The sequence below is a fragment of the Caldimonas hydrothermalis genome (genome assembly GCF_056746695.1).
On record NZ_JBWQXA010000009.1, the window covers coordinates 115,344 to 165,697 of the forward strand.

The window sequence follows — 50,354 nt, forward strand, 5'->3', positions numbered from 1 at the left end:
ATGCCTCGATGTTGGGGGAGGTCTATCGCAGCCTGGCCGCCAAGGACACGGCCACGCTGGTGCAGCTCACGGCGGGCTTCCCGGCGGAGTCCCGCGAGGGCCTGCTGGCGCTGACGCAGCTCTACGGTGGGCTGGAGATCCTGGCCGAGGCCCGTCGGCGCCTGCCGCAGCGCGGGGCCATCGCCGCAGCGCTCGACGATCTCGCCTGGCTGACCGACCATCTCGCGCGGGCCTTCCCCGACGTGGCCCTGGGCCTGGACTTGGCCGACCTGAGCGGCTATGCGTATTACAGCGGTGCGCGCTTTGCGGTCTACGCTGCCGGCCATCCCGACGCCCTGGTGCGCGGCGGGCGCTACGACGAGGTCGGTGCGGTCTTCGGCCGCAACCGTCCGGCCGTGGGCTTCAGCACCGACCTCAAGGAAGTCGTGGCCCTGGCCCGTGTGGAAGGCACGCGCGCGGCCGTGCGCGCACCCTGGGGGGAGCAGGCCAGCCTGCGCGAGGCTGTGCGCCGATTGCGCGAACAGGGCGAGATCGTCGTGTGCGTGCTGCCCGGGCACGAGCACGAGGTGCAGGAATTCGAATGCGATCGCGAACTCGTGGCGCAGGGCGAGCACTGGGTCGTTCGCCCGCTGTGAACGCGGGTGGTTCGCCGACAGACATCTTTTCGATTGGGACCGTTTGACATGACTGAGCACACCCGGGGCCGCAACGTCGTTGTGGTCGGAACGCAGTGGGGCGACGAAGGCAAGGGCAAGGTGGTGGACTGGCTCACCGACCACGCCAGTGCCGTGGTGCGCTTCCAGGGCGGGCACAACGCCGGCCACACCCTGGTCATCAAGGGCAAGAAGACCGCCTTGCAACTCATTCCCTCGGGCATCATGCGCGAGGGCGTGGCCTGCTACATCGGCAACGGCGTGGTGGTCGATCCGGCCCACCTGCTCTCAGAGATCGAACGCCTGGAGGCCGCCGGCCTGGACGTGCGCTCGCGCCTGTACATCAGCGAGTCCTGCCCGCTGATCCTACCCTTCCATGTGGAGGTGGACCGCGCCCGCGAGGCATTGCGCGAGTCCAGTGGCGCCGGCAAGATCGGCACCACCGGCAAAGGCATCGGCCCGGCCTATGAGGACAAGGTGGCGCGCCGGGCGCTGCGCGTGCAGGACCTCAAGCATCCCGAGCGCTTCGCGGCCAAGCTGCGCGAGCTGCTGGACCTGCACAATTTCGTCTTGCAGGGCTATCTCAAGTCGAGCGCACTGGCCTACGAGCCCATCTTTGAGCATGCGATGAAGGTGGCCGAGCAGCTCAGGCCCATGATGGCTGACGTGGGGGTGCGCATCCATCAAACCAATCTGCAGGGCGGCCACGTCCTCTTCGAGGGGGCCCAAGGCACCTTGCTGGACATCGACCACGGCACCTATCCCTACGTGACCTCGAGCAACTGCGTGGCCGGTAACGCCGCTGCGGGCTCGGGCGTGGGGCCGGACAAGCTGCACTACATCCTGGGCATCACGAAGGCCTACACCACTCGGGTAGGCTCAGGCCCGTTCCCCACCGAACTGCCCATCGACGAGCCGGGCACCGTGGGCCACCACCTGTCCACCGTGGGCCAGGAGCGTGGCACCGTCACCGGTCGCGCCCGGCGCTGCGGTTGGCTGGATGCTGCCGCGCTCAAGCGCTCGGTGCTGATCAACGGCATTTCGGGTCTGTGCATCACCAAGCTCGACGTGCTCGATGGCCTGGACGAGATCAAGATCTGCGTGGGCTACGAACTCGCAGGCCAGCGCATCGACATCCTGCCGCTGGACGCCGACGACATCGTCAACTGCCGGCCCGTGTACGAAACCTTGCCGGGCTGGAAGGACAGCACCGCCGGCATCACGCAGTGGGACCGCCTGCCGGCCAATGCACGGGCCTACCTCGAGCGCATGCAAGCGCACATCGGGGCCCCCATCGACATGGTGTCCACCGGACCGGACCGGGAGCACACCATCTTGCTGCGCCATCCGTACAAAGCCTGACCCCGCCCGCCAGCCCACCCCCTCAACATACCCATCCGCATGACCGATACGACAAGCGAGCGCAAGGAGCCTGCATGCTGACCGACGACGGCAAACACCTCTACGTGTCCTGGGACGAGTACCACATGCTCATCGAGCGTCTGGCGCTGAAGGTGCACAACTCGGGCTGGGCCTTCGACCAGATCCTGTGCCTGGCGCGCGGCGGGATGCGACCCGGTGATGTGCTCTCGCGCGTCTTCGACAAGCCGCTGGCCATCATGTCCACCAGCTCGTACCGTGCCGAAGGCGGCACCATCCAGGGCCGGCTGGACATGGCCAAGTACATCACGATGCCCAAGGGCGAGCTGGCCGGCCGGGTGCTGTTGGTCGATGATCTGGCCGACTCCGGCGTGACCCTCAAGGCCGTGGTCGAACGCCTGCGCGGCATGCCGGCCATCACGGAGCTGCGCTCGGCCGTCATCTGGGTCAAGGGCGTGTCCAGCTACATGCCGGACTATCACGTCGAACTGCTGCCCACGAGCCCTTGGATCCATCAGCCGTTCGAGGAGTACGACACGCTGCGTCCCGAAGGGCTGGCGAAGAAGTACCAGGTTTGAGCGCTGTCCAGCCTTTGATCCACCTGGAGCATCGCGCTGCGGGCCAGTGGTTGCACAGCAGCGGCTGGTCCGTTCGCCTAGGCGCGGCGGGAGGCGGCACACTCCCAAGCGACTGCGTGCGGAAAACGAAAAAGCCCCGCATCATGGATGCGAGGCTTTTGTGTCTGGTGCCCAGGAGAGGACTCGAACCTCCACGGTGTTACCCGCTAGTACCTGAAACTAGTGCGTCTACCAATTCCGCCACCTGGGCTCATGCTCTTAACTCATACAACGCTTTAAATAAAGCGTTGGTGTGTCAGAACAGAAGGAGATTCTATCATCAATAATTCGAACACTGCAAGCCCCGCGGTTGCCGCCACCTTGCTCAGCGAGGTCGAGGGCACCGTCATCGGCCACCGCGACGGCCACGGTTTCGTGCGCCGCGACGACGGTCAGGCCGACATCTATCTCTCGCCGCAGGAGATGCGCGCCGTGCTGCACCGCGACCGCGTGCGCGTCGTGCGGCACGATCGCAAGGGCCGGCCCGAGGGGCGCGTGCTCGAGATCATCGAGCGCAAGAAGTCGCCCATCATCGGCCGCTTGTTACACGAGGGGGGCGTGTGGCTGGTCGCGCCCGAGGACAAACGCTACGGCCAGGACATCCTCATCCCGAAGAACGCTATCGCGAAGGCCCAGGCCGGGCAGGTGGTGGCCGTGGAGCTGACCGAGCCGCCGTCGATGTACTCGCAGCCGGTGGGCCGCGTCACCGAGGTGCTGGGCGAGATCGACGACCCTGGCATGGAGATCGAGATCGCCGTTCGCAAGTACGAGGTGCCGCACCAGTTCTCGCCCGAGACCCTGGCCCAGGCCGCCAAGCTGCCCGACAAGATCCGCGCGGCCGACCGCAAGCACCGCATCGACCTGACCGATGTGCCGCTGGTGACCATCGACGGCGAGGATGCGCGCGACTTCGACGACGCCGTCTATTGCGAGCCGGCCCGCGTGGGCCGAGGCAAGGGTTGGCGCCTGGTGGTGGCGATCGCCGACGTCAGCCACTACGTCAGGCCCGGCGATCCGCTGGATGCCGACGCCTACGAGCGTGCAACCTCGGTCTATTTTCCCCGCCGGGTCATCCCGATGCTGCCGGAGAAGCTGTCCAACGGCTTGTGTTCGCTCAATCCCGACGAGGATCGGCTGGCGATGGTGTGCGACATGCTCATCAATGCCAAGGGCGAAATCCATGCCTACCAGTTCTTCCCGGCAGTGATCTGCTCGCATGCGCGGCTCACCTACACCGAGGTGGCGGCCATCCTGGCCAACACGCGTGGCCCCGAGGCCATGCGCCGCCAGGCGCTGGTGCCTCATCTGCTGCATCTGCACGAGGTCTACCGTGCGCTGCTGCGCGAGCGCACCGCGCGTGGAGCAGTGGACTTCGAAACCGTGGAGACGCAGATCGTGTGCGACGACAACGGCCGCATCGAGAAGATCGTGCCGCGCGTGCGCACCGAGGCCCACCGGCTCATCGAGGAGGCCATGCTGGCGGCCAACGTCTGTTCGGCCGATTTCATCGCCCGCGCCAATCACGCGGCGCTGTACCGTGTGCACGAGGGCCCCACGCCGGAGAAGCGCACGATCCTGCAGAACTACCTGCGTGCGCTGGGCCTGGGGCTGACGATCGGCGACGAGCCGCATCCCCGGGAGTTCCAGGCCATCGCCCAGGCCACCAAGGATCGGCCCGATGCGGCGCAGATCCACTCGATGCTGCTGCGCTCAATGCAACAGGCCATCTACACCCCGGTCAACTCTGGGCACTTCGGACTGGCCTACGAGGCCTACACACATTTCACCAGCCCGATCCGGCGTTATCCCGACCTGCTTGTGCACCGGGTCATCAAGGCCTTGCTGCAGGGGCAGCGCTATCGCCTGGGGGGGCTGTTGGAGGAGCCGGCGCCGACCCGGCGGGGCGCATCGCGCAAGATCCCGGCGGTCGAGATGGCGCAATGGGAGGCCGCGGGCATCCATTGCAGTGCCTGCGAACGCCGCGCCGACGAGGCCTCGCGCGATGTCGAGGCCTGGCTGAAATGCCGCTTCATGCGCGACCACCTCGGCGAGGAATACAGCGGCACGGTCAGCGCGGTCACGAGCTTCGGCCTGTTCGTGCAGCTCGATGCGCTCTACGTCGAAGGCCTGGTGCACATCACCGAGCTCGGAGGCGAGTACTACCGCTTCGACGAAGTGCGCCAGGAGCTGCGTGGCGAACGCACCGGCGTGCGCTACACGGTCGGCGCCCGCGTGCGGGTGCAGGTCATCCGCGTGGACCTGGACGGGCGCAAGATCGATTTCCGCATGGTGCACGAGGCCGGCGACGAGCGCGTCGGACCACGTGCAGGCAAGGGGGCGGCCGGCAGCCGACAGGCCCGACTGGCCGAGGTGGAAGCGGCCGACCGCCAGGCCAAATCCCGCACCCGCTCGGCCAAGGCCGGCGTGACGACGGCTCCCCGCGCCACGCGTGCGGGGGCGAAGCGGGCGGCTGCCAAGCCGTCCAAGCCGCGCAGCCCCCGGCGCAGCCGCTAGTCCGGCGCATCCATGGCGGCCTGTGTCCGGGGGGGCGGGGGGCCTAGCCCTGCAAGGCCTCCACGAGCACCCCTGCGCGCAGTGGGCCAGTGTGTCCCTCGGCGACCCAGCGGTCGGCTGCCGCGCCGTGCTGGTGGACCGCCAGGGTGGCGGCCTCCCAGGCGTCGAGGCCCTGGGCCCACAAGCCAGCGAGCCAGCCTGCCAGCACGTCGCCGGTGCCGGCCGTGGCCAGGGCGGCGTTGCCGCTGCGGTTGATCCATGGGGCGCGTGAAGCCTGTGCGACCACGGTGCCCGACCCCTTGAGCACCACGGTGCAGCCCCAGCGCGCCGCCAGGGTCTGGGCGGCAGCCAGGCGGTCGGCCTGCACCTCGCGGGACGATGCCGCGCCCAGCAGCCGCGCCGCCTCCAGCGGATGCGGGGTCAGCACGGTGGCCTGCCCACGACGGGCGCGGTGCTGCAACTGAAGCTGCAAGCCAGCGTCGGCGGCCACGGCATTGAGCGCATCGGCATCGAGCACCAGGCGCGGGGCGCGTCCCAACCACCATGGCAAGGCGGCACCCATGGCCGCCCCCCCGCCGCAGCCACACACCACGGTCAGCGCGTCGGTGGGCAGCAAGGCGGCATCCTGGGCCCGCCGCCCCATCAGCTCGGGATGGGCAGGGTCCAGCAGCGCCGCCTGCGGGTCCAGCGGCTGGACGTAGACCCGTCCGGCACCGGCCGCCAGCGCCGCCCGTGCGGCCAGCCACAGCGCCCCAGTCATGCCGGTCGTGCCCCCGACGACCAGCACCTCGCCGAAGCTGCCCTTGTGCTGGGCATGGCGCCGTGCGGGCAGGGGCCGGCTGCTGGCACCGAGCCAGGCGTCCGCCTGCGCCTGGGGGGTGATGCCCAGACCGTCGAACCACACCCGTCCTGCCAGGTCTCGTCCATCGGCGGTGAACAGGCCGGGTTTGAGCGTCAGCAGGCTCAGGGTGTGGTCGGCGCGCACCGCTGCGTCGGGGCTGCCGCCCAGGCAGCCTCCAGTGTCGGCCTCCAGACCGGTGGGCAGGTCCACCGCCAGCACCGGGCCTGGGTGGCGGCGCAGGGCCTGCACCGCCCGAGCGATCGGACCTTCCGGGGCGCGGCGACTACCCAGGCCGAGCAGGGCGTCGATGGCCAGGCTGCCTGCCGGCAGCCCGGTGGGGGCTTCGACGTCCTGGCCGGCGACGATGGGCACCCCGGCCTGCCGCGCCCGCTCCAGGGCTTTGGCGGCATCGGCCGGCAGACGCTGCGGATCGGCCCAGAGATGGACCTGCACGGCCCATCCGGCCGCGCGCAGGTGGACGGCGGCTTCGAGGCCGTCGCCGCCATTGTTGCCCGGCCCGGCCGCAATCCAGGCCGACGGTGCGTGCGGTGCGATGGCCAGGGCCAGGCGTGCCACCGAACGGCCCGCCCGAGCCATCAGAGGGGGGGCGGGCAGGCCGGCCTGCGCGGCCGCCTCGATCTCGCGGCTGGTGGCGGTGCGGTACAGGGGCCAGGCCTCATCACAGGACAGGACCGGCAGCGGGACAGGCAAAGAGGTGGACAAGGCGCGGCGCAGGAGTGCTGGAGACGGCACGATATCGCGCCTGAGCCGGCCTGCAAAGCGGGCGCCTGCCGAAACCGCCCCCGTCGCCGGCTCAGGCGAGGCCGCAGGCGGTGTTCGCCGGCGAGAGCGTCGCCTCCACCGCTAGCGCCAGGCTCAGCAGCACGTCGTCCTGACCGGCCCCGGCCCACAGCATCAGTCCAACCGGCCAGTCGCCTGCAGGTGGGCAGGGTAACGACAGGGCGCAGCCGTCCAGGAAATTCACCACCGACGGGTTGCGCAGCAGCAGCGCATTGAGACGGAAGAACGCAGCGTCATCGTCGGCGATCTGGGCGATCGGCGGGGCCACACACGGCACGGTGGGCGAGAGCAGGGCATCGAAGCCGGCGATGCGGGCCTGTACACGTTCGATCCACTCGGCGCGTGCGCGCTGCAGGGCCAGATAATCGGCCGCCTGCATGTCCTGGCCGCTGCGGATGCGCCGGGCCACGCGGGGGTCGTACCGTGCCTCGTGCGCCTCGATCAGCGTGCGGTGCCAGGCCCAGCTTTCCGCGGCCGGGAAATTGCAGTGCGTCTGCAGCGCGGGCAGTTCGGTCAGCTCCGGCAGATCGAATTCCTCGATGGGGTAGCCCGCGGCGCGCAGCCCGCACAGCGCGGCCTCGAACCGGCGAGCCACCGTCGGCTCCAGCGCATCGAGCATCAGCGTGCGCGGCACACCCAGACGCCAGCGCCCCGGCGGACGGGGGAGCCGCCGGACCGGGCGGTCGGCCAGGACCTCGTGCAGCAGCACGGCGTCGCGCACCGAGCGGGTGATCGCACAAGCCGTATCGAGCGTGGGTGAGAGCGGGATGCAGCCGTCCAGTGGCACGAGTCGCGCGGTGCACTTGAAGCCCACCAGCCCTTGCAGCGCGGCCGGAATGCGGATGGAGCCGCCTGTGTCCGAGCCCAGGGCGGCCCAGGCGGCGCCGGTGGCCACCGAAACGGCGGCGCCCGAACTGGAGCCGCCGGGGATGCGCGGGGTCGCCGGGTCGAGTGCGGCCGTCGCCGGATTGGCCGCAGGAGGGTGGTGCGGGTTCCAGCCCACGCCCGAGTAGGCGAACTCCGTCATGTGGGTGTGCCCGATGAGTGCCGCCCCGGCGCGGCGCAAGCGGGCCACGGCGGCGGCATCGTGGGTCGCCGGCGCCCGGTCGGCGAGGACCCGCGAGCCCGCCGTGGTGGGGTGACCGGCCACGTCGAAGAGGTCCTTGATGCTCACCGGCAGCCCGGCCAGCGGCCCGGTGGGTGCGCCGGCGGCCCGGGCCTGGTCCGCTGCCAAGGCCGCCACCCGGGCCTGGGCCTCGAAAAGGCGCAGGAAGGCCGCGCGCGCCGGCCCCCGGGCAGCCGCCAGGGCCGACTCGACCAGCTCGACGGCGTGCCGGCGGCCTTCATGCAATTGCAAGCGCAGGGCGGTGAGGTCTTCGGGCATGGCGTGTGGTGCTATACTCTTTGGGTTTACCTGCAGGCGTTTGGCAAGCCTTGCGGCTGCAGGAGACGAAAAACGCGAATCCGGCCATCGAATGGCCTCGGGGCGGGGCCTCGAGAGATGCGAAAGGTGTCGCCTGGGCATGAAGCCCGGCGATTGGCGCCGGATTCTAGACCCAACCTTTTGGAGCGCTCACATGCCCGTCACCATGCGTGAAATGCTGGAAGCCGGCGTCCATTTCGGACACCAGACCCGCTTCTGGAACCCCAAGATGGCCCCCTACATCTTCGGCCATCGCAACAAGATCCACATCGTCAACCTCGAAAAGACGCTGCCGATGTTCGAGGAGGCGATGAAGTTCGTCCGCCAACTCAGCAGCCGCCGCGGCACCATCCTCATGGTGGGCACCAAGCGCCAGGCCCGGGAGATCGTTGCCCAGGAAGCCCAGCGTGCCGGCATGCCTTACGTCGACCAGCGCTGGCTGGGCGGCATGCTCACGAACTTCAAGACCGTCAAGGCTTCGCTGAAGAAGCTCAAGGACATGCAGGCCCAGGTCGAAGCCGGCCTGGACCAGCTCAGCAAGAAGGAAGCTCTGTTGTTTCAGCGCGAGCTCGCCAAGCTCGAAAAGGACATCGGCGGCATCCAGGACATGACCGCGCTGCCCGATGCGCTGTTCGTGATCGACGTGGGCTACCACAAGATCGCCGTGGCCGAGGCCAAGAAGCTGGGCATCCCGGTGATCGGTGTCGTTGACACCAACCACTCGCCGGCCGAGATCGACTACGTCATCCCGGGCAATGACGACTCCGCCAAGGCGGTAGCCCTGTACGCCCGTGCCGTGGCCGATGCCGTGCTCGAAGGCCGTGCCAACGCCGTGAGCGAGGTGGTTCAGGCCGCCGCCGGTGAAGACGAGTTCGTGGAAGTAAACGAGACGGCCTGAGGACCGCCCACACACTCGTCCAGGGGCTGGTTCAGCCCCTTTTTTTCAACGCAAAACGTACACCCGACCCCGGCCGCGCCGCTGATGCGCGCGGCCTGCGACATAGGAGAACAAAGATGCCCGCAATTACCGCAAGCATGGTGGCCGAACTGCGTGCCAAGACCGACGCACCGATGATGGAGTGCAAGAAGGCGCTGACCGAGGCCGATGGCGACATGGCCCGCGCCGAGGAGATCCTGCGCGTCAAGCTCGGCAACAAGGCCGGCAAGGCCGCCTCGCGCGTGACCGCCGAGGGTGTGGTGGCCGCCTCGATCAACGACACCACCGGCGCGCTGGTGGAGGTCAACTGCGAGACCGACTTCGTGTCCAAGAACGACGCCTTCCTGGCCTTCGCCAAGGCGGTGGCCGGCCTCGTGGTCGAGCACAACCCTGCCGATATCGTGGCCCTGTCGGCGCTGCCGCTGTCGATGGAAGGTTTCGGGCCGACCGTCGAGGACGTGCGCAAGGGCCTGATCGGCAAGATCGGCGAGAACATGACCATTCGCCGCTTCAAGCGCTATGCCGGCGGTGGCAAACTGGCTCACTATCTGCATGGCACCCGCATCGGTGTGATCGTCGAGTTCGATGGGGATGACGTGGCCGCCAAGGACGTGGCCATGCATGTGGCGGCGATGAAGCCGGCCGCGCTGTCGGCCGCCGACGTGCCCGCGGACCTGGTGGACAAGGAGCGCAAGATCGCGGCCGAGAAGGCTGCCGAAAGCGGCAAGCCGGCCGACATCGTCGCCAAGATGGTCGAGGGTTCGGTGCAGAAGTTCCTCAAGGAGGTCTCGCTGCTCGACCAGGTGTTCGTCAAGGCCGCCGATGGCAAGCAGACCGTCGGCCAGTACCTCAAGGGCGCCGGCACCACCGTCAAGGGTTTCACCCTGTACGTCGTGGGTGAGGGCATCGAGAAGAAGCAGGACGACTTCGCCGCCGAGGTGGCCGCCCAGGTCGCCGCTGCCAAGGGTCAGTGAGTCCCGCCGTCCGCCGAACCGATACACTTTCCACGCGCTGCCCACGATCGGAGGATCTGCATGCCGACCTACAAACGCGTCCTGCTCAAGCTCTCGGGTGAAGCCCTGATGGGCGACGATGCGTACGGCATCAACCGCGCCACGATCGTGCGCATCGTGCGCGAGATCCAGGAGGTCACGGCCCTGGGCTGCGAGGTGGCCGTGGTGATTGGCGGCGGCAACATCTTCCGTGGCGTGGCTGGCGGCTCGGTCGGTATGGACCGGGCCACGGCGGACTACATGGGCATGCTGGCCACGGTGATGAACGCCCTGGCCCTGGCCGACACGATGCGCCAGGAGGGCATGACCGCCCGCGTGATGTCGGCCATCGGCATCGAGCAGATCGTCGAGCCCTACGTCCGGCCCAAGGCCCTGCAATATCTGGAAGAGGGCAAGCTCGTGGTCTTTGCCGCCGGCACCGGCAATCCCTTCTTCACCACCGACACCGCCGCCGCGCTGCGCGGCGCGGAGATCGGCGCGCAGATCATGCTCAAGGCCACCAAGGTCGATGGGGTTTACACCGCCGACCCGAAGAAGGATCCCGAAGCCACACGCTACACCAGCATCAGCTTCGACGAGGCCATTGTGAAGAACCTGCAGGTGCTGGACGCGACGGCCTTTGCGCTGTGCCGCGACCAGAAGCTGCCGATCAAGGTGTTCAGCATCTTCAAGCCCGGCGCGCTCAAGCGGGTGGTGCTGGGCGAGGATGAGGGCACCCTGGTCCATGTTTGAGGAGCACGTTTTCCATGAGCATCGCTGACATCAAGAAGACTGCCGAGCAGAAGATGGCCAAGTCGGTCGAGGCCTTCAAGCACGAGCTCGCGAAGATCCGTACCGGCCGGGCCCATCCGGGCCTGCTGGACCAGGTGCACGTCGAGTACTACGGCTCGATGGTGCCCATCAGCCAGGTGGCCAACGTCACGCTGCTGGATGCCCGCACGATCAGCGTGCAGCCCTGGGAAAAGGGCATGGGCCCCAAGATCGAGAAAGCCATTCGCGAGTCTGACCTGGGCCTGAACCCCGCGGCGCAAGGCGACCTGCTGCGCGTGCCGATGCCCCCGCTCACCGAGGAGCGCCGCAAGGAGCTGACCAAGGTGGTGCGTCATGCCGGCGAGGAGGCCAAGGTGGCCGTGCGCAACCTGCGTCGCGACGCCAACGAGCATGCCAAGAAGCTGCTCAAGGACAAGCAGATCACCGAGGACGAGGAGCGCCGCTCCCAGGACGAGATCCAGAAGCTCACTGACCGCACCGTGGCCGAGATCGACAAGCTGATCGCTGCCAAGGAAGCTGAGATCATGGCCGTCTGAGGGCCCGCTTGATCGCGCGCGCACGCTTGACCTTGCCCGGCAAGGAGCCGCAGCCATGATGCCGCGTCACGTCGCGATCATCATGGACGGCAATGGACGCTGGGCCAGCCGCAGGCTGATGCCCCGTGGCATGGGCCACAAGGCCGGTGTCGATGCGCTGGTGCGCACGGTCGAGGCCTGCGCGCGCCGCGGCATTCCCTATCTGACGGTCTTTGCGTTTTCGTCCGAGAATTGGCAACGCCCGCAGGAGGAGGTCAGTGGCCTGATGTCCCTGGTGCTCAGCACGGTGGGGCGCCACCTCGGCGAGCTGGCCCGCAAGGGCGTGAGGGTGCGCATCGTCGGTGACCGCACGGCAGTGTCGGACCAGGTCAACCAGGCGTGGACGCAGGCCGAGGAGGCCACGCAACACAATCACGGCCTCACGCTCACGGTGGCCTTCAACTACGGGGGGCGCTGGGACGTGGTGCAGGCCTGTCGCCGCGCGCTGGCGGCCGGGGTGCGGCCGGAGGACCTGGACGAGGCCGCCATCGCACGCCATCTGTCGCTGTCCTATGCCCCGGACCCGGACCTCCTGATCCGCACTGGTGGGGAGATGCGCATCAGCAATTTCCTGCTGTGGCAGTCGGCCTACACCGAACTGCACTTCACGGACTGCCTCTGGCCCGATTTCAACGACGTGGAACTCGACCGCGCGCTGCAGTCTTACGCACGCCGGGACCGGCGTTTCGGCCGTGTGTCCGAGGCCGGCAATGCCGTGCGCGAGGCCTGACCATGCTCAAGCAACGGGTGATCACGGCCGTCGTGCTGCTGCTGCTGGCTCTGCCTGCGCTGCTGGCCTCCCATCCCGGTCCGTTCGCACTGTTCAGCACCGTGCTGCTGGCTGCTGCTGGGTGGGAATGGTCCCGCCTGAACTTGCCGTCGAAGGGGGCGGCCTACGCCACCGGCGGTCTGATGGCCCTGGGGTGTGCGGGGCTGTGGTGGGCCGGCTGGTCCGCCGACCGGGGCCTCGCGCCCCTGTGGTGGCTGGCCCTGATGCTGTGGGTGCTGGGCGGCGCCTGGGCGCTTCGCGGCGGTGTGTCGGGCTGGTCGGCCGTGCCAGCCGGCCTGCGCTGGCTGCTGGGCGTGTTGCTGCTGTGGCTGGCCTGGCTGGCCCTGAACCAGTCCATGGCGGTGGGGGTCAACCACCTGCTGTCGGTCCTGTGCCTCGTGTGGGTGGCCGACATCGCCGCCTACTTTGGCGGGCGGGCTTTCGGCCGGCGTAAACTGGCTCCGGCGATCAGCCCGGGCAAGAGCTGGGAAGGCGTGTGGAGCGGAGGAGCCGGCGTGCTCGTGCTGGCCGGCGCCTGGATCGCCTTCGACCGCAGCGGCCTGGCCGACGGTCCCAGCCTCTACACGGCGTTGCAGGCGCGGTGGGGCCTGGGCGGCTTGGTGGTGGTGTGTGTTTTCCTGACGGCCATGAGCGTGGTGGGGGATCTGTTCGAGTCCCTGGTCAAGCGCGCAGCGGGCGTCAAGGACAGCAGTGGTCTGCTGCCGGGCCATGGCGGCGTGCTCGACCGCATCGACGCCTTGCTGCCCGTCTTTCCGATCGCGATGGCCCTGGGGAGCCTGTGACCATGGTTCAGCGTCTTTGCATCCTGGGCTCGACGGGCTCGATCGGGACAAGCACGCTGGACGTGGTGGCGCTGCATCCCGATCGCTTCGAGGTCGTGGCGCTGACGGCGCACACGCGCGTGCAGACCCTGCTGACGCAATGTCTGCGCTGGAAGCCGCGTTTTGCCGTGATGACCGATGCCGCCGCGGCGCGTGCCTTGCGCCAGGCGGTGCGCGAGGCGGGCGTGCGCACCGAGGTGCTCGACGGTGATCAGGCCCTGGAAGACATGGCGGCCCATCCCGACGTGGATGCCGTGATGGCGGCCATCGTCGGGGCGGCTGGCTTGCGCCCTTGTCTGGCCGCGGCCCGTGCGGGCAAGAAGCTGATGCTGGCGAACAAGGAGGCGCTGGTGGTCGGCGGTGCGCTGTTCATGGAGGCGGTGCGTGCCGGCGGAGGCACGCTGCTGCCCATCGACAGCGAGCATTCGGCGATCTTCCAGTGTCTGCCCGAGAACCCCGCGACCTGGCCGCAGCGGATCGAACGCATCGTACTGACCGCATCGGGCGGGCCTTTCCGCGAACGCGACCCGGCCACGCTGTCCACCGTGACGCCGCAGGAGGCCTGTGCCCATCCGAACTGGGTGATGGGACGCAAGATCTCCGTGGACTCGGCCACGATGATGAACAAGGCGCTGGAGGTGATCGAGGCGCGTTGGCTCTTCGATCTGCCGCCCGAGCGCATCGAGGTGCTGATCCATCCGCAAAGCATCGTGCACTCGATGGTGGTGTGCAAGGACCACTCGGTGCTGGCCCAGTTGGGCACGCCCGACATGAAGGTGCCCATCGCCTATGGCCTGGCCTACCCCGAGCGCATTGCCTCGGGCGCCGGGTTGCTGGACCTCACGCGCACGACGGCGTTGAGTTTCGAGGCCCCCGATCCCCGCCGGTTTCCGGGGCTGGGCCTGGCCTGGCAGGCCCTGTCGGCCCGGCATGGCACCACCGCCGTGCTCAATGCGGCCAACGAGGAGGCCGTCGCCGCCTTCCTGGATGGAACCATCCGCTTCGACCAGATTCACACGGTGAATCTGCGCACCCTCGAAGCGGTGCTGCCCGAGACGGACGTGCGCGACTGTCTGGACGCGCTGCTGGCACTGGATGCCCGGGCCCGGCACCAGGCGCGCGGCATCGTCACGGAGCTTTCGGCATGATCATCACCGTCCTGGCCTTTCTGGTCACGCTGGGCATCCTCATCGTGGTGCACGAGTGGGGGCACTACCGCATGGCGAGGGCCTGCGGAGTGAAGGTGCTGCGCTTCTCGGTGGGGTTCGGCCGGGTCCTGTGGCGCCGCCAGCGCCACCCCGACGCCACCGAGTTCGTGGTGTGTGCACTGCCTTTTGGCGGTTATGTGCGCATGCTCGACGAGCGCGAGGGCATGGTGCCGCCGGAGCAGGTGCATCAGGCCTTCAACCGCCAACCCCTGAAGGCCCGGGCCGCCATTGTCGCAGCGGGCCCGGCGGCCAATCTCGTGCTGGCCGTGTTGCTGTACGCGGCCGTCGGCTGGATCGGCATGGATGAGCCCAAGGCCGTGCTGGGGGCGCCGGCCGCCGGCAGCTTGGCCGAGCGGGCCGGCCTGCGCGCGGGTGACTGGGTGCAGGGCGTGCGCACGCCCGACGGGCAGACCGAGCCGGTGCGCTCGTTCAGCGACCTGCGCTGGCAGATCACCGAGGCGGCCGTGGGCGAGCGCGATCTCGACCTGGAGGTGACCGATCCCCAGGGACGCCATCCCCGCACCGTGAGGCTGCCGCTGGCCAGCCTGGGCACGCGCGAGGTCGATGCCCAGCTCATGTCGAAGGTGGGCCTCGGGGCACCATACAGCGAACCCGTCCTTGGCGAGATCCTGGCCGACGGGCCGGCCTCGCGCGCGGGTCTGCGCCGGGGCGACCGCGTGCTCAGCGTAGATGGTCAGGTCATCCAGGATGCCGCACGCCTGCGCGAGCGCATCCGGCAGGCCGTGCGGGACGGTGCACCGGTGCCGATGCGCTGGCGCATCGAGCGTGCCGGACAGGTGCTCGAGGTGGATGTGACGCCCTCGATGCATCGCCAGGGCGATCAGGTCCTCGGGCGCATCGAAGCCTTCGTGGGCCAGCCGGTCGAGTTCGTCACCGTCCGTTACGGCTTTTTGGATGGCCTGGGCTATGCCCTGGGCCGCACCTGGGAGGTCTCGGTCCTGAGCCTGCGCATGCTGGGCAAGATGGTGGTGGGCGATGCCTCGCTGAAGAACCTGAGCGGGCCTCTGACCATTGCCGACTTCGCGGGCCAGTCGGTGCAGTTGGGCATGGCCTACTATCTGGGATTTCTCGCGCTGGTGAGCGTGAGCCTGGGCGTGCTCAACCTGCTTCCCTTGCCCGTCCTCGATGGAGGGCACCTGATGTATTATCTTTTCGAAGCAGTGACGGGGCGGCCGGTCTCCGAGGTGTGGCTCGAACGGCTGCAACGCGGCGGCGTAGCCATCATGCTCATGCTGATGTCACTCGCGCTCTACAACGACGTCGCCCGTCTTCTGGGTCTGCACTGACCGCATGCTGCGCAAAAACTCCACAACATCCTCCAAGCCTCGTTTCTCCCCCCGGTTGCGCGTCCTGGCGGCGGCTGCTCTGGCGGTCATGCACGGAGCGCTTGCCTGGGCTGCCGAGCCTTTCGTGCTGCGCGACATCCGCGTCGAAGGCCTGCAGCGCACCGAACCGGGTACGGTCTTCGGATCCCTGCCGTTTCGCATCGGTGACACCTACAACGATGACAAGGGGGCGGCCGCGCTGCGCGCGCTGTTCGCCACCGGCCTGTTCAAGGACGTGCGCATCGAGGTCGAGGGCGATGTGGTCGTGGTGGTGGTCGAAGAGCGCCCCATCATCGCCGGTGTCGAGTTCGTGGGAACCAAGGAATTCGACCGCGAGACGCTCACCAAGGCCTTGCGCGAGGTGGGCATCACCGACGGCCGCCCATACGACCAGGCGCTGATCGACCGGGCCGAGCAGGAGCTCAAGCGCCAGTACCTGTCGCGCAGCCTCTACGGCGCCGAGGTGATCACCACGGTGACGCCGCTGGAGCGCAACCGCGTCAACGTCACCTTCACCGTGACCGAAGGCGGACAGGCGCGCATCCGCGAGATCCGCATCACCGGCAACCGCGCCTTCTCCGAGCGCGAGCTCAAAGGCCTGTTCGACCTGAACACCGGCGGCTGGATGAGCTGGTACACCAAGTCCGACCGCTACTCGCGGGCCAAGCTCAACGCCGACCTGGAGAAGCTGCGCTCGCACTATCTGAACCGCGGCTACCTGGAATTCGCGATCGAGTCGACCCAGGTGGCAATTTCGCCGGACAAGCAGGACATCACGATCACGATCAACGTGCGCGAAGGCCAGCCTTATGTGGTCACCGGTGTACGCCTGGAGGGTGATTACCTGGGCAAGGAGGACGACTTCAAGGCCCTGGTGAGCATCCAGCCCGGCCAGCCCTACCGTGCCGAAGCGGTGGCCGAAACGGTGCGCGCCTTCACCGAGCGCTTTGGCGCCTTCGGCTATGCCTTCGCGCGCATCGAACCGCGCACCGACATCGATCGCGCGACCGGACGCGTGGCCATCGCGCTGGTGGCCACCCCCCAGCGTCGTGTCTATGTGCGGCGGATCAACATCAGCGGCAACGCCCGCACTCGTGACGAAGTCATCCGGCGCGAGTTCCGTCAGTTCGAGTCGGCCTGGTACGACGGCGAGCGCATCCGTCTGTCGCGCGACCGTGTCGACCGTCTGGGCTTTTTCAGCGAGGTCAGCATCGATTCGGAGGAAGTGCCGGGCTCGCTCGACCAGGTGGACCTGAACCTGCGCGTGGTGGAAAAGCCCACGGGCAACCTGCTGCTGGGGGCGGGCTTCTCCAGTGCCGAGAAGCTCACGCTGACGGCCGCGATCAAGCAGGAGAACATCTTCGGCACGGGCAACTACCTGGGGGTGGAGTTCAACACGGGGCGCTACAACCGCACGCTGGTGGTCAGCACGGTCGACCCGTACTTCACGATGGATGGGGTGTCGCGCTCCATCGATGTGTACTACCGCACGACCCAGCCGCTGTCCAGCCAGGGCAGTGACTACAAGCTGGTGACGCCGGGCGCCTCGATCCGTTTCGGCATCCCGGTGACAGAGTACGACCGTGTGTTCGTCGGCATCGGCGTGGAGCGCACGGAGATCCGCGGCGAGCCCGGGGCCCTGCCCAACAGCTATTTCCGCTATCGCGAGCGCTTCGGCCCGGCGAGCCTGAGCGTGCCGCTGACCCTGGGCTGGACGCGTGACGACCGTGACAGTGCCCTTGTGCCCACACGGGGGCGCTACCAGCGCGTCAATGCCGAATGGAGCGTCGCGGGCGACACGCGCTATCTGCGCACGAACTACCAGTTCCAGCAGTACCTGTCGCTCACCCGGGACTTCACGCTGGCACTCAACACCGAGGTGGGCTGGGGCAAGGGCCTGCAGGGGCGTCCCTTCCCGGTGTTCAAGAACTTCTACAGCGGCGGCCTGGGCACGGTGCGCGGCTTCGGCCAGGGGTCGCTCGGTCCGGTGGACGCCACCGGCGCCTATGTGGGAGGCGCCAAGCGGCTGAACCTCAACGGCGAGCTCTATGTGCCGTTCCCGGGCTCGGGCAACGATCGCACGCTGCGACTGTTCGGCTTTGTCGATGTGGGCAACGTCTTCGGCGAGGACGACCGCATCCGCTTCGACGAGCTGCGCGCATCCAGCGGCATCGGGCTGAGCTGGATCTCTCCCGTGGGGCCGCTGAAGCTGGCCTATGGCATCCCGCTGCGCAAGCAGCCGGGCGATAGAATCGAGCGCATTCAATTCCAGATCGGAACCGCATTCTGATGAAGAAACTCGCATTGGCTGCCCTGACGGCCGTTCTCGTGTCCTTCGGGACGGCCCAGGTCGTGCAGGCCCAGGAGCTGAAGATCGGCTACGTGAACAGCGACCGCGTGATGCGCGATTCCGCGCCAGCCAAGGCGGCCACCAGCCGCTTGGAGGCCGAGTTCACGAGGCGCGACAAAGAACTCAACGAGCTCGGCGCCCGGCTGAAAGCCAGCTCCGAGCGCCTGGAGAAAGACGCCCCGACGCTGTCCGAATCCGAGCGGGCACGCCGCCAGCGCGAGCTGGTCGAGCAGGACCGCGAATTCCAGCGCCGTCGCCGCGAGCTGCAGGAAGACTTCAACCAGCGTCGCAACGAGGAGTTGGCGGCGATCGTCGAGCGGGCCAACCGGGTCATCAAGCAGATCGCCGAGGCGGAGAAGTACGACCTCATCGTGCAGGATGCGGTGCACTTCAGCCCGCGCGTGGACATCACCGACAAGGTGATCAAGGCCCTCAACGCCAACGGTGGCAAGTGAGCGATGTCCGACTGAGCCAGATCGTCGCCGAGCTGGGAGGGGAACTCCTCGGCTCGGGTGAGCTGCGCATCAGCCGGATCGGACCGCTCGAGGGGGCGGACGCCTCCACCCTCAGCTTCCTGGCGCATGCACGCTACCAGTCGCAGTTGCAATCGACGGCGGCGGGCTGTGTGATCGTCGCGCCAGCCTTCCGCGAGGCGGCGGCCGCCCGGGGTGCAGCCATCGTCACCCCCGACCCCTACCTTTATTTCGCCCGCGTGACCCAGTGGTGGGTGGCTCGCACCCGTGCGGTCCGGCCGGCCGGACGTCACCCCACGGCCGTGGTGAGTGAACAGGCCCGCATCGGCCAGGAGGTGCGCATCGAGGCGCATGCCGTGGTCGAGGAGGGGGCGGTGCTCGGCGACGGCGTCGTGATCGGCGCGCACTGTTTCGTTGGCGCCGGCGTCGTGGTCGGGCGTGGCACGCGGTTGGCGCCGCGCGTGACGCTGATGCCGGGCACCCGGCTGGGCGAGCGCTGCGTGTTGCATAGCGGCGTCGTGATCGGTGCCGACGGCTTCGGCTTCGCACCGAACGAAGGCCGCTGGGAGAAGATCGAGCAGCTCGGCGGAGTGTCCATCGGCAACGACGTGGAGATCGGCGCCAACAGTTGTGTGGACCGCGGCGCCCTGGACGACACCGTGATCGAGGACGGGGTCAAGCTGGACAATCTGGTGCAGATCGCCCACAACGTGCACATCGGGGCGCACACCGCAATGGCCGGCTGCGTGGGGGTGGCCGGCAGCGCACGCATCGGCCGGCACTGCACGGTGGGCGGCGGTGCCGGCATCCTGGGCCACCTGACGATCGCCGACCATGTGCACATCTCGTCGATGTCGCTGGTGACGCGCTCGCTGCTGCAGCCCGGGCTCTACAGCGGCGTGTTTCCCATCGACGAGAATGCCACCTGGGAAAAGAACGCCGCGACGCTGCGCCAGCTCCACCGGCTGCGCGAACGCGTGCGTGCCCTCGAAAAGAAAACGACACCATGATGGACATTCATTCGATCCTCAAGCAACTGCCTCACCGCTATCCCATCCTCCTGGTGGATCGCGTGCTGGAGGTGGAGGCCGGCAAGCGCATCCTGGCATTGAAGAACGTCAGTGCCAATGAGCCCTTCTTCCAGGGGCATTTCCCGAACCGTCCGGTGATGCCCGGCGTGCTGATGCTCGAGGCGCTGGCCCAGGCTTCGGCCTTGCTGGCCTTCACCTCGGCGTCGGTGGAGCGCGATCCGCGCGCGGTGTACTACTTCGTCGGCATCGACGGCGCCCGTTTCAAGCGGCCGGTGGAGCCGGGGGACCAATTGCTGCTGGATGTGACGCTCGATCGGGCGCGTGCCGGCATCTACAAGTTCAAGTGCCAGGCCCGTGTAGGCGAGGAGGTCGCGGTCGAGGCCGAGATCATGTGCACGCAGCGGCTGGTGCAGGCCTGAGCAGAGGCGGTGCCATGGCACAGATTCACCCCACTGCCTTGGTCGACCCGAAAGCCGAGCTGGCGGCCGATGTCAGCGTGGGGCCGTATGCGGTGATCGGCCCAGGCGTGCGCATCGGCGAAGGCACCAGCATTGGTGCCCATTGCGTGATCGACGGCCAGACGACGATCGGCCGCCACAACCGCATCTTCCAATTCTGCTCGCTGGGGGCGGCTCCGCAGGACAAGAAGTACGCTGGCGAGCCCACGCAACTGGTGATCGGCGATGGCAACACCATCCGCGAGTTCTGCACGTTCAACACCGGCACGGTGCAGGACGCCGGCGTGACGCGCATCGGCGACGACAACTGGATCATGGCCTATGTGCATGTGGCGCACGACTGCGTGCTGGGCAGCCACATCATCCTGGCCAATGCCGTGCAACTGGCCGGGCATGTGCACCTGGGGGACTGGGTCTTCCTCGGTGGCTTGTCGGGGGTACACCAGTTCGTGCGCGTGGGCGCGCACGCAATGACGGGGTTCCAGACTCGCTTGTCGCAGGACCTGCCGCCTTTCGTGACGGCGGCCGGCAACCCTGCCGAAGCCCAGGGCATCAACCTGGAAGGCCTGCGTCGGCGGGGCTACACGCCCGAGCGCATCGCCGTGGTCAAGCAGATGCACCGCACGCTGTACCGCAAGGGGCTCACGCTGGCCCAGGCCAAGGACGAGCTCGCGGCGCTGGAGGCGACGGCCGCGGATGCGCAGGCCGATGTGCGCCTGATGCTGGAGTTCCTGGCCAACGCCGAGCGCGGCATCGTGCGCTGACCGTGGTGGTGCACGCTGAGAGAGCTCCCCGTCTGGCCCTGGTGGCGGGGGAGGCATCGGGAGATTTGCTGGCCGGGCTGTTGATGGGTGGCCTGCGTCAGCGCTGGCCCGACTTGACAGCCCAGGGCATCGGTGGGCCGCGCATGGCCGAGCAGGGCTTTGAGGCCTGGTGGCCGCACCACAAGCTGGCCGTGCGGGGCTATGCCGAGGTGCTGCGGCACTACCGTGAGATTGCCGGCATCCGCCGGCAGCTCGCGCGGCGCCTGCTGGACGAACGGCCCGATGTTTTCATCGGCGTGGACGCTCCGGATTTCAATCTGGGGCTGGAGACCTGGTTGCGCGAGGCGGGGCTGAAGACCGTGCATTTCGTCTGCCCCTCGATCTGGGCCTGGCGAGGCCATCGCGTGACCAAGATCGCGAAGGCCGCGGACCATGTGCTCTGTCTGTTCCCCTTCGAGCCCGAGCTGCTGGCCCGCCATGGCATCGCGGCGAGCTATGTGGGCCATCCACTGGCCGACACCATCCCGCTGGAGGTGCCTCGCGTGGCCGCTCGCCAGGCCCTGGGTCTGGCGGCGTCGCAGCCCGTGGTGGCCTTGTTGCCGGGCAGCCGGCGCAGCGAGATCCAGTACATCGCCCCGCACCTGCTGGCCGCGGCGGCACTCTTGCATCGCCGGCGCCCGGAGCTGCGCTTCGTGCTGCCAGTGGTCCCCGGCCTTCGCGAGATGATCGACCCGCTGGTGGCGGTTCATGCGGCTGACGTGCCCCTGAGCGTGCTCGACGGCCGTTCGCACGAAGCGCTGGCCGCCTGCGACCTGACCCTCATCGCCAGCGGCACGGCCACGCTGGAGGCGGCGCTGTTCAAGCGGCCCATGGTCATCACCTACCGCATGCACTGGCTGAGCTGGCAGCTCATGAAGCGCATGGGCTATCAGCCCTGGGTGGGACTGCCCAACATCCTGTGCCGCGACTTCGTCGTGCCCGAGCTGCTCCAGGATCAGGCCACGCCCCGGGCGCTGGCCGATGCGGCGCTGGCCTGGCTGGACGACCCGGCGCGCTGCGAGCGTGTGCAGCAGCGTTTCGTGGAACTGCACCATCTCCTGCGTCGCCACACGGCGCAGGCCGCCACCGATGCGATCGCACAAGTCCTTGGGCGTTGAACAGCTTGCGCTGTGCTGGCAAGGCCCGGGCCTGGTGGCCGGGGTCGACGAAGCCGGTCGCGGTCCCTTGGCCGGGCCGGTGGTGGCCGCCGCCGTGATCCTGGACGACCTGCAGCCAGTGGCTGGCCTGGCCGACTCCAAGCAGCTCACCGCCTCGCGGCGCGAGCGCCTGTACGACGAGATCCGCGCCAAGGCCCTGTGCTGTTGCATCGCGCTGGCCTCGCCCGAGGAGATCGACCGGCTGAACATCCTGCAGGCCACGATGCTGGCGATGCGCCGGGCGGTGGACGGCCTGCGTCTCAAGCCGGCGCGTGTGCTGGTTGACGGCAACCGGCTGCCGGTGTTGAAGGTGCCGGCGGAGGCCGTTGTGAAGGGGGACGCCAAAGTGCCCGCCATCTCGGCAGCATCGATCCTGGCCAAGGTGTACCGCGACCGCCTATGCCAGGCGTTGCACGAGGCCCATCCGCAGTATGGCTTTGCCACGCACAAGGGCTACCCCACGCCCGAGCATCTGGCGGCGCTGCGGGAACATGGGCCCTGTCCCGAGCATCGGCGCAGTTTCGCTCCGGTGCGCGAGGCCCTGGTGGGGCGTACATGAAGGTCGAGGCCCTGCATTCGCGCGACAACCCGCTGTGCGTGAAAGTGCGCAAGCTGTTGCGCGATCCCGGCGCCTATCGCAAGCTGGGCTGCGTGTGGCTGGAGGGTGATCATCTCGGGGCGGCCTGGCGGGCCCGGGGCGGCACCGGCGGCGAGGCGGTGTTCACCGAGGCGGCCTGGGCCCGACCCGAGCGCCGAGCGCTGGCGCAGGGGGCCGCGCGGGTGGCCGTGGTGACGGAGGGTTTGATGCGCGAACTCAGTGCCCTCGAATCCCCGCCGGATTGCGGCTTCCTGATCCCGTGGGCGGGGCCCGGCGAGGGCCGCGTGGGGATCGATACCGTGGTGCTCGACCGCCTGCAGGATGCCGGCAACGTGGGGGCCATCCTGCGCAGCGCCGCGGCCCTGGGCGTGGGCCAGGTGGTGGCCTTGAAGGGCACGGCGGCGCTGTGGTCGCCCAAGGTGCTGCGCGCCGGCATGGGCGCGCATTTTGCGCTGCACCTGGTAGAGATGGCCGCTCAGCAGGCACTGGATGCCCTGGGCGTGCCCCTGGTGGGCACCAGCTCGCACACGGCCCTGGAGCTGCATCGTTGCCGGCTCCCGTCGCCGGTGGCCTGGGTTTTCGGCCACGAGGGCCAGGGCATGGATCCGGCCCTGGCCTCGCGCTGCGAGCTTGTGGTGCGCATCCCCCAGCCGGGGGGGGAGGAGTCGCTCAACGTGGCAGCGGCGGCGTCGATCTGCCTGTACGAGTCACTGCGGCAGCGAGCGGGCTGAGCGGCCGTCGGTGTCAGAACCTCAGTACACCAGCCGGTCCGGGCGGATGTCGCGCAGGATGGTCGTGGCGATCTCCTCGATGGACTTGTGCGTCGAGGACAGCCAGGCGATCCCTTCGCGGCGCATCATGGCTTCAGCCTCGGCCACTTCGTAGCGGCAGTTCTCCAGGCTGGCGTACTTGCTGTTCGGTCGGCGTTCGTTGCGGATCTCGCTCAGCCGCTCGGGGGCGATGGTCAGGCCGAAGCACTTGCTCTTGTGAGGCGCCAGGCTGGAGGGCAGGGTGCGCCGCTCGAAGTCCTCCGGGATCAGGGGGTAGTTGGCCGCCTTGATGCCATGCTGCATGGCCAGGTACAGCGAGGTCGGGGTCTTGCCGCTGCGGCTCACCCCGATCAGGATCACGTCGGCCTCGGCCAGGTTGCGGGCTGACTGACCGTCGTCGTGGGCCAGCGAGAAGTTGATGGCCTCGATGCGATCGTGGTACTGCTGGCTGGCCGCCACGTCCGAGAACCGCCCGATGCGGTGGTTGGACTTCATGCCCAATTCAGCCTCCAGCGGCTCAACGAAGGTCGAGAACATGTCCAGCACCAGCGCCCGGCTGCCTTGCTTGACGATGGCCAGCACCTCCTCGTTGACCAAGGTGGTGAAGACGATCGGCCGTTTGCCCTCGACCTCGGCTGTGTGGTTGATCTCGCGCACGACCTGATGGGCCTTGTCCTCGGTGTCGATGAAGGGGCGGCGCACGTGCCGCGGCTGCAGGGCGAACTGCTTCAGGATGGAGTTGCCGAAGGTCTCGGCGGTGATGCCGGTGCCATCGGAGATGAAGAAAACGGTGCGGTTGGACATGTGCAGTGCGGGTCGGGCAGGCAAAGGCGCGGTCAAAGCGCCGTAAAATCCCTGCCAATATCGCTTGCCCGCGCCTGCATGTCCACCCCACCGCACGAACCAGAATCCACAAAGTGGCGGGGCGGGGCCTGTCCTGATCCGTTCAGGCGCGCCGGCAGGGGAGCACCGGTTTGTCAACATCACGGAGCTTTCCCATGTCTTCATCCCATTTGGCGACCGCCCTGGTCGTGCCGTTCGAACAACTGAGGATGACCGACGTCGAGGTGGTGGGCGGCAAGAACGCCTCCCTCGGCGAGATGATCAGCCAGTTGTCCGCCTCGGGGGTGCGGGTGCCCGGTGGCTTTGCCACCACGGCGCACGCCTTCCGCGAATTCCTGAAGCACGGCGGGCTGGCCGAGCGCATCAACGCGCGCCTGGCCGGTTTGGACACCGACGACGTGCGCGCTCTGGCCCAGGCCGGGGCCGAGATCCGCTCGTGGGTGCAGAACACGCCCTTTCCGCCGGCGCTGGAGGCGGCCATTCGTGCCGAGTTCGACAAGCTGACGGCGGATCACCCGGGCGCCTCGTTCGCCGTGCGCTCCTCGGCCACGGCCGAAGACCTGCCTGATGCCTCCTTTGCCGGCCAGCAGGAAACCTTCCTCAACGTGGTGGGCATCGATGAGGTGCTGCACAAGATGAAGGAGGTCTTCGCCTCGCTCTACAACGACCGTGCCATCAGCTACCGTGTCCACAAGGGCTTTGCCCACAGTGACGTGGCCCTGTCGGCTGGCGTGCAGCGCATGGTGCGCTCCGACCTGGGCGCCGCCGGTGTGATGTTCACGATCGACACCGAATCGGGCTTCCCCGACGTGGTCTTCATCACCTCCAGCTACGGCCTGGGCGAGACCGTCGTGCAGGGCGCCGTCAACCCGGACGAGTTCTACGTCCACAAGCCTGCGCTGAAGAACGGCAAGTTCCCGATCATCCGCCGCAACCTGGGCTCCAAGCTCATCAAGATGGAGTTCACCACCCCGGCAGAGAAGCAGGCCAGCGGCAAGCTGGTCAAGACGGTGGACACCGCCCCCGAGCAGCGCAACCGCTATTCGCTGACCGATGCCGACGTCGTCGAACTGGCGCGCTACGCCCTCATCATCGAGGCGCATTACGGCCGCCCGATGGACATCGAGTGGGGCAAAGACGGCCAGGACGGCCAGCTCTACATCCTGCAGGCCCGCCCCGAGACGGTGAAGAGCCAGGGCGAAGGCAAGGTCGAGCACCGCTACAAGCTCAAGGGCCACAGCACGGTGCTGGCCGAAGGCCGCGCGATCGGCCAGAAGATCGGCACCGGTCCGGTGCGCATCGTCCACTCCATCGCCGAGATGGACAAGGTGCAGCCCGGCGACGTGCTCGTCACCGACATGACCGACCCGAACTGGGAGCCGGTGATGAAGCGCGCCAGCGCCATCGTCACCAACCGCGGCGGGCGCACCTGTCACGCGGCCATCATCGCACGCGAGCTGGGCATTCCGGCCGTGGTGGGTTGCGGCAACGCCACCGAGGTGCTCAAGGACGGCGCGCTGGTGACCGTGGCCTGCTCCGAAGGCGATACCGGCTACATCTACGATGGGCTGCTGGAGACCGAGGTCACCGAGGTCGAGCGTGGCGAGATGCCGTATTCGCCGGTCAAGATCATGATGAACGTGGGCAACCCCCAACTCGCCTTCGACTTCGCCCAGATGCCCAACGCCGGGGTGGGGCTGGCACGGCTGGAGTTCATCATCAACAACAACATCGGCGTGCACCCCAAGGCCATCCTCGACTACCCCAATGTCGACCCGGACCTGAAAAAGGCCGTGGAATCGGTTGCACGCGGTCACGCCAGCCCGCGGGCCTTCTATGTCGACAAGCTCGCCGAAGGCGTGGCCACGATTGCCGCGGCCTTCTGGCCCAAGCCGGTGATCGTGCGGCTGTCGGACTTCAAGTCCAACGAGTACCGCAAGCTCATCGGCGGCTCGCGCTACGAGCCCGAGGAAGAAAACCCGATGCTCGGCTTCCGCGGTGCTTCGCGTTACGTAAGCGAAGCCTTCGGCGAAGCCTTTGCGATGGAGTGCGAGGCCCTCAAGCGCGTGCGCAACGACATGGGCCTGACCAACGTCGAGATCATGGTGCCTTTCGTGCGCACCTTGGCTCAGGCCGAGAAAGTCAACGCCATGCTGGCCGAGCGGGGCCTCAGGCGCGGCCAGGACGGGCTGCGCGTCATCATGATGTGCGAGATCCCCAGCAACGCCATCCTGGCTGAGCAGTTCCTCGAACACTTTGATGGCATGTCCATCGGCTCCAACGACCTGACCCAGCTCACGCTGGGCCTGGACCGCGACTCCGGCCTGGAGCTGCTGGCGCACGACTTCGACGAGCGTGACCCGGCCGTCAAGGCGCTGATCTCGCGGGCGATCGCGGCCTGCCGTGCCCACGGCAAGTACATCGGCATCTGCGGCCAGGGTCCCAGCGATCACCCCGACTTCGCGCAGTGGCTCGCGCAGGAGGGCATCGTCTCGATCTCGCTGAACCCCGACACCGTGATCGACACCTGGAAGCTGCTGGCCGCGCGGGACTGAACCCTCATCCTTGATGCACTGCCGCATCGCGGCAGCTCCGGACGGCCCCCCCGCGGGGCCGTTTTTCGTGGAGTCCGGACGGGGCAGGGTAAGCCCTGATCGGACTTACGAGCAGGCTGACACGGTTGTCAGAAATGCGTAAGCCGCCGGCCAAGAATGGGATCATCGACTCCCACCACAGGCCATGCTGCTGTTCGTCACCATCGTCCAGACCGTGTCGGCCATCGCGCTGTTGTCGCTGTTGGGTCAGTGGGTGCTCGGCCTGCTGGCCGGCGCGGGGCGTGACAGCAATCTCTTCTACCAGCTCCTGGGCATCCTGACCCGCCCCTTCACCCGTCTCACCCGGCTCATCACCCCGCGTGTCGTGCTCGACCGGCACATCCCGCTGGCCACTTTTGCGCTGCTCCTGATGGCCTATGTCGCCTCTACGGTTGCGCGCATCGCCATCTGCATCGAGATTGGGGTGCACCTGTGCCGATGAGTGCCAACGCCCCTCGGTCTTTCACCTACCGCTGGCTGCGCTGGCGCGCCCAGGCCATGATCCTGGTCGGGCGGCACGCCGCGGCCCTGGCCGTGTTCGACGAGATGCTGGCACGCCACCCCGGCGATGCCTATGCCCTGGCCAGCCGAGCCCATTTGCGGGCCCAACTGGGCCAGCCCGAAGCGGCGCTGGCCGACTATCGCCAGTTGCTGGACACGCACCCCGATCACGCGGCCGCCTCGTGGTTCAACTACGGCTACTTGCTGGAAGCAGCGGGCGAGCACGCCCAGGCCGAGCAGGCCTTCCGGCGCGCCCTGGCACTGGACCCTCGGCTGGATCGCGCCTGGTACGGGCTGGGCCTCGTGCTGATCAGAGCGCGCCGCTTCGATGAGGCCATCGAGGCCCTCAAACGCAACACCGAATTGCAGCCCATGAGTCCGTACGGCTGGTACCAGCTCGCACGGGTGCATGTGGATCGTCACGAGCCCGAAGAGGCGCGGCGGATCATCCGCCACCTCAAGGGCTTCGAGCCCAAGGTCGCCGCTCAGCTCGAGCGCGAAACCGGCTTGGCCGTGTGACGGCGGCGGTGCGGAACCCGGCAGGCCGGGTCCGCGCCAGGGGGACAGCCTAGGCTGCAAGCCCGCCTTCGGAGACGGGCGGGAGGCTGTCGTTTCGCGCCATCGGGGAGGGCCCCGGGGCGCAGCAACGAGGAGACCACTGCCATGCAGTTGACGCGCAAGCACGAAGAGTACTGGCGCAAGAACTTAAGAATCACCAGCATCCTGCTGGGGATCTGGTTCTTCGTCACGTTCGTCGTCGGGTATTTCGCCCGCGACCTGAGTTTCAATTTCTTCGGATGGCCCTTTAGCTTTTGGGTGGGGGCGCAAGGCGCCCTCATCGTCTATGTGGCCATCATCTGGTACTACGCCCGGTACATGAACCGGCTGGACCAGGAGCATGACGTCGCGGAGGAGGAGTAACACCATGGCGGGATTCACCCCTGCGTCCGGCACGTCCGGCGCTGCCGCCAACGCGGCCTTCAAGAAGCAGCTCAACAAGGTGTACGGCTGGTACACCGGCGGCTTCATCATCTTCATCCTCGTGCTGGGCCTGCTCGAGCAGATGGGCCTGCCGGCCAACTGGATCGGCCTGATCTTCCTGCTCGCCACCGTGGCCCTGTATGCCGGCATCGGCATCATGAGCCGCACCACCGACGCGGCCGAGTACTACGTGGCTGGCCGACGTGTGCCGGCCATCTACAACGGCATGGCCACCGGTGCCGACTGGATGTCGGCGGCGTCGTTCATCGGCATGGCCGGCACGCTGTACCTGACCGGCTACGGCGGTCTGGCCTTCATCATGGGCTGGACGGGCGGCTACTGCCTGGTGGCGCTGTTCCTTGCGCCTTACCTGCGCAAGTTCGGCCAGTTCACGATTCCGGACTTCCTGGGCGCCCGCTACGGCGGCAACCTGGCCCGCCTGATCGGCATCCTGGCTGCGATCCTGTGCTCGTTCACTTACGTGGTGGCGCAGATCTATGGCGTGGGCCTGATCACGTCGCGCCTGTCGGGCCTGGCCTTCGAGATCGGCATCTTCGTGGGTCTGGGCGGCATCCTGGTGTGCTCCTTCCTGGGGGGCATGCGCGCGGTGACCTGGACCCAGGTGGCCCAGTACATCATCCTGATCATCGCCTACCTGATCCCGGTGGTGTGGCTGTCGGTCAAGCAGACCGGCGTGCCCATTCCGCAGGTCATCTACGGGTCCCAGCTCGAGAAGGTGACGGCCAAAGAGAAGGAGCTGCGCAGCGATCCGAAGGAACTCGAAGTCATCGAGATCTTCAAGAAGCGCGCAGCCGAGGCCGAGGCCAAGCTCAAGGACGTGCCCGCGGCCATGGCGGCCGACAAGGCGGCGGCTGAGCAGAAGATCGCCGACCTGAAGGCTCGCAACGCCCCGCTGGCCGAAATCCAGGCGGCCGAGAAGGCGCTGGCGGCCTTGCCGGCCACTGAGGCCGATGCCCGCAAGGCCTATGCGGCGGCCAAGGCCGCCAACGAGGCGCGCGCCAAACCGCTGGCCGGCATGCCCGCCCATGCGCAGATCTTCGCCGGCGATCCCAATGGCGATGAAGCGGCCAAGAAGGCGTTCGACACCTCCAGGCGCAACTTCCTGGCGCTGATCTTCTGCCTGATGGTGGGCACGGCAGCGCTGCCGCACATCCTGATGCGCTACTACACCACGCCCTCGGTGAAGGAGGCGCGCGAGTCGGTGTTCTGGTCGCTGTTCTTCATCTTCCTGCTGTACTTCACCGCACCGGCCCTGGCCGTGCTGGTGAAGTACGAGGTGATGACGGTGCTGGTGGGTACGCCGTTCGATCAGCTCCCAGGATGGATCGCGGCTTGGAACCGGGTCGATCCGGCGCTGCTGACGGTGCAGGATATCAACGGCGACGGCATCTTCCAGCTCGGCGAGATGCGCATCGGCGGAGACATCATCGTGCTGGCCACTCCGGCCATTGCGGGCCTGCCGTACGTGATCTCCGGCATGGTGGCCGCCGGTGGCCTGGCTGCGGCGCTGTCGACTGCTGACGGCCTGCTGCTGACCATCGCCAACGCGCTGTCGCACGACCTGTACTACAAGATGATCGACCCCAACGCGCCGACCTCGCGCCGGGTGATGATCTCGAAGGTCCTGCTGCTGATCGTGGCGCTGCTGGCGGCCTACGTCGCGTCCCAGAAGCCGGCGGACATCCTCTTCCTGGTGTCGGCGGCCTTCTCGTTCGCGGCAGCGGCCTTCTTCCCGGCCCTCGTGCTCGGGATCTTCTGGAAGCGTGCGTCGAGCATCGGAGCTGTGTGCGGCATGATCGCCGGCCTGGGCCTGACCTTCTACTACATGGCCACCACGCAGCCCTGGCTGCGCAGCGTCTTCGGCGTGACCTCGCCGGTACAGTTGTGGTGGGACATCCAGCCCATCTCGGCCGGCCTGTTCGGTGTGCCGGTAGGCTTTGCGGTCATCATCCTGGTCAGCCTGATCACGCCGGCCCCCAAGAAGGAAGTGCAGGAACTCGTCGAGCACGTGCGCTATCCGAACCTGAAGTCGGCCTGATTGCCTGCGATCGTCGGCACGGGAGCCGCTCGGTGGCTCCCGCCGCGGCCCCGCTGCGAAGCGGGGCCTTTTCGCTTTTTCGGCTACAATCTTCCGCTTTCTTCCTTGCCGCACCTGTGGGTGGGCTCTTCGGAGCCCGCCTTGACGCCCGGGGCGGCTTACCCACCCATCCCGATGGGAATCCACAAGGAGTGTCAATGCGTCACTATGAAATCGTCCTGTTGATCCATCCGGATCAAAGCGAGCAGGTCAATGCCATGCTCGAGCGCTACAAGGGCATGGTCACCGCTGCTGGTGGCAAGGTCCACCGCGTCGAGGACTGGGGCCGCCGCCAACTGGCCTACATGATCCAGAAGCTCGCCAAGGCCCACTATCTGTGCCTGAACATCGAGTGCAGCAAGGAAACCCTGGCCGAGCTGGAGACGGGCTTCCGCTTCAACGACGCCGTGCTGCGCCACCTCACCGTTCAGAAGAGCAAGGCCGAGACGGCCCCGTCCATCATGATGAAGGCGGTCGAGAAGGAAGAAGCCCGCAAGTCGCACCAGGAGGCGGCTGCCTAAGTGACGTGCCACCGCGCGCTGCTGGCCACCCCGCATGAACCAGGTGGTTCTGGAGGCCCGGGTGACCGAGCGAAGCGCTCTGCGTTACACCCCGGCCGGACTCCCCGCCCTCGACTTGCTGCTGTCGCACGAGTCGACGGTGACGGAAGCCGGAGCCCCGCGCAAGGTCCGCATGGACCTCAAGGCGGTGGTGATCGGGACCCTGGCGGAGCAGTTGAGCCGCGTCGAGATGGGCAGTGCCCATCGCTTTGCCGGCTTCCTCGCTTCCCAGCGTAACGGCCGCGGTGTGGTGCTGCACATCACCAGCTTGCCCCAGTGCATCGTTTGAATTCGGATAGATCAGATAGGAGAGGTCATCATGCCCCCGCCTCGTAGCAAGTTTTCGAAGGATCGCAAGTCCAAGCGCAACCAGCAGTCGCTGCTCTTCAAGCGCAAGCGTTTCTGCCGCTTCACCGTCGCCGGCGTCGAGGAGATCGACTACAAGGACGTCGACACCCTGCGCGATTTCATCGGTGAGAACGGCAAGATCACGCCGGCCCGCCTGACCGGCACCCGTGCCATCTATCAGCGTCAGCTCACGACGGCCATCAAGCGTGCCCGTTTCCTGGCCCTGCTGCCGTACACCGATCAGCACAAGGTCTGAGGAGTCGAGACATGCAAATCATCCTGCTGGAGAAAGTCGCCAACCTGGGCAACCTCGGCGACGTGGTCAAGGTCAAGGACGGCTACGCTCGCAACTTCCTGATCCCCACCGGGGCGGCCCGCCGCGCCACCGACGCGGCGATCAAGGAGTTCGAGGCCAAGCGCGCCGAACTCGAGAGGGCCGCTGCCGAAAAGCTCGCTGCTGCCCAGGCCCTGGGCGAGAAGATCAACGGCAAGACCGTGCCGGTCACCCAGAAGGCCGGTGTGGATGGCCGCCTGTTCGGCTCGGTCACCAACATCGACATCGCCGAAGCCCTGGGCAAGATGGGTTTCGAAGTGCACAAGTCCCAAATCCGTCTGCCCAACGGCCCGATCAAGACCGTGGGCGAGCATCCGGTCACCGTGGGCCTGCACACCGATGTGGTCGTGGACGTGGTCGTCTCGGTGGTCGGCGAAACCGCCTGACCCCGCAAGCCTTCCGCGCGCAGGCCGGTGCCCCGCACCGGCCTTTTCGTTTTCCGCACAGCTTGTCCTGCAAAAGGCACAGCCTGTCCCCGAGATATCCACAGACTTGTTCCTTGCCCCGCGGCTGGGCTCGGCTTAACCTTCCCGACTTATGTCCGCCATCGTCTCCGGTCCCCCCTTTCCCGAGACCCCCCGTCGCCAGGAAGACGAGGTGGCGCGCCTGCGCATCCCACCCCATTCCATCGAAGCCGAGCAGAGCGTGCTGGGCGGGCTGCTGCTCGACAACGGGGCCTGGGACCGTGCCGGCGACCTGCTTACCGAGAGCGACTTCTACCGCCACGAACATCGCCTCATCTACGCGGCCATCGGCCACCTGATCAACGCCAGCAAGCCGGCCGACGTCATCACCGTTTTCGAGCAGTTGCAAAGCCTGGGCAAGGCCGAGGAGTGCGGCGGCCTGACCTACCTCAATGCGCTGGCGCAAAGCGTGCCCAGTGCGGCCAACCTGCGCCGCTATGCCGAGATCGTGCGCGAGCGCGCCATCCTGCGCAAGCTCGTCTCGGCCAGCGACGAGATCGCCACAGCCGCCTTCAATCCGCAGGGCCGCCCGGTGTCGCAGATCCTCGACGAGGCCGAGGGGCGCATCTTCCAGATCGGGGAGGAGGGCAATCGCGGCAAACAGGGCTTCCACTCGATGGAGTCCCTGGTCGTGCAACTGCTCGACCGCGTGCAGGAGCTCGCCGAGAACGGGGCCGAGGACGTCACCGGGGTGCGCACGGGCTTCTTCGACCTCGACCGCATGACCTCGGGCCTGCAACCGGGCGATCTCATCATCCTGGCGGCGCGCCCCTCCATGGGCAAGACGGCCTTCGCGCTGAACATCGGCGAGCACGTCGCCGTTCATGAGGGCCTGCCGGTGGTGATCTTCTCGATGGAGATGGGCGCGGCCCAGCTCGCGCTGCGTGTGGTGGGCTCGCTCGGCCGCATCGACCAGAGCCACCTGCGCACCGGGGCGCTGCGCGACGACGAGTGGTCACGCCTGTCCGAGGCGGTGGAAAAACTGCGCAACGCCAGCATCTTCATCGACGAAACCCCGGGGCTGTCGCCCAGCGAGCTGCGCGCGCGCGCGCGCCGCCAGGCCCGTCAGTGTGGCCAGCTCGGTCTGATCATCGTCGACTACCTGCAGTTGATGAGCGGCAGCGCTGGCAGCAGCGACGAGAATCGCGCGACCGTGATCGGCGAGATCTCGCGCGGCCTCAAGGCCCTGGCCAAGGAGCTGCGCTGCCCCGTCATCGCGTTGTCGCAGCTCAACCGCAGCGTCGAGACACGCACCGACAAGCGCCCCATGATGAGCGATCTGCGCGAATCGGGCGCGATCGAACAGGATGCCGACGTCATCATGTTCATCTATCGCGACGAGTACTACACCAAAGACCAATGCAAGGAGCCCGGCGTGGCCGAGATCATCATCGGCAAACAGCGCAACGGGCCGGTGGGCACCGTCAAGCTCACGTTCCTGAAGCCGCTCACCAAGTTCGAGAATCTGGCGCCCGGCGCGCTGGGCGGCGGCGACTATTGATCGCCGCCAGCGACTCGATCAGAGCACTTCGCTCGCAAAATCGGCCAGGCGCGAGCGCTCGCCGCGGGCGAGCGTCACGTGTCCGCTGTGCGGCCAGCCCTTGAACCGGTCCACCGCATACGTGAGGCCCGAACTGCCTTCGGTGAGGTAGGGTGTGTCGATCTGCGCGAGGTTGCCCAGACAGACGATCTTCGTGCCGGGGCCGGCCCGGGTGATCAGCGTCTTCATCTGCTTGGGCGTGAGGTTCTGGGCCTCGTCGATGATGACGAACTTGTTCAGGAAAGTGCGTCCGCGCATGAAGTTCATGCTCTTGATCTTCACCTTCGAGCGCACCAACTCATTGGTGGCGGCACGCCCCCAATCGCCGGCGCTGGCGTCCGTGCGGGCGAGCACCTCCAGGTTGTCGTCCAGCGCCCCCATCCAGGGCGACATCTTCTCTTCCTCGGTCCCGGGCAGGTAGCCGATGTCCTCGCCCACGGGCACGGTGACCCGGGTCACGATGATCTCGGTGTAGCGCCGCTCGTCGAGCACCTGGCTCAGGGCGGCGGCCAGCGTCATCAGCGTCTTGCCGGTGCCGGCCGTGCCGGTGAGGGTGACGAAGTCGCACTCCGGGTCCATCAGCAGGTTGAGCGCGAAGTTCTGTTCGCGATTGCGCGCGGTGATGCCCCACACGGCGTTCTTCTGGTGCGTGTACTCCTTGCAGGTGCGCAACACGGCGGTCTTGCCGGTGATCTCGGTGACCTTGGCGTACAGCGGTGTCACCCCTGGGGCCTCGAGATAGACGAATTGGTTGATCAGCAGCGCCGGCACAAGCGGGCCGCTGATGCGGTAGTAAGTGAAGCCGCCCTGCTGCCAGCTCTCCATGGTCTTGCCGTGCCGCTCCCAGAAATCGCCCGGCAGCGGCAGCACCCCGGTGTAGAGCAGGTCGCCGTCTTCGAGGGCCTTGTCGTTGTAGTAGTCCTCGGCCGGCAGGCCCAGGGCGCGGGCCTTGATGCGCATGTTGATGTCCTTGGACACCAGCACCACGTCGCGTTCCGGGTACTTTTGGCGCAGTGACTGCACCACGCCGAGGATCTGGTTGTCGGCCTTGCCCTGGGGCAGACCGACGGGCAGTTGCACATCGACGAGCTGGGTCTGGAAGAACAGGCGGCCCCCGGCTTCGCGGTGCCCGGTCTTCGACAGGGCCACGCCCTCGGGGAAGCTTGCATTCGTCTGTGCCACCAGGGCATCGAGCTCGCGGCTGACCTGGCGGGCATTGCGAGCCACCTCGGACATGCCGCGCTTGTGGCTGTCGAGCTCCTCCAGCGTGATCATTGGCAGGTAGATGTCGTGCTCTTCGAAACGGTAGATCGACATCGGGTCGTGCATCAGCACGTTGGTGTCGAGCACGAAAAGCTTGGGGGGGCCTTCCCGGTGCGGCCGCTTCGGGCGGACATGGGTCTGCGCCATCGCTGCGGCGGGCGCGGCGGGCACTGTGGGCGCGGCCGGCGCGGGCGCCGCAGGGCGCGGGGCCGGGGGAGCCAACGTCGCCGGGGCATCGGCGCGCAGTTCCAGCAGGCTGTGGGAGGCCAGTTCGGCCTTCTGCGAACGGGGGGTCTTGCGGGGCGCGCTCTGCGCGTCGATGTCGGACGGAGTCAGCAGGGTGGCTTTCTTCGTGGGCGGCTTGGGCAGGGGCATCGTCTGGCGGGTTCAGGCGGCGGAAACAAAAAAGCCGCACAGCAAGCTGGGCGGCTTTGCGGGGATGCGGCGGTGACGACTCTGGGATCGGCTCGACGGCATGACCTCATTATGCACAGCCGGTTGGGCGGCGCAATGACGCCGCGTTGCATGCCGGCTGCAGGAGGATGTCCGGCCTAGGGGCCTCAGGCAGCCTTCTTCAGCGCCTTGACGGCCTTGAGGACTTCGTCCACATGGCCGGCCACCTTGATGCCGCGCCACTCGTGGCGCAGGATGCCTTCGCCGTCGATCACGAAGGTGCTGCGCTCGATGCCTTTGACTTTCTTGCCGTACATGATCTTGTTCTTGACCACACCGAACATGTGGCAGAGCTTCTCCTCGGTGTCGGCGATCAGCTCGAAGGGCAGCTCCAGGTTCTGCTTGAACTTGTCGTGCGAGGCCATGTTGTCACGCGACACGCCAAACACCACTGCGCCGGATTTCACAAAATCCTTGTGCTTGTCGCGAAACTGCATGGCTTCGGTGGTGCAGCCCGGGGTATTGTCCTTGGGGTAGAAATACAGCACGACGATCTGACCCGCATAGGCCTGGGGCGTGAACTTCACCCCGTTCGTGGCAAGCGCTTCAAAGTCCGGGAGAGGTTTATTGAGGGCTGGCGTCATGTAGGTGTTGAAGAGGGTTGCGCCCGTTCAGGCCTAGCCCGAAATTATAGCTCCACCCCTGTCGATATCCCCTGCCAATGACGGGTTGGTCGCCGATTGTGCAGGCCGGTCCTTCAGTGGCCAGACACCGGGGAGGACATCATCAGCAGGGCCACCACGCTGCGGCCTTCGCCGGCCAGGATGTTGTAGGTGCGGCAGGCGGCGGCGGTGTCCATCGTTTCCACGCCAATGCGCCGCGCCATCAACGGCTGCAGGAGTTGCGGCCGGGCGAACTGCAGCCGCGTGCCGGTGCCCAGCAGCACGACCTCCGGCGCGAGGTCGGCGACCCGGGTGAAGTCCTCGACCGTCAGGTCGGCCACGACCTGGCAGGACCAGGCCTGCACCGGCCCACGCCACGGCACGAGCAGGCTGCCGGTGTGCACCACGGCGTTCACGGCGATGCCGCCGGCCATGTGGGCCGTGATGATGTTCAAGGACGAATCGGCGCGGTCGGGCTGCAGTTTCACGGCGAGGATGACGCAAGGGGCGTCAACGGGGTGGGCGGCTCGCCACCGGGGGCGGTCGGCGTCGGGCCTGTGGTTAAATTATAGATTTTGCACTGCAGCGATAACCGTGCAATCCGCGATTGCCGCAGTCCTTTCAAGGGCTCGCGCCCAGGGAGTGTCCTCGTGAAACCCGTCGCCAAGTCGGCCAAGCTGGCCAATGTCTGCTACGACATCCGCGGGCCGGTGCTGGAGAAGGCCCGCGAGATGGAGGAAGAGGGCCACAAGATCATCAAGCTGAACATCGGCAACCTGGCGGTGTTCGGGCTGGAGCCGCCCGACGAGATCGTGCAGGACATGATCCGCAACCTGCCTCATACCGCGGGCTACACCGACTCCAAGGGCTTGTTCGCGCCGCGCCGGGCCGTGGTGCACTACACGCAGGAGAAGAACATCCGCGGTGTGACGGTGGATGATGTCTACCTGGGCAATGGGGCCTCCGAGCTGATCGCGATGAGCATGAACGCTCTGCTCAACGACGGCGACGAGGTGTTGATTCCGGCGCCCGACTATCCGCTGTACACCGCGGTGGTGTCGCTGTCCGGGGGCACGCCGGTGCATTACATGTGCGACGAGCAGTCCGACTGGATGCCCGACATCGCCGACATCAGGGCCAAGATCACGCCGCGCACCAAGGCGCTGGTGGTGATCAACCCGAACAACCCGACGGGCGCGCTGTATCCCGAGTCGGTGCTGCTGGAGCTGGTCGAGATCGCGCGTCAGCACCAGCTCATCATCTTTGCCGACGAGATCTACGACAAGACGCTGTACGACGGCCACACGCACACCAGCATCGCGTCGTTGGCCGACGACGTGCTCTTCGTCACCTTCAACGGGCTGTCGAAAAACTACCGCTCCTGCGGCTACCGGGCCGGCTGGATGGTGGTGTCGGGAGAGAAGAAGCACGCACGGGATTACATCGAGGGCCTGAACATGCTGGCCTCGATGCGCCTGTGTGCGAACACGCCGGGTCAACTGGCCATCCAGACGGCGCTTGGGGGTTACCAGAGCATCAAGGACCTGGTCGCGCCGGGCGGTCGCCTGTGTCGTCAGCGCGACCTCGCGCACAAGCTGCTGACGGACATTCCCGGCGTCAGCTGTGTCAAACCCAAGGCGGCGTTGTACATGTTCCCGCGCCTGGATCCCAAGCTCTATCCAGTGGCCGACGACCAGCAGTTCGCCTACGAGCTGCTGGCCGAGGAGAAGGTGCTCATCGTGCAGGGCACCGGCTTCAACTGGCCGCATCCGGATCATTTCCGCCTGGTCTTTCTGCCCAATTCGGACGACCTGGCCGAGGCGATCGGGCGCATCGCCCGCTTTCTCGAGCACTATCGCAAGCGTCACTCTCACGGATCGAACGCATGAACTCCTTCCAGAATCCGATGCGCCTGGGCCTGCTGGGGGCCGGTGTCGTCGCCACCGGTGTCGTCAACGTGCTGGTACGCAACCAGGCCGAGATCCAGCGCCGCGCCGGCCGCGGCATCGTGGTGACCCGTGTGGGTGCGCGCAACCCGGCCAAGGCCCGTGCCGCCCTGGGCGAGGAGCTCACGATCACTGACGATCTCGATGCCGTCGCGACCGACCCGCAGGTGGACATCGTCGTCGAGCTGATCGGCGGCACCACCCGCGCGCGCGAGCTGGTGCTCAAGGCGATTGCCGCAGGCAAGCACGTGGTTACGGCCAACAAGGCCCTGCTGGCCGTGCACGGCACCGAGATCTTCGCCGCGGCTGGTGACAAGGGCGTGATGGTGGCCTTCGAGGCCGCCGTGGCCGGGGGCATTCCCATCATCAAGGCATTGCGCGAGGGCCTCACAGCCAACCGCATCCAATGGATCGCCGGGATCATCAACGGCACCACGAACTTCATCCTGAGCGAGATGCGCTCCAAGGGACTGGATTTCGACACCGTGCTTCGGGAGGCGCAGCGTCTGGGTTATGCCGAGGCCGATCCAACCTTCGACATCGAGGGCGTGGACGCAGCGCACAAGGCCACCATCATGAGCGCGATCGCCTTCGGCATCCCGATGCAGTTCGACAAGGCCTATGTCGAAGGCATCACCCGGCTGAAGGCGGCCGATATCACGTATGCCGAGCAGCTCGGTTATCGCATCAAACTGCTGGGCGTGACGCGCCGCCGCGATGATCTGCCCGGCGGCGGTATCGAGCTGCGCGTGCATCCCACGCTGGTGCCGGCCAAACGCCTCATTGCCAACGTGGAAGGCGCGATGAACGCGGTCGTGGTGCACGGTGATGCTGTAGGCTCGACGCTCTACTATGGCAAGGGCGCCGGCTCGGAGCCCACCGCCTCGGCGGTGGTGGCCGATCTGGTGGACGTGACTCGCCTGCACACGGCAGACCCTGACCATCGCGTGCCCCACCTGGCGTTCCAGCCCGATGCGCTGGACAACGTGCCGGTCCTGCCGATCGAGGACGTGGTCACGTCCTTCTATCTGAGACTGCGTGTGGCTGACCAGACCGGCGTGCTCGCGCGCATCACCGGCATCCTGGCCGAGCATGACATCTCCATCGATGCCGTGTTGCAGCGCGAGGCGGGCGACGACGAGAATCAGACCGACTTGATCATCCTGACGCACGAGACCCGCGAAGGCCGCATGAACGAGGCGATCGGGAAGATGCAGGTCCTGCCCACGGTGCTCGAGCCCATCGTGCGCATCCGCAAGGAAGAGCTGAACTGAGACCATGAAGTACATCAGCACCCGCGGCGACCGCACCGAGCGCGGCTTCTCGGAAATCCTGCTGGAGGGTCTGGCACCCGACGGCGGGCTGTACCTGCCCGTGGCCTATCCCCGCGTGGACGGGCCCACCTTGCAGCGCTGGCGTGGCCTGAGCTATGCCGAGCTCGCCTTCGAGATCCTGTCGCTCTACATCGACGACATCCCGGCGGCCGACCTGCGCGCGCTGGTCTCGCGCACCTACACCAAGGAGGTGTTCGGCACCGAGGCCATCACGCCGCTCAAGCCGCTGGGCGAGGGCTTCTACCTGGAGGCGCTGTCCAACGGCCCGACGCTCGCCTTCAAGGACATGGCGATGCAATTGCTGGGTCAGTTGTTCGAGTATGAACTCGGCCGTCGCGGCGAGGAACTCAACATCCTGGGCGCGACCTCGGGCGACACTGGCAGCGCGGCCGAGTATGCGATGCGCGGCAAGCGGGGCGTGCGGGTGTTCATGCTCTCGCCCCACGGCCGCATGAGCCCCTTCCAGCAGGCCCAGATGTACAGCCTGCAGGATCCCAACATCCACAACCTGGCCATCGAGGGGGTGTTCGACGACTGCCAGGACATCGTCAAGGCGGTGTCGAACGACCTGGACTTCAAGCGCCGCCACCGGATCGGCACGGTGAACTCCATCAACTGGGCGCGTCTGCTGGCCCAGGTGGTGTACTACTTTGCCGGCTACTTCCAGGCCACCCGCAGCAACGATGAGGTGGTCAGCTTTTGCGTGCCCTCGGGCAACTTTGGCAATGTCTGCGCCGGTCACGTCGCCCGGATGATGGGGCTGCCGATCCGCCACCTGGTGGTGGCCACCAACGAGAACGACGTGCTCGACGAGTTCTTCCGCACCGGCACGTACCGGGTGCGAAAGGCGGCGGAGACCTTCGAGACCTCGAGTCCTTCGATGGACATCTCCAAGGCCTCGAACTTCGAGCGCTTCGTGTTCGACCTGCTCGGGCGCGATGCCGGGCGCACCTCGCGGCTCTTTCGCGAGGCCGTGGAGCGGGAGGGCGCCTTCACGCTCACGCCGGCGGAGTTCGCCAAGGTGGCCGACTATGGCTTCGTCTCGGGCCGCAGCACCCACGCCGACCGGCTGGCCACCATCCGCGACGTGCACGCGCGCTATGGTGTCATGATCGACACCCATACCGCCGACGGGGTGAAAGTGGCCCGCGAGCATCTGGAGCGGGGCATCCCGATGATCGTGCTGGAGACGGCCCTGCCCGCCAAGTTCGCCGAGACCCTGCGCGAGGCTCTGGGCTGCGAGCCTGAGCGGCCGGCCGCCCTGCAAGGCCTGGAGAACCTCCCCAGACGCTTCAAGGTCATGGGGGTCGATGCCGACGCGGTGAAGCGCTACATCGCCGAGAATTGCCGTTGACACGTGCCGGCTCCGGAGCACGCGGGATGCGAGCATGAAGGTGGTGGGTTTCTGCGGCTACTCCGGGTCGGGCAAGACCACGCTGGTCGAGCAGGTGATCGCCGGCTTGAAGCTGGCGGGGCAGCGGGTGTCGGTGGTCAAGCATGCCCACCATAGCTTCGACGTCGATCATCCAGGCAAGGACTCCTGGCGCCACCGGCAGGCCGGTGCCTTCGAAGTGGTGGTGGCCTCCGACCGGCGCTTGGCCAAGATCCGCGAATTCGAGGTGCCTTGCGAGCCCACCGTCCACCAGCTCATTGCCGAACTCTACGACTGCGACTGGGTGCTCGTGGAAGGTTTCAAGCATGCCGACCTCTTCAAGATCGAGGTGTGGCGGGCCTCGCTCGGACACCCGGCGCAGTACATCGAGGACCCCTTCGTGACGGCAATCGCCACCGACAGCCCCGGGCAGTTGCCCCATGCCACCTTGCGCCCGGTGCTGGACCTGAACGACGCCGCCAGCGTGGTGGAGCACCTGCTGCACAATCAGGACCGTTATGAGTACCGCTCCCCGTTCTCCGATGCTCAGCCTGGAGGAGGCGTTGGCGAAGCTGCTGGCAGCGGCTACGCCGGTCTCCGGGACTGAAGATCTGCCCACTGCCCAGGCCCTGGGCCGGGTGCTGGCGCGCGATCTGGTCTCGCCGCTGGACGTTCCCCCGCTGGCCAACAGCTCGATGGATGGATATGCCGTGCGCTCGGCGGACGTGCCCGCTGCTGGCACCGTGCTGCCGGTCAGTCAGCGTATCGCGGCCGGGCAGGTCGGTGCGGTGCTGCAGCCCGGCACGGCAGCGCGCATCTTCACCGGGGCGCCGTTGCCCGAGGGCGCCGATGCCGTCGTGATGCAAGAGCAGTGCGAGCCGCTGGATGGCTCGGTGCGGATCCTCGCCGTGCCGGCGCCGGGGCAGTGGGTGCGCCAGCGCGGGGAGGACCTGCGCGAGGGGGCGGTGGTGCTGGCCCGCGGCCGGCGCCTGACGCCTCAGGCCTTGGGGCTGGCGGCCACGGCCGGGGCGGCCAGCCTGCCGGTGATGCGCCGTGTGCGCGTGGCCTTGCTGTCCACCGGCGACGAGCTGGTGATGCCCGGCCAGCCGCTGCGACCGGGGGCCATTTACAACGCCAACCGCGACACGCTGCGGGGACTGCTCGCCCAGTTCGGCTGCGCGTGCACCGATCTGGGCATCGTGCCCGACAGCCTGGAAGCCACACGTGCGGCCCTGCGTGAAGCTGCCCGCGATCACGATCTGATCCTCAGCTCGGGCGGGGTGTCGGTGGGGGAGGAGGATCACATCCGCCCGGCCGTGAATGCCGAGGGGCGCCTGGACCTCTGGCAGATCGCGATCAAACCCGGCAAGCCGCTGGCCTTCGGCCAGGTCCGACGCGAGGGGGGGGGCGAAGCGGCCTTCATCGGCTTGCCGGGCAACCCGGTGTCGAGCTTCATCACCTTCTTGCTGCTGGTGCGTCCCTTCCTGCTGGCCCTGCAGGGGGCTGATCCCGCCGCACCGCGTGGCGTGTGGCTGGAAGCGGGTTTCGACTGGCCTCGGCCCGACCGCCGGCGCGAGTTCCTGCGTGTGCGGCGCGAGGATGACGGGCGGCTCGCCCTGTTCCCAAACCAGAGTTCGGGGGTGCTCACCTCGGCCGTGTGGGCCGACGGGGTCGTCGATGTGCCGCCGGGGCAGCCCATTGTCCGGGGGGAGCGGGTGCGTTTCATGTCTTTTGCCGAGTGGATGCAATGAAGGTCACGGTGAAGTACTTTGCCTCGATCCGCGAGGCCCTGGGCTCGCAGGAGAGCGTCGAGGTGCCCGAAGGCAGCACCGTGGGCAGCCTGCGCATGATGCTGCAGTCCCGATCGGGGGCCCATGCCGAGGCCCTGGCCCCGGGCCGCGCCCTGCGCGCGGCGCTGGATCAGGCGCTGTGCGATGAATCAGCGCTGCTGCGCGACGGGGCCGAGGTGGCCTTCTTTCCCCCCGTGACCGGAGGCTGAGCATGAGCGGGCCGCGCGTGCGCATCCAGACCGAGGACTTCGACCTCGGTGTCGAGGTGGCGGCCTTGCGTGCCGGCGATGCCGGGGTGGGGGCAGTGGCGGTCTTCGTGGGCACCGTGCGCGACCGCAACGAGGGCCAGGGCGTGAGTTGCATGGAGTTGGAGCACTATCCCGGAATGACCGAAAAGGCCATCGAAGCCATGATCGACGAAGCGCACCGGCGCTTCGACATCCGCGCCGCCCGTGTGATTCACCGGGTCGGCCTGCTGCAGCCGCAGGATCAAATCGTCTATGTGGGCGTGAGCTCTGCCCACCGCGGCGAGGCCTTCCAGGCCTGCGAGTTCCTGATGGACTACCTCAAGACCCAGGCGCCCTTCTGGAAGAAGGAGACCACCCCGGCAGGCTCGCGCTGGGTGGATGCGCGGGTGAGCGATGACGAGGCGCTGCGGCGCTGGGGCATCGAGGCCGCCAACGCAGGGACGACGGGATCCCGATGAGCGGGGCACTCCACGCCGGTGGGGCCCTGGCGGTCGGGCTGGGGGCAGGCCTGGGCGGCATGGCGCGCTGGGCCGTGAGTGTGTGGCTCAACGCGGCCTGGGAGGGCTTTCCGCTGGGGACGCTGGTGGTCAACCTGCTGGGCGGTCTGTGCATTGGCCTGGCCATGGCCTGGCTGGCCCGCCACCCCGACGAGGGCCTGCGCCTGCTACTGGTGACGGGCTTTTTGGGCGGGTTCACCACCTTCTCGGCGTTTTCGCTGGAGTCGCTGCACCTGCTGCAAAAAGAGCATTGGCTGCTGTGGGCGATGCATGCCCTGGGCCATGTGCTGGGGGCCTTGGCCGCCTGCGCCCTGGGCTGGCGATTACTGCGCGGCTGGATCGGCTGAGCCCGGGCGGCGTCTCGGCTTGATCGAACGCAAGCCGCGGGGCTTGGAGGCGCGTCGTGTGCCCGGCACACTTGAAAGCGGCCGCTCGCCCCCCACCTCGGAGTCAGTTGGAGGTTACTCATGCGACTCGACAAGCTCACCACCAAGTTCCAGGAGGCCTTGGGCGACGCCCAGAGCCTGGCGCTGGCCCACGACAACCCCTACATTGAGCCGGCGCACGTGCTGTTGGCCATGTTGCAGCAGGACGATGGCCCCAAGGCCCTGCTGGCACGCGCCGGCGTCAACACCGGCGGCTTGCACAAGGCGGTGGAGGCCGCGATCAAACGCCTGCCCCAGGTGCAAGGCGCCGAGCAGGTCCAGGTCGGCCGCGACACCGTGAGCCTGCTGCAGGCGGCCGAGAAAGAAGCGCTCAAGCGCGGCGACCAGTTTGTCGCCAGTGAAATGTTCCTGCTGGCTTTGTGTGACACCAAGGCTGAGATCGGCCAAATCGCCAAGGACCATGGCTTGAACCGCAAGTCTTTGGAGGCCGCAGTCGAAGCAGTGCGCGGCGGGCAGGCGGTGGACCATGCCGAGGCCGAGGGCCAGCGCGAGGCCCTGAAGAAATACACGCTCGATCTGACCGAACGCGCCCGGCAAGGCAAGCTCGACCCGGTGATCGGCCGTGACGACGAGATCCGCCGCGCCATCCAGGTGCTGCAGCGCCGCTCGAAGAACAACCCGGTGCTCATCGGTGAGCCCGGCGTGGGCAAGACGGCCATCGTCGAAGGCCTGGCCCAGCGCATCGTGGCTGGCGAGGTGCCCGACACCCTGAAGGACAAGCGCGTGCTGGTGCTCGACATGGCGGGCCTGCTGGCCGGTGCGAAGTACCGTGGCGAGTTCGAGGAGCGCCTGAAGGCCGTGCTCAAGGAGGTGGCCGCCGACGAGGGCCGCATCATCCTCTTCATCGACGAGATCCACACGATGGTGGGCGCGGGCAAGGCCGAAGGGGCCATTGACGCGGGCAATATGCTCAAGCCGGCGCTGGCGCGTGGCGAGCTGCACTGCATCGGCGCGACCACGCTGGATGAGTATCGCAAGTACATCGAGAAGGATGCGGCCCTGGAGCGCCGCTTCCAGAAGATCCTGGTCGACGAGCCCAGTGTCGAGCAGACCATCGCGATCCTGCGCGGCCTGCAGGAGAAGTACGAAGTGCACCACGGCGTGGAGATCACCGACCCGGCCATCGTCGCCGCGGCCGAGCTCTCGCACCGTTACATCACCGACCGCTTCCTGCCCGACAAGGCCATCGACCTGATCGATGAGGCCGCGGCAAAGATCAAGATCGAGATCGACTCCAAGCCCGAGGCGATGGACCGCCTCGACCGGCGTCTGATCCAGCTCAAGATCGAGCGCGAGGCGGTGCGCAAGGAGAAGGACGAGGCCTCGATCAAGCGTCTGGGCCTGCTCGAGGAGGAGATCGCGCGTCTGGAGCGCGAATACGCCGACTTGGAGGAGATCTGGAAGGCCGAGAAGGCCAGCGCCCTGGGCTCCGCCCAGATCAAGGAGGAGATCGACAAGATCCGCTTCCAGATCGAGGAGTTCACGCGCAAGGGCGACTTCAACAAGGTGGCCGAACTGCAGTACGGCCGCCTGCCCGAGCTCGAGAAGCGGCTGAAGGAGGCGCAGGCCAAGGAAACCGACAAGGCCAAGGGGGCGAAGGAGGGCGGCCGGCCGCAGTTGCTGCGCACCCAGGTGGGCGCCGAGGAGATCGCCGAGGTCGTCTCGCGCGCCACGGGCATCCCGGTGAGCAAGCTCATGCAAGGCGAACGGGAGAAACTGCTGCAGATGGAGGCCCGTCTGCACGAGCGGGTGGTGGGTCAAGACGAGGCCATCACTGCGGTGGCCAACGCCATCCGTCGCTCACGCGCCGGGCTGTCCGACCCGAACCGCCCGCTGGGCAGCTTCCTCTTCCTCGGGCCCACGGGCGTGGGCAAGACCGAGTTGTGCAAGGCCTTGGCCGGCTTCCTGTTCGACAGCGACGACCACATGGTGCGCATCGACATGAGTGAATTCATGGAGAAGCACTCGGTCAGCCGCCTGATCGGTGCGCCCCCGGGCTACGTGGGCTATGACGAGGGGGGCTACCTTACCGAGGCCGTGCGCCGCAAGCCTTACAGCGTGCTGCTGCTCGACGAGGTGGAGAAGGCCCACCCCGATGTGTTCAACGTACTGCTGCAGGTGCTCGACGACGGCCGCCTGACCGATGGCCAGGGCCGCACCGTGGACTTCAAGAACACCGTGATCGTGATGACCAGCAACCTGGGCTCGCACCAGATCATGCAGATGGCCGGCCAGGACAGCGAGCTGATCCGCGAGGCGGTGTGGGCCGAAGTCAAACAGCACTTCCGGCCCGAGTTCCTCAACCGCATCGACGAGACCGTGGTTTTCCACGCCCTGGACCAACAGCACATCGAGGCGATCGCGAAGATCCAGCTCAAGCACCTGGAACAGCGCCTGGAGAAGATGGACATGCGGCTGGAGGTCTCACCCGAAGCTTTGGCCGAGCTGGCCAAGGTGGGCTTCGACCCGGTCTTCGGGGCGCGGCCGCTCAAACGGGCGATCCAGCACCGCATCGAGAATCCGGTGGCCCGACTCATCCTCGAGGGACGCTTTGGGCCGAAGGATGTGATCCCGGTGGGGGTGGAAAACGGCGAGTTCGTGTTTGGCCGTACCGTGCATTAAGGCCGGCCCGCCGGCGGGCCCCCAAGGGGAACCCCGCCGGCGGCCCGTGAATCACACCTCGATGGATTTCCTGCGCACCCTGGTGGCTACGGCCGCATCGCTGCTGCTACGGCTCGTTGTCGTGGTCTTCAGCCTCGTCTTCCTGGCCAGCCTGGTGGTGGCGGGACTCTTCGCCGCGCTGGTGCTCAGCGTGTGGGCCCTGCTGCGGGGGCGGCGCCCCACGGCAGCCGATTTCGGTTTGTTCAGGCGTTACCGCTGGACCGACCTGCGCACCCGCACCGGCCCATGGGCGCCCGGCCGAGGCGCCTCGCGCGCGCCAAGCGAGGTGATCGACGTGGAAGTGCGCGAAGTGCCACCCAGCCAGGGCGACACCGGCTCCCGGCGCTGACGATCGCGCGGCTCAACGTCCGGCCAGGTGTTGCTGCTTGAGCCAGGCGTCCAGCCGCTGGAGCTGGAAACGCACCAGCGACTGGTTGGTCTTGTGCCGGTCGAGCAAGCAGTGCAAGGCCACATCGGGCAGCCCTGGCAGCGGACGCACCACCTGGTGGTGGCGGTCGGAGGAAATCAGAATCTCGTGGGCCGGATCGGCCAGGTTCAGGGCCAGCCGGGCCATTTGCTGGGCCTTCAGGATCGCCGCCCCCTGCCGGGCCAGGTCGATGGGCGAGGGGCCACGGCCCGCGTGGCCCAGCGGAGCGCCGAGGTTCACGTCGAACACACAGCACGACAGCAGGCCGGTCATTTGCGCCACCATGCCGACATAGGCTTCCATCGAGGCCTGGACGGGGCTGGCCGGTGCCGGGGCGGCGGGGGTGGTCGGGGCCGTGGCCCACGCGGGCGATTGCGGCACGGTGCGGGCTTCCTCCGGGTCGAGCTGGAGCGCCAGCGGCGTGAGCTGCGGCAGGGTCGATGCTGCGCTCGGCCCGCCAGCCAGGCGGCCCCGGGCGGCATGCTTCTGCCAGAACCCCAAGATGAACGACCACGCGTCGGCGGGCCGCGAGGGCTGCGGGGCGGCACGCACCAGCATGCCATGGCGCTGTACCACCTGCGCCGACTGCGCAGCGGCTGCCTGGGCTGCCGCGGGACCCAGCGGCATGATCAGCAGGCTGGGGCAGACCCAGGCCGGCACATGCACCCATTGCATCAATTGCCGCAGGGCGTTGGCCGAGCCCTGGCCGGCCATCTCGCCCAGCAGCACGACGCTGACCTGGGCGTTTTCCATCAAGGCCCTGGAGACGGCCTGCTGGCCTGCCGGCGTGCTTTGCACATCGGTGGAGTAGATGTGCACGCGCTGGCCCTCGGGCGAGGTGTAGGTGGCGTATTCGATGCTCGCCAGCATGGTGCCGTAGCCCTGCTGGCGGATGATGAGCTTTTGCACGGCACTGCCGCCATGGGCAGCGAGCTGGCGCAGCAGTTGGCGGGAGACGTTGCCGCCGATGTCGTGCAGGGCCACATGCAGGCTTTGCAAGTGCTCGAACTGCAATCGCAGGGCCTCGGCCGCATCGCAGGTGACGAACAGCTCCCGGGTGTTGGGACCGGTCAGCCGCCCGATGTCATGCGAGCCCGCGACCCGGGGGTCGTCGCTCTCGCGCGCCATGATCTGCGTGGCCATGGTGTCAGGCATGGTCGGGGCCCACTCGACAGGGCGGTTCGGGGGGCGGTTGGTGTCATCCATGCGCTGAACGTAGGACATGGTGCCTCATGGTGGAAGCGTGGAGGGGTTGTGCAGGCAGTGTAACCATGCGTTTCATCGGACAGACACACCCGTTCGGGGGAGGGTGGGCACGGGGGTGCGACCTTCTTCACGTTGGAGCCGGCAGGCAGGGGCTGAAGCGTCTCGCCGATAGAATGATTTGCAGCATACAGGAGACACCTGCGCCTGGCAGGCGGCTCGGACGAATACGGGAATGGCATGGAATCGACACGTAACGATCCGGTGGTGATCGTCGGCGCCGGCCTGGCCGGACTGACGGTGGCCTTGCACCTGGCAGCCCGGCGGCCGGTGGTGGTGCTGGCCAAACGGGGCGTGAACGAGGCGGCGACCGCCTGGGCGCAGGGCGGCATCGTGGGGGTGCTGGGCAGCGACGACAGCATCGACAGCCACGTGCGCGACACCCAGGATGCCGGAGCCGGGCTGGTGGACGAGACCGCGGCCCGCTTCATCGCCCAGCGCAGTGCCGAGGCCATCGAATGGCTGGTGGCGCAGGGCGTGCCGTTCTCGGCCGATCCGCAGGGCCCGCTGGGACTGCACCTCACCCGCGAGGGCGGCCATGCGGTGCGCCGCATCGCCCATGCGGCCGATGCCACCGGCAAGGCCATCCACGAGGCGCTGCTCGAGCAGGTGCGTCGGCATCCTCATATTGAATTGCGCGAGCGCTGGATGGCGGTGGACCTGATCACCTCGCGCCACCTCAAGCGCGACGAGCCACCACGCTGTTATGGGGTCTATGCCCTGGACATCGACCGCGGCCGGGTGGAAACCCTGCCGGCGGCGGCCGTGGTGTTGGCCACCGGCGGCGTGGGCAAGGTCTACCGCTACACCAGCAACCCCGACACCGCCACGGGCGATGGCATCGCGATGGCCTGGCGCGCCGGCTGCCGGGTGGGCAACATGGAGTTCATCCAGTTCCATCCGACCTGCCTGTACCACCCTCAGGAACGCAGCTTCCTGATCACCGAGGCCCTGCGCGGCGAGGGCGCCCATCTGAAACTGCCGGACGGCACGCGCTTCATGCCCGCTCATGATGCGCGCGGGGAGCTGGCCCCGCGCGACATCGTGGCGCGCGCAATCGACTTCGAGATGAAGAAGCATGGCCTGGACCATGTATGGCTGGACGCGACGCATCTGGAGGCGGGCTTCCTGAAGGAGCATTTCCCGACGATCTACGCGCGCTGTCTGTCGCTGGGCATCGACATCACGCGCCAGCCGATTCCCGTGGTGCCTGCGGCGCACTACACCTGCGGCGGGATCGTCACCGACTTGAACGGGCGCACCGACCTGCCCGGGCTGTATGCGGTGGGGGAGTCGACCTACACCGGCCTGCACGGCGCGAACCGCCTGGCCAGCAATTCTCTGCTGGAATGCGTGGTGCTGGGGCGTACGACGGCGCAGGACATCGAGGCCCAGGCCCGGCTGGAGGAGGCGGTGTTGCCGCCGTGGGACGAAAGCCAGGTCGAGGACGCAGACGAGCAGGTGGTGATCTCGCACAACTGGGACGAGCTGCGCCTGCTGATGTGGAATTACGTGGGCATCGTGCGCACCACGCGGCGGCTGGAGCGGGCCTTGCACCGCATCCACCTGCTGCGCAGCGAGATCGACGACTACTACTCCAACTTCCGCGTCACGCGCGATTTGCTGGAGCTGCGCAACCTGGTCGAGTGTGCCGAACTCATCGTGCGTTCGGCCCTGGTGCGCCACGAGAGCCGGGGCCTGCATTACAGCCGCGATTTCCCTCGCACGCTGCCGGTGAGCTTCCCCACCATCCTGACCCGCCCGGCAGGGCGGCGGCTGGCCTCCACGCACCACGGCTGCGGCCTGTGAGCAGCCGTCAGCCGCGGGCGCGCATCGCCGTGCGGGCTTGCACGAATTCGAAGGCGTGGGTCACCGCCTCGGTCAGTGCGCGCTCGTTGTCGGCGCGTTCCTTCTCAGTCATGTAAAAGGCGAGGTCCACCTCGTGGCGGATGTAGCGCGGCGGCAGGCGGTTCAGCGCCACGCAGGCCACGTCGGCCAGCATGTCGCCGCGCACCTGCGGGTAGCGCGCAGCGGCTTGTATCACCGCCTCGAGGACGGGGCGCTCGAAGTAGTTGTGGATGTTGGTGAAGTCGGCATGGCTCATGCGGGTCTCCGGGGCGTCGGCGCCAGTATGGGCAGCCGGACCGTGGCGCGAAGCCCGGAATAGATCAGGATGGGTGGCGCAGTTTCCCTGGATGCGCGAATCATCCCCCGGGCGCGTGCGCCATGCGTGAGGGTCAGAAGGTTCAAGCGGCCAACTGCCAGGCCGGTGGCGTCTGGGTGAGCCTGAGCCGATCGCCGCCGGCATAGATGCGCCGAAAGCGCAGATAGCCTGCGCCCAGCAAGAAGGGCTCGCGTCCGCGCGTTTTCATCGGCGGCACCTGGCCCGTGGCTTTGTAGGCCCGGATCCAACTCAACTCCTCGCGATCGAACGGCGCCGGCGGCACCGGCTCGCCGTT

50 protein-coding genes and 1 tRNA gene (1 of these 51 only partly in view) are annotated in these 50,354 nt (G+C 67.5%); 41 read left to right on the forward strand and 10 right to left on the reverse strand.

Features of this window, described 5'->3' with window-relative positions:
• The 3 genes from AC1ECW_RS12325 to AC1ECW_RS12335 all read left to right on the forward strand — a co-directional run.
• Positions 1-635, forward strand: partial view of an ATP phosphoribosyltransferase regulatory subunit gene (locus AC1ECW_RS12325; protein ID WP_409703485.1) — the 3' portion only. The gene continues 529 nt to the left of window position 1, outside the view; only the last 635 of its 1,164 coding nucleotides appear in the window; the start codon falls outside the window, past its left edge; the stop codon is at positions 633-635.
• Between the two features lie 48 nt (positions 636-683).
• Positions 684-2,015, forward strand: a complete 1,332-nt coding sequence (locus AC1ECW_RS12330) for an adenylosuccinate synthase (protein ID WP_409703482.1) — start codon at positions 684-686, stop codon at positions 2,013-2,015.
• A 74-nt stretch (positions 2,016-2,089) separates the two neighbouring features.
• Positions 2,090-2,611 carry a phosphoribosyltransferase gene (locus tag AC1ECW_RS12335; RefSeq protein ID WP_409703480.1) on the forward strand — a complete coding sequence of 174 codons (522 nt, stop codon included), beginning with the start codon at positions 2,090-2,092 and terminating at the stop codon, positions 2,609-2,611.
• Positions 2,612-2,776: 165 nt separating this feature from the next.
• Here AC1ECW_RS12335 and AC1ECW_RS12340 read toward each other — a convergent pair.
• Positions 2,777-2,861 (reverse strand) — tRNA-Leu (locus tag AC1ECW_RS12340).
• Between the two features lie 110 nt (positions 2,862-2,971).
• Between AC1ECW_RS12340 and rnr the strand changes: the two genes are divergently transcribed.
• Positions 2,972-5,164, forward strand: coding sequence for a ribonuclease R (gene rnr, locus AC1ECW_RS12345; protein WP_481201941.1), 2,193 nt, complete (start codon positions 2,972-2,974; stop codon positions 5,162-5,164).
• 43 nt (positions 5,165-5,207) lie between these two features.
• Here rnr and AC1ECW_RS12350 read toward each other — a convergent pair whose 3' ends face one another.
• Both AC1ECW_RS12350 and AC1ECW_RS12355 read right to left on the reverse strand, forming a co-directional pair.
• Positions 5,208-6,728: an NAD(P)H-hydrate dehydratase gene (locus tag AC1ECW_RS12350; protein WP_409703474.1), complete on the reverse strand. Its 1,521-nt coding sequence runs from the start codon at positions 6,726-6,728 to the stop codon at positions 5,208-5,210.
• A gap of 91 nt (positions 6,729-6,819) precedes the next feature.
• Complete coding sequence (locus AC1ECW_RS12355) at positions 6,820-8,190, reverse strand: amidase (protein WP_409703471.1); 1,371 nt, start codon at positions 8,188-8,190, stop codon at positions 6,820-6,822.
• A 193-nt stretch (positions 8,191-8,383) separates the two neighbouring features.
• On the opposite strand from AC1ECW_RS12355, the gene rpsB reads away from it, so the two are divergent.
• The 16 genes from rpsB to AC1ECW_RS12435 all read left to right on the forward strand — a co-directional run bounded on the left by rpsB (position 8,384) and on the right by AC1ECW_RS12435 (position 23,291).
• Complete coding sequence (gene rpsB / locus AC1ECW_RS12360; RefSeq protein ID WP_409703468.1) at positions 8,384-9,127, forward strand: 30S ribosomal protein S2; 744 nt, start codon at positions 8,384-8,386, stop codon at positions 9,125-9,127.
• A 116-nt stretch (positions 9,128-9,243) separates the two neighbouring features.
• Positions 9,244-10,140: a translation elongation factor Ts gene (gene tsf / locus AC1ECW_RS12365; protein WP_481201942.1), complete on the forward strand. Its 897-nt coding sequence runs from the start codon at positions 9,244-9,246 to the stop codon at positions 10,138-10,140.
• 60 nt (positions 10,141-10,200) lie between these two features.
• Positions 10,201-10,911, forward strand: a complete 711-nt coding sequence (gene pyrH, locus AC1ECW_RS12370; protein ID WP_409657652.1) for a UMP kinase — start codon at positions 10,201-10,203, stop codon at positions 10,909-10,911.
• Positions 10,912-10,925: 14 nt separating this feature from the next.
• Entirely contained in the window at positions 10,926-11,486 is a 561-nt protein-coding gene (gene frr / locus AC1ECW_RS12375) for a ribosome recycling factor (protein ID WP_409657655.1), read from the forward strand.
• A 58-nt stretch (positions 11,487-11,544) separates the two neighbouring features.
• A complete protein-coding gene (uppS, locus tag AC1ECW_RS12380; RefSeq protein ID WP_409703526.1) occupies positions 11,545-12,255 on the forward strand; it encodes a polyprenyl diphosphate synthase in 711 nt (236 codons plus the stop codon).
• A gap of 2 nt (positions 12,256-12,257) precedes the next feature.
• Entirely contained in the window at positions 12,258-13,097 is an 840-nt protein-coding gene (locus AC1ECW_RS12385) for a phosphatidate cytidylyltransferase (protein WP_409703462.1), read from the forward strand.
• A 2-nt stretch (positions 13,098-13,099) separates the two neighbouring features.
• A complete protein-coding gene (ispC, locus tag AC1ECW_RS12390; RefSeq protein WP_409703459.1) occupies positions 13,100-14,284 on the forward strand; it encodes a 1-deoxy-D-xylulose-5-phosphate reductoisomerase in 1,185 nt (394 codons plus the stop codon).
• Positions 14,281-15,651: an RIP metalloprotease RseP gene (gene rseP / locus AC1ECW_RS12395; RefSeq protein WP_481201943.1), complete on the forward strand. Its 1,371-nt coding sequence runs from the start codon at positions 14,281-14,283 to the stop codon at positions 15,649-15,651. Before ispC ends, rseP begins: the two co-directional genes overlap by 4 nt.
• Positions 15,652-15,739: 88 nt before the next feature.
• Positions 15,740-17,980: an outer membrane protein assembly factor BamA gene (gene bamA / locus AC1ECW_RS12400; RefSeq protein WP_409709973.1), complete on the forward strand. Its 2,241-nt coding sequence runs from the start codon at positions 15,740-15,742 to the stop codon at positions 17,978-17,980.
• The gene (locus AC1ECW_RS12405) at positions 17,980-18,495 is read left to right on the forward strand and encodes an OmpH/Skp family outer membrane protein (RefSeq protein ID WP_409709971.1); all 516 of its coding nucleotides are present in this window, start codon (positions 17,980-17,982) and stop codon (positions 18,493-18,495) included. Before bamA ends, AC1ECW_RS12405 begins: the two co-directional genes overlap by 1 nt.
• Entirely contained in the window at positions 18,492-19,523 is a 1,032-nt protein-coding gene (gene lpxD, locus AC1ECW_RS12410; RefSeq protein ID WP_481201944.1) for a UDP-3-O-(3-hydroxymyristoyl)glucosamine N-acyltransferase, read from the forward strand. Before AC1ECW_RS12405 ends, lpxD begins: the two co-directional genes overlap by 4 nt.
• On the forward strand, positions 19,520-19,963 hold the full coding sequence (gene fabZ / locus AC1ECW_RS12415; RefSeq protein WP_409706221.1) for a 3-hydroxyacyl-ACP dehydratase FabZ: 444 nt from the start codon (positions 19,520-19,522) through the stop codon (positions 19,961-19,963). The genes lpxD and fabZ overlap by 4 nt, the downstream gene beginning before the upstream one ends.
• Before the next feature lie 14 nt (positions 19,964-19,977).
• Complete coding sequence (gene lpxA, locus AC1ECW_RS12420) at positions 19,978-20,766, forward strand: acyl-ACP--UDP-N-acetylglucosamine O-acyltransferase (RefSeq protein WP_481201945.1); 789 nt, start codon at positions 19,978-19,980, stop codon at positions 20,764-20,766.
• Positions 20,767-20,768: 2 nt separating this feature from the next.
• On the forward strand, positions 20,769-21,923 hold the full coding sequence (lpxB, locus tag AC1ECW_RS12425; protein WP_481201946.1) for a lipid-A-disaccharide synthase: 1,155 nt from the start codon (positions 20,769-20,771) through the stop codon (positions 21,921-21,923).
• Positions 21,895-22,521, forward strand: coding sequence for a ribonuclease HII (gene rnhB, locus AC1ECW_RS12430; protein ID WP_481201947.1), 627 nt, complete (start codon positions 21,895-21,897; stop codon positions 22,519-22,521). Before lpxB ends, rnhB begins: the two co-directional genes overlap by 29 nt.
• Entirely contained in the window at positions 22,518-23,291 is a 774-nt protein-coding gene (locus tag AC1ECW_RS12435) for a TrmH family RNA methyltransferase (RefSeq protein ID WP_409706233.1), read from the forward strand. The genes rnhB and AC1ECW_RS12435 overlap by 4 nt, the downstream gene beginning before the upstream one ends.
• Before the next feature lie 21 nt (positions 23,292-23,312).
• On the opposite strand, the gene ppsR is transcribed toward AC1ECW_RS12435, so the two are convergent.
• Positions 23,313-24,134 (reverse strand): posphoenolpyruvate synthetase regulatory kinase/phosphorylase PpsR, encoded by an 822-nt coding sequence (gene ppsR, locus AC1ECW_RS12440; protein WP_409706236.1) that lies wholly within the window; start codon positions 24,132-24,134, stop codon positions 23,313-23,315.
• Between the two features lie 194 nt (positions 24,135-24,328).
• Here ppsR and ppsA point away from each other — a divergent pair, with 194 nt between their 5' ends.
• The 10 genes from ppsA (at position 24,329) to dnaB (ending at position 33,554) form a co-directional block, all read left to right on the forward strand.
• Positions 24,329-26,728, forward strand: coding sequence for a phosphoenolpyruvate synthase (ppsA, locus tag AC1ECW_RS12445; RefSeq protein ID WP_481201948.1), 2,400 nt, complete (start codon positions 24,329-24,331; stop codon positions 26,726-26,728).
• A gap of 184 nt (positions 26,729-26,912) precedes the next feature.
• Positions 26,913-27,209: a hypothetical protein gene (locus tag AC1ECW_RS12450; RefSeq protein WP_409706243.1), complete on the forward strand. Its 297-nt coding sequence runs from the start codon at positions 26,913-26,915 to the stop codon at positions 27,207-27,209.
• Positions 27,206-27,787 (forward strand): tetratricopeptide repeat protein, encoded by a 582-nt coding sequence (locus tag AC1ECW_RS12455; RefSeq protein ID WP_409706246.1) that lies wholly within the window; start codon positions 27,206-27,208, stop codon positions 27,785-27,787. The genes AC1ECW_RS12450 and AC1ECW_RS12455 overlap by 4 nt, the downstream gene beginning before the upstream one ends.
• Before the next feature lie 144 nt (positions 27,788-27,931).
• A complete protein-coding gene (locus tag AC1ECW_RS12460) occupies positions 27,932-28,189 on the forward strand; it encodes a DUF4212 domain-containing protein (protein ID WP_409706249.1) in 258 nt (85 codons plus the stop codon).
• Between the two features lie 4 nt (positions 28,190-28,193).
• Positions 28,194-30,308, forward strand: a complete 2,115-nt coding sequence (locus tag AC1ECW_RS12465; protein ID WP_409706253.1) for a sodium:solute symporter family protein — start codon at positions 28,194-28,196, stop codon at positions 30,306-30,308.
• A gap of 197 nt (positions 30,309-30,505) precedes the next feature.
• On the forward strand, positions 30,506-30,868 hold the full coding sequence (gene rpsF, locus AC1ECW_RS12470; protein ID WP_409657756.1) for a 30S ribosomal protein S6: 363 nt from the start codon (positions 30,506-30,508) through the stop codon (positions 30,866-30,868).
• A 34-nt stretch (positions 30,869-30,902) separates the two neighbouring features.
• Positions 30,903-31,196, forward strand: coding sequence for a primosomal replication protein N (gene priB, locus AC1ECW_RS12475; protein ID WP_409706256.1), 294 nt, complete (start codon positions 30,903-30,905; stop codon positions 31,194-31,196).
• A gap of 30 nt (positions 31,197-31,226) precedes the next feature.
• Positions 31,227-31,511, forward strand: coding sequence for a 30S ribosomal protein S18 (gene rpsR, locus AC1ECW_RS12480; RefSeq protein ID WP_409657762.1), 285 nt, complete (start codon positions 31,227-31,229; stop codon positions 31,509-31,511).
• An 11-nt stretch (positions 31,512-31,522) separates the two neighbouring features.
• Positions 31,523-31,975 carry a 50S ribosomal protein L9 gene (rplI, locus tag AC1ECW_RS12485; protein WP_409706259.1) on the forward strand — a complete coding sequence of 151 codons (453 nt, stop codon included), beginning with the start codon at positions 31,523-31,525 and terminating at the stop codon, positions 31,973-31,975.
• A 151-nt stretch (positions 31,976-32,126) separates the two neighbouring features.
• On the forward strand, positions 32,127-33,554 hold the full coding sequence (dnaB, locus tag AC1ECW_RS12490) for a replicative DNA helicase (RefSeq protein WP_481201949.1): 1,428 nt from the start codon (positions 32,127-32,129) through the stop codon (positions 33,552-33,554).
• An 18-nt stretch (positions 33,555-33,572) separates the two neighbouring features.
• Here dnaB and AC1ECW_RS12495 read toward each other — a convergent pair whose 3' ends face one another.
• From AC1ECW_RS12495 to AC1ECW_RS12505, 3 genes are all read right to left on the reverse strand, one after another.
• The gene (locus AC1ECW_RS12495; protein WP_409706544.1) at positions 33,573-35,231 is read right to left on the reverse strand and encodes a PhoH family protein; all 1,659 of its coding nucleotides are present in this window, start codon (positions 35,229-35,231) and stop codon (positions 33,573-33,575) included.
• Between the two features lie 185 nt (positions 35,232-35,416).
• Positions 35,417-35,893, reverse strand: coding sequence for a peroxiredoxin (locus AC1ECW_RS12500; RefSeq protein ID WP_409657773.1), 477 nt, complete (start codon positions 35,891-35,893; stop codon positions 35,417-35,419).
• A 113-nt stretch (positions 35,894-36,006) separates the two neighbouring features.
• On the reverse strand, positions 36,007-36,399 hold the full coding sequence (locus AC1ECW_RS12505) for an Mth938-like domain-containing protein (RefSeq protein WP_481201950.1): 393 nt from the start codon (positions 36,397-36,399) through the stop codon (positions 36,007-36,009).
• Positions 36,400-36,561: 162 nt separating this feature from the next.
• Between AC1ECW_RS12505 and AC1ECW_RS12510 the strand changes: the two genes are divergently transcribed.
• From AC1ECW_RS12510 to AC1ECW_RS12555, 10 genes are all read left to right on the forward strand, one after another.
• The gene (locus tag AC1ECW_RS12510) at positions 36,562-37,800 is read left to right on the forward strand and encodes a pyridoxal phosphate-dependent aminotransferase (RefSeq protein ID WP_409706550.1); all 1,239 of its coding nucleotides are present in this window, start codon (positions 36,562-36,564) and stop codon (positions 37,798-37,800) included.
• Positions 37,797-39,131: a homoserine dehydrogenase gene (locus AC1ECW_RS12515; protein ID WP_481201951.1), complete on the forward strand. Its 1,335-nt coding sequence runs from the start codon at positions 37,797-37,799 to the stop codon at positions 39,129-39,131. The genes AC1ECW_RS12510 and AC1ECW_RS12515 overlap by 4 nt, the downstream gene beginning before the upstream one ends.
• 4 nt (positions 39,132-39,135) lie before the next feature.
• Positions 39,136-40,545 carry a threonine synthase gene (gene thrC / locus AC1ECW_RS12520; RefSeq protein WP_481201952.1) on the forward strand — a complete coding sequence of 470 codons (1,410 nt, stop codon included), beginning with the start codon at positions 39,136-39,138 and terminating at the stop codon, positions 40,543-40,545.
• A gap of 34 nt (positions 40,546-40,579) precedes the next feature.
• On the forward strand, positions 40,580-41,170 hold the full coding sequence (gene mobB, locus AC1ECW_RS12525; RefSeq protein WP_409706559.1) for a molybdopterin-guanine dinucleotide biosynthesis protein B: 591 nt from the start codon (positions 40,580-40,582) through the stop codon (positions 41,168-41,170).
• Positions 41,082-42,314, forward strand: coding sequence for a molybdopterin molybdotransferase MoeA (locus AC1ECW_RS12530; protein ID WP_409706562.1), 1,233 nt, complete (start codon positions 41,082-41,084; stop codon positions 42,312-42,314). The genes mobB and AC1ECW_RS12530 overlap by 89 nt, the downstream gene beginning before the upstream one ends.
• Positions 42,311-42,562: a molybdopterin converting factor subunit 1 gene (gene moaD / locus AC1ECW_RS12535; RefSeq protein ID WP_409706565.1), complete on the forward strand. Its 252-nt coding sequence runs from the start codon at positions 42,311-42,313 to the stop codon at positions 42,560-42,562. Before AC1ECW_RS12530 ends, moaD begins: the two co-directional genes overlap by 4 nt.
• A 2-nt stretch (positions 42,563-42,564) precedes the next feature.
• Positions 42,565-43,059 (forward strand): molybdopterin synthase catalytic subunit MoaE, encoded by a 495-nt coding sequence (moaE, locus tag AC1ECW_RS12540; RefSeq protein WP_409706568.1) that lies wholly within the window; start codon positions 42,565-42,567, stop codon positions 43,057-43,059.
• Entirely contained in the window at positions 43,056-43,445 is a 390-nt protein-coding gene (crcB, locus tag AC1ECW_RS12545) for a fluoride efflux transporter CrcB (protein WP_409706572.1), read from the forward strand. The genes moaE and crcB overlap by 4 nt, the downstream gene beginning before the upstream one ends.
• A 120-nt stretch (positions 43,446-43,565) precedes the next feature.
• Complete coding sequence (clpB, locus tag AC1ECW_RS12550) at positions 43,566-46,166, forward strand: ATP-dependent chaperone ClpB (RefSeq protein ID WP_481201953.1); 2,601 nt, start codon at positions 43,566-43,568, stop codon at positions 46,164-46,166.
• A gap of 61 nt (positions 46,167-46,227) precedes the next feature.
• Entirely contained in the window at positions 46,228-46,554 is a 327-nt protein-coding gene (locus tag AC1ECW_RS12555; protein ID WP_481201954.1) for a hypothetical protein, read from the forward strand.
• A 12-nt stretch (positions 46,555-46,566) separates the two neighbouring features.
• Here AC1ECW_RS12555 and AC1ECW_RS12560 read toward each other — a convergent pair whose 3' ends face one another.
• Positions 46,567-47,856 (reverse strand): hypothetical protein, encoded by a 1,290-nt coding sequence (locus tag AC1ECW_RS12560; protein WP_409710349.1) that lies wholly within the window; start codon positions 47,854-47,856, stop codon positions 46,567-46,569.
• Between the two features lie 219 nt (positions 47,857-48,075).
• Between AC1ECW_RS12560 and nadB the strand changes: the two genes are divergently transcribed.
• Positions 48,076-49,704 carry an L-aspartate oxidase gene (gene nadB / locus AC1ECW_RS12565; protein ID WP_481201955.1) on the forward strand — a complete coding sequence of 543 codons (1,629 nt, stop codon included), beginning with the start codon at positions 48,076-48,078 and terminating at the stop codon, positions 49,702-49,704.
• Positions 49,705-49,711: 7 nt separating this feature from the next.
• Here nadB and AC1ECW_RS12570 read toward each other — a convergent pair whose 3' ends face one another.
• Together AC1ECW_RS12570 and AC1ECW_RS12575 are read right to left on the reverse strand one after the other, a co-directional pair.
• Positions 49,712-49,999 carry a late competence development ComFB family protein gene (locus AC1ECW_RS12570; protein WP_481201956.1) on the reverse strand — a complete coding sequence of 96 codons (288 nt, stop codon included), beginning with the start codon at positions 49,997-49,999 and terminating at the stop codon, positions 49,712-49,714.
• 142 nt (positions 50,000-50,141) lie between these two features.
• Positions 50,142-50,354 (reverse strand): hypothetical protein (locus AC1ECW_RS12575; RefSeq protein ID WP_481201745.1); only part of this gene is annotated, 213 nt, incomplete at its 5' end.

Bases quoted from the DNA above. Each gene is read 5' to 3' on its own strand.
- AC1ECW_RS12465 (WP_409706253.1), top strand. From the start codon at position 28,194: ATGGCGGGATTCACCCCTGCGTCCGGCACGTCCGGCGCTGCCGCCAAC.
- rseP (WP_481201943.1), top strand. From the start codon at position 14,281: ATGATCATCACCGTCCTGGCCTTTCTGGTCACGCTGGGCATCCTCATC.
- frr (WP_409657655.1), top strand. From the start codon at position 10,926: ATGAGCATCGCTGACATCAAGAAGACTGCCGAGCAGAAGATGGCCAAG.
- AC1ECW_RS12330 (WP_409703482.1), top strand. From the start codon at position 684: ATGACTGAGCACACCCGGGGCCGCAACGTCGTTGTGGTCGGAACGCAG.
- ppsR (WP_409706236.1), bottom strand. From the start codon at position 24,134: ATGTCCAACCGCACCGTTTTCTTCATCTCCGATGGCACCGGCATCACC.
- moaD (WP_409706565.1), top strand. From the start codon at position 42,311: ATGAAGGTCACGGTGAAGTACTTTGCCTCGATCCGCGAGGCCCTGGGC.
- AC1ECW_RS12560 (WP_409710349.1), bottom strand. From the start codon at position 47,856: ATGTCCTACGTTCAGCGCATGGATGACACCAACCGCCCCCCGAACCGC.
- AC1ECW_RS12385 (WP_409703462.1), top strand. From the start codon at position 12,258: ATGCTCAAGCAACGGGTGATCACGGCCGTCGTGCTGCTGCTGCTGGCT.
- lpxA (WP_481201945.1), top strand. From the start codon at position 19,978: ATGGCACAGATTCACCCCACTGCCTTGGTCGACCCGAAAGCCGAGCTG.
- fabZ (WP_409706221.1), top strand. From the start codon at position 19,520: ATGATGGACATTCATTCGATCCTCAAGCAACTGCCTCACCGCTATCCC.
- AC1ECW_RS12455 (WP_409706246.1), top strand. From the start codon at position 27,206: ATGAGTGCCAACGCCCCTCGGTCTTTCACCTACCGCTGGCTGCGCTGG.
- AC1ECW_RS12460 (WP_409706249.1), top strand. From the start codon at position 27,932: ATGCAGTTGACGCGCAAGCACGAAGAGTACTGGCGCAAGAACTTAAGA.
- tsf (WP_481201942.1), top strand. From the start codon at position 9,244: ATGCCCGCAATTACCGCAAGCATGGTGGCCGAACTGCGTGCCAAGACC.
- AC1ECW_RS12530 (WP_409706562.1), top strand. From the start codon at position 41,082: ATGAGTACCGCTCCCCGTTCTCCGATGCTCAGCCTGGAGGAGGCGTTG.
- ppsA (WP_481201948.1), top strand. From the start codon at position 24,329: ATGTCTTCATCCCATTTGGCGACCGCCCTGGTCGTGCCGTTCGAACAA.
- mobB (WP_409706559.1), top strand. From the start codon at position 40,580: ATGAAGGTGGTGGGTTTCTGCGGCTACTCCGGGTCGGGCAAGACCACG.
- rpsB (WP_409703468.1), top strand. From the start codon at position 8,384: ATGCCCGTCACCATGCGTGAAATGCTGGAAGCCGGCGTCCATTTCGGA.
- moaE (WP_409706568.1), top strand. From the start codon at position 42,565: ATGAGCGGGCCGCGCGTGCGCATCCAGACCGAGGACTTCGACCTCGGT.
- crcB (WP_409706572.1), top strand. From the start codon at position 43,056: ATGAGCGGGGCACTCCACGCCGGTGGGGCCCTGGCGGTCGGGCTGGGG.
- AC1ECW_RS12335 (WP_409703480.1), top strand. From the start codon at position 2,090: ATGCTGACCGACGACGGCAAACACCTCTACGTGTCCTGGGACGAGTAC.
- uppS (WP_409703526.1), top strand. From the start codon at position 11,545: ATGCCGCGTCACGTCGCGATCATCATGGACGGCAATGGACGCTGGGCC.
- AC1ECW_RS12435 (WP_409706233.1), top strand. From the start codon at position 22,518: ATGAAGGTCGAGGCCCTGCATTCGCGCGACAACCCGCTGTGCGTGAAA.
- thrC (WP_481201952.1), top strand. From the start codon at position 39,136: ATGAAGTACATCAGCACCCGCGGCGACCGCACCGAGCGCGGCTTCTCG.
- rpsF (WP_409657756.1), top strand. From the start codon at position 30,506: ATGCGTCACTATGAAATCGTCCTGTTGATCCATCCGGATCAAAGCGAG.
- AC1ECW_RS12500 (WP_409657773.1), bottom strand. From the start codon at position 35,893: ATGACGCCAGCCCTCAATAAACCTCTCCCGGACTTTGAAGCGCTTGCC.
- AC1ECW_RS12355 (WP_409703471.1), bottom strand. From the start codon at position 8,190: ATGCCCGAAGACCTCACCGCCCTGCGCTTGCAATTGCATGAAGGCCGC.
- ispC (WP_409703459.1), top strand. From the start codon at position 13,100: ATGGTTCAGCGTCTTTGCATCCTGGGCTCGACGGGCTCGATCGGGACA.
- nadB (WP_481201955.1), top strand. From the start codon at position 48,076: ATGGAATCGACACGTAACGATCCGGTGGTGATCGTCGGCGCCGGCCTG.
- priB (WP_409706256.1), top strand. From the start codon at position 30,903: ATGAACCAGGTGGTTCTGGAGGCCCGGGTGACCGAGCGAAGCGCTCTG.
- AC1ECW_RS12555 (WP_481201954.1), top strand. From the start codon at position 46,228: ATGGATTTCCTGCGCACCCTGGTGGCTACGGCCGCATCGCTGCTGCTA.
- rplI (WP_409706259.1), top strand. From the start codon at position 31,523: ATGCAAATCATCCTGCTGGAGAAAGTCGCCAACCTGGGCAACCTCGGC.
- AC1ECW_RS12405 (WP_409709971.1), top strand. From the start codon at position 17,980: ATGAAGAAACTCGCATTGGCTGCCCTGACGGCCGTTCTCGTGTCCTTC.
- rpsR (WP_409657762.1), top strand. From the start codon at position 31,227: ATGCCCCCGCCTCGTAGCAAGTTTTCGAAGGATCGCAAGTCCAAGCGC.
- AC1ECW_RS12570 (WP_481201956.1), bottom strand. From the start codon at position 49,999: ATGAGCCATGCCGACTTCACCAACATCCACAACTACTTCGAGCGCCCC.
- bamA (WP_409709973.1), top strand. From the start codon at position 15,740: ATGCACGGAGCGCTTGCCTGGGCTGCCGAGCCTTTCGTGCTGCGCGAC.
- AC1ECW_RS12450 (WP_409706243.1), top strand. From the start codon at position 26,913: ATGCTGCTGTTCGTCACCATCGTCCAGACCGTGTCGGCCATCGCGCTG.
- pyrH (WP_409657652.1), top strand. From the start codon at position 10,201: ATGCCGACCTACAAACGCGTCCTGCTCAAGCTCTCGGGTGAAGCCCTG.
- rnhB (WP_481201947.1), top strand. From the start codon at position 21,895: ATGCGATCGCACAAGTCCTTGGGCGTTGAACAGCTTGCGCTGTGCTGG.
- dnaB (WP_481201949.1), top strand. From the start codon at position 32,127: ATGTCCGCCATCGTCTCCGGTCCCCCCTTTCCCGAGACCCCCCGTCGC.
- clpB (WP_481201953.1), top strand. From the start codon at position 43,566: ATGCGACTCGACAAGCTCACCACCAAGTTCCAGGAGGCCTTGGGCGAC.
- AC1ECW_RS12495 (WP_409706544.1), bottom strand. From the start codon at position 35,231: ATGCCCCTGCCCAAGCCGCCCACGAAGAAAGCCACCCTGCTGACTCCG.
- AC1ECW_RS12515 (WP_481201951.1), top strand. From the start codon at position 37,797: ATGAACTCCTTCCAGAATCCGATGCGCCTGGGCCTGCTGGGGGCCGGT.